Origin of the sequence: Sphingobacterium sp. lm-10 (assembly GCF_023554555.1) — a bacterium.
Lineage (GTDB): Bacteria > Bacteroidota > Bacteroidia > Sphingobacteriales > Sphingobacteriaceae > Sphingobacterium.
In genome coordinates this window covers 1,672,472-1,730,142 of record NZ_JAMJWC010000001.1, presented here as the reverse complement: position 1 = coordinate 1,730,142, position 57,671 = coordinate 1,672,472, and the positions used below count along the sequence as shown (strand labels likewise).

Here is a 57,671-nt window from a genome sequence, read left to right as displayed (position 1 = left end):
AACATTTTAATTGTGACGTACTGATGCAAATGAATAAACATGTCGCGACATGTCAAAATATAATTCAAAATAATATATTGTTGGGGGAGGGGAGAGATCCGTAAAGAATAACGCTAGATGCGCATTACTTTTTCGAAAAAGATTTACAAATAGTTTATAATTTAATGAGTGAGGTTGTATAACTGTCTGTTTTGTTGATATTTAAATTTTAATTTGTGTTTTAAGAAATAAAAATTGCGGAATATATTGCATAAAAAAAGCCACTACACAAGGTGTGCAGTGGCTTTGTAAGTTTTTAAAGAAGGAAAAATTAGATTCCCAATTTCGATTTTACATCCGGTGTCAAATCGTCACCTCCATCGAAATAAAATACACTTCCGCTAGCTAAGTCTAATACATAAGCATAGCCTTTGTCTTTTGCTACCGTATTGATGGCGTTGATTACCTTTGTTTCGATTGGGTTCATCAACTCTTGGTATTTCTTTTGTAATTCTTCTTGAGCCTGACCGTTAGTCGCCTGAATCCGTTCTTCCATTTGACGCATCTCTGCTACAAGACCTTGGATTTCAGTATCCAAAGTAGTTTTATTGGCTTCACTGCGATTCATCGCTTTCTCGTTTGCTTCTGTTTGTTTTTTCTGGTACAGCTCCAACATTCCTTGATACTCTTTCTCTTTAGTTTCTCTCAAGGTCTGTATTTGGGTTTGCGCAGTTTTAAATTCTGGCGTAGCTTGCATCAACTCTTGAGAGTTAATGTGTCCAATTTTTTGTTGAGCATTCGTCACTTGTGTAGCCATGAATAACCCCGCTGCTACAGCTACACCTTTCCATACATTTTTCATCATTTTCATGTTAATCATAAATCTTATACTGCGATAAGTTTGTTGTTTATTTTGTTAATCTTATTAGTTTGCGCAATTATACTAAAAAAATCTTAATCTGCTAGTTTCGGATCTGGCTTGAAACCAAGCTTCGTGATCACCGCATTACTTTTATCCAATGCTGGATTAGCAAATAGGAAGGTTGTCTCCGGACCTTTATCCAAAATCAAGTCCAAACTTTCTGATGCAGCAAGATCCTGAATTGCTTTGGTAAGGCGTTGCTGTATCGGTTGGATGAGTTGAGCACGTTGTTTGAACAATTCGCCTTCAAAGCCAAAACGCTGACGTTGCAAATCTTTTACTTCTCGTTCTTTATTAACGATTTCATCTTCACGACGTCTACGCATGTCATCGTTCAGTAGGGTTTGGTCGTTCTGATACGCTTTATACAAGCGTTCAATCTCTGCGTATTTACCATCTACCTCTTCTTGCCATTTTGTAGAAAGCTCGTCCAATTGCTTTTGAGCGGCCGCATATTCAGGAATGTGTTTTAAAACATATTCCGAGTTTACGTAAGCTAGTTTCTGTTGCGCATAACTTGCACTAAACGTTAGCGCTAGAAGTGCCGTAATCATGAGTATCTTTTTCATCGATATATGCTTTAATTTTCTACTGTTATATTCTTCTGACAATCGAAACTTCAAAAAGTTTAAATTATCCATCTATTAACTAGTCCCATCACAAAGTAACAAAAAATAATCTTGCTTAAAAGGGACTGTCGTCCATTTTTAACTTAAATTTAACTGATGTCGCCCGTGCTCAGTTTTGTTTGATCATGTTTAAAGAAGAGCATCTCATGCGAGTGTCTGTAAAACAGAAATGGTTACCCATTAGAAGGTAACCATTTCTGTTTTATATAGAACTCTAGGCTAGAAACCACCCATATTTTGTATAATACTAAATGTAAAGTTTTGTCTCCAGCGACTTTCCGGCATGCCTGGGATCGGATCGAATGCGTGTCCGTAATCGATACCCAACATACCAAAGATTGGTAAGAATATACGAGCACCTATACCAACAGTACGACGTACCTTGAAAGGATTAAATTCGCGAAATGTATTCCATGTATTACCCGCTTCAGCAAAGGCTAACGCAAATACAGTAGCTTGCTCATTCAACATAATTGGATGGCGGAGCTCTAACTGGTATCTTGCATAAATTGGAGAACCAGAACGTACCGCTATATTTTGCGCATTACCCCCGCCAGTAGATTCTGGAATGACGGTACCATTGGCATAACCACGCATCGCTATAATCTCTGTACCTTGTAGGAAGTCAAAACCCTGCATACCATCACCACCTAACACAAAACGCTCGAATGGAGAAATAGGCGCATCACCACCATACATACCTAGGTAACCAAACTGTGCTTGCGATTTCAAGACCAATTTTCCAGCAATAGTGGTATACCATTGGGAATCAAATTTCCATTTGTGGTATTCTACAAATTTGTAGACTTCATTGGCCGGTGCGGTCGCATAGTCCACGTTATTCCATAACGAATACGGTGGAGTCAGTTGTACGCTCAAGCGAATATTAGAACCAGAGGTAGGGTAGATCGGTGCATCCACGGTATTACGACTAATCTCCTGCGTAAAGTTAATGTTATAAGAATCTCCATCTGCAAATAAGAACAATCCCGCATAGTTGTTCAATACATAGCGTTGGAAGGAAAGAGAGCTATTGATCTGAAAATAACGATCAGGCCATTGTAAACGCTTACCTAAAGTGGCAGTTACCCCGTGCATGTTGATGAATGGCGCATTTTCTCTTTCTACCCATTGCGAACCTTGAAAAAACATCTCGCGCATGTTCGATACGTAGGCATTTAAACCAAAGTAAATAGGTTTTTTACCGCCCAACCAAGGTTCCGAGAAGGAAAGATTATAGGATTGGTATCTTCTTCCGGACGTTTGTCCACGAATACTCAATTTTTGCCCATCTCCACGTGGAAGTGGCCTCCATGAATCTTTTTTGAAGAAGTTGCTGGTGGAGAAGTTATTGAAGTTCAACCCCAATGTACCGATAACTTGTCCGGCACCATAACCACCGGATAATTCTACCTGATCGGAAGCTTTTTCTACCACAGTAAATTCCAAGTCAGTGGTACCTTCCTCCATATTCAGATTTTTGGCAGGATTGGGCGTGATCTTTTGTTCATCGAACATGCCGAGTTGTGAGATCTCCCGAATACTACTTACTAAGGCTTCTCGAGAGTATTTCATCCCCGGTTTAAGGAATATCGAACGAAGTACCACACGGTCATTTGTTACATCATTTCCTTTCAAGATCACATTGTTGATGGTGTATTGCTTACCTTCAAACATTTGGATTTCCAAATCTATGGTGTCTTTATCTATGCGTTTGATGATGGGTTCTATAGAGAAAGTCAAGTAACCATCGTTCTGATAAAGTGCGGCGATATCGTCACTGGCGCGAGTAGGCCCCATTAGGCGGGCATGGATTTTTTCTTCGCTATAAATATCACCTTTATTGATACCCATAATTAGGTTCAGGATCGAGTCTTGGTATTTAGAGTTACCTGTCCAGGTGATATTTCCCACGTAGTAACGAGGCCCTTCATACAAATCAATGTCTATAGCAATTTCCTTTTTACCGTAGCGCCAGATACTGTCTCGTAGAATTTCGGCATCACGATAACCCCTGTCCTGCATTTTAGCAATCAGGTTTTCTTTTGCTTCCTGGTATTTATCTTCTTTAAAACGACCCGGCCCAAAGATGCGGAACCAAGCGCGAGGCTTTACGCCTTTAAGGAATTTACGCAATTGGCGTTCAGAAAAATTTTCTGAACCCGTAAAGTTTACTTTACGTACTTTAATTTTACTGTTTCTGTCTACTTTAGCTGTAACGACTTCGTAGTTTGTCTGTGCGGAGTCTGGGGCAGTGGTGATTGTGATATCCGGATATAGATAAGATTTCTCTCTTAAATACTTCTCAATAGTACTTCGTGTGGTACGAAGTAGGTTCTCGTTTACAATCTTACCTGATCCGGCATTCAGACGTTTGCGTACCTCCTCTGCTTGGCTCTTTTTTAGGCCTTCAACATTGATGCCTGCCAAGCGAGGTCTCTCTACCACTCGGATCTCTAAAAAGATGTTTTCTCCCTGAATGCTTGTTGCATATAACTGTACCTCTTCGAAAAGATTTTGCGCCATCAAGTCTTTGATTACGTTCGCAGTTTGCTCGCTAGGAACCTCGATATACTGGCCTACTGTTAACTTGGAAATGGTAATCAAAACGTCCTTATCCAGGTACTCTACTCCCTTCACATCCACACCACCTATCACAAAGTTTTTCTGATTTAGATAAGAAAGCTCGTTAGGATCACTAAGATTTATAGGGCGATTTCCGGGCGTTTGAGCCTCAGCAGAATAAAAAATGGAAAGTGCGGAGATTATAAAGGCGAGTTTAACAAATATGTGCTTCATCTACTAATTATTGTCGGTGCTAAAGTACACCAATCTCTTGTTAATTTATGTTAAAAGACCGATCGCCAGCTTTAAGAAGTGTTAAAACGGGTTGAAGGTGCAAAAGTAAGCAAATCTTATAATTGTTCACTAGTCTTGCCGAATCTTCTTTCTCGGTTCTGGTAGTTATATATGCATTCGTAAAGATGCTCACGTGTAAATTCAGGCCACATGATGGGTAGAAATGCCAATTCGGTGTAGGCTAACTGCCATAGCATGAAATTACTGATGCGCTGTTCACCACTGGTACGAATCATCAGATCGGGGTCAGGAAGCCCCGTTGTGTACAAACTTTCCGAAAACAGTTTGTCGTTTATATCTGTTATATTGATTTCTCCAGCTTGTGCGCGTTGTGCAATCTTTTTGGTTGCTTGTATTATTTCCGCGCGCGCGCCATAGCTCAAGGCCAATGTAAGGGTACATACCGCATTATCATCGGTCTGGTTAATGGTTTCCTGCAGTGTGCGCTGGCAGTGTGCGGGAAGGTCATCAATATTGCCAATAGCATGGAGTTTTACCCGATTTTTTTTGAATGTTTCGACCTCATTAGATAAAGAGTGAACGAGAATTTCCATCAACGCCTGCACTTCTTCCTTTGGTCTGTTCCAATTTTCGGTAGAGAAGGCATATAAAGTAACAAAGGGTACCCCAATCTCCACACACCCCTCTAGCGTCTCTCTAACAGAATTAACACCATTCTGATGGCCAAAAACACGGTCTTCTCCTTTCTCTCTCGCCCAGCGTCCGTTACCATCCATAATGATAGCGATGTGTTGAGGTAGCGTATCCTTATTAATTTTGTCTTTGAAATCCATTCTTAAATCGTCAAAATGACTTTTGTTGGCCTAATATTGGGCGTAAAGATAGGCTTTTTTAATGAAGTCCTCCCGACCATTATGCGAAGACGGTCTCATCGTTTAATTTAAAATAGTACTAGATCCGTTAACCGAGCTTAATAATTACGTACATCCAGTCCCCATAATAATTTTTCACGCAAGATGCTGAAGTATTGATCTTTTTTAAGTCGGATCAGGTTAATTTCAAAATCCGCTTTTTTTATTTTTAAAGTCGTGGTGCTGGGTAAGGTCTTACTTCTGGAGTCGCAGCTCAAAATATATTTTTCTGTACGACTGTCTATCTTTAGGTCGAGTTCAGACTCAGCAGATATGACGATTGGCCGCACATTGAGATTGTGTGGAGAAACTGGTGTAATTACAAAATTGCCACTACCAGGCATGATAATTGGCCCTCCGCAACTTAAAGAATAGGCTGTAGAACCTGTAGGCGTTGCAATAATCAATCCATCTGCCCAGTAATCATTTAATAACTGCTGGTCTAGATTTGCTTGTACAGTAATCATAGCCGAGGTGTCGTATTTGAAGACTGTAATATCGTTTAAGGCGAAGTTTTCGTCGCCGAACAGCTCATCCTCTGGACTCGATACAGACAGCACGCACCTGGATTGTGTGGTGTATTCTCCATTCAGTATTTCTTCCAAAGCTTGCTCTATATCATGCTTGGCAATATTTGCCAAAAAACCGAGTCGGCCAAAATTGATTCCTACGATTGGAATTCCAGAGTCCCGAATCAGGGATACCGCAGACAGCATGGTGCCATCTCCACCTAACCCCAGCATAAAATCAATCCGTTGAGGAATATCTTCTAGGCGGATGAAGGTCTTAAAATGTGTTGGGCAATACAACTCTTCCTTTAAGAAAGCAAAAAATGGATCGTAGATGTACACGTCGATATTCCGTGCGTCCAGAAAACGAAAAAGCGCCTCCACGTAGAAGTTGACAGAGGGATTGAATTCGCGTCCATAGATGGCTATGGTAGTTTTCATGTGAGTTAATCTTTACAGCGGGCAAATGTCGCAATAATTGTTCGTTATAATTCCAGATAGTTCATCAAAAGATTATAACGATCCTGAATATCATTCTTATCACTCCCATCATTAAATGTGGCTTTCACCACATAATCGAACCGCCAGAGTGATGCGACGATAGCAGCAATATTGTTTTTATTGACCTTAATAGTCATCTCCAATCGATCAGAATCGGGTAGCTGTCGAGAAGAAATACTCAAGATACGGGTATTCTCCGACTCAATGATATGAGATACCTGTGATAAAGTATAGTCGCGGCTATCCATTTCCAGTACGATGACTGCACCGGCTTCGTTATTGGCTAAGGTATGGTTGAGCGCTTTAATAATCTCCTTCTGCGAAATAATTCCTATATACTTATGGTCTTTATTTAGCACCGGTAGGATATCATGATCATGTATGGCCATCATCTGCAAGCCATCAAAAATATGCTGATGATCGTACACATACACAAAAGGAGAGGTGCGCTTAATATCACCAATTGTTATAGTTTCGTCTTCTTCAGCCAGCAAATTTTCTTCCCGTACCAAACCGATGAAATCTCCGTCCTGCACTATGGGTAGCTGGTGGAAGTGGAATTCGTTGATTCGATGCAGTACTTGAGCCACTGTATCTTGTGGGCTGACTTCTGCATAAAAATTGGAAATGATCTCGCCTATATACATGATGTTCCTAGTTCGTTCTTATTTTAAGTTAGACTGCTGTTAGGATTAACGTTTAATCTGTCACATTTTTGTTGTATAGCCCATTGACTTAAGCTAAGTTAATAACATTCAGGGGATCATGCGTATTCCGAAGCATTCTGACTACACTTTTTTTCTCAAAGTTATCCAGACATGTCATAAATTATGTATTTTTACGACAAAGGAGTAGGGTATTTATCACTTTATGAAGTCAGTAGAGCAAGAAAAATTTATAGAGATACGGAGCGTTATTCATAAAAAAAACCCAACACTAGCCAGGTGGATTCCTAAACCTCTCATCAGTTATTTGCAGCGTGTGATACACGAGGATGATATCAACTATATCATGCGTGAATATAAGAATGACTATGGGCTGGATTTTGTGGATTCGCTGCTAAAGGAACTTGGGGTGGAGGTTATCCTCGAGGGAGAGGAGCATATTCCAATGTCTGATAGTGTCATCTTTGCCTCTAATCATCCACTGGGTGGTTTAGACGGGGTAGCCTTCATGCAAGCGATTGGCCGTTACAGAAAAGACGTTAAATTCTTGGTAAACGACATTCTGCTGAATGTGCGAAATCTAGAGCCATTATTTATTCCGGTGAACAAGCTGGGGAGCCAGAGTAAAAGCGGAATCGCTGCGATTGAGAATGCGTATGCTTCCGATCAGGCCTTATTGGTATTTCCAGCGGGATTAGTGTCGCGGAAGGTGGGTGGTAAAATTCAGGATTTGGATTGGAAGAAAAGCTTCATCTCCAAAGCGAAAAAATATAAAAAGGATATCGTGCCTGTATATATTGATGGAAAAAATTCCAACTTTTTTTACAATCTGGCGCGAATAAGACAGCAGTTGGGGATCAAAGCCAACATTGAAATGCTGTATTTACCTGACGAGATGTTTTCACAGAAAAACAAACAGGTAAAGATTATAATAGGGAAGCGGATACCATATACCCACTTTGATGCTTCGAAGAATGAACGTGCATGGGCTGATAAAGTGCGTACCTTGGTGTATGACATGGCGCAGACCAAATAGATAGAGAAGAATAGTAAAGTATGCAAGACATTATTGCACCAGTAGATAGAGCGTTAATAAAAGCTGAACTGACACCAGAGGCATTTCTGCGTCATACCAACAATGGTAACAATGAGGTATATCTAGTGAATTACCATACGGCACCCAATATCATGCGGGAAATCGGGCGATTACGAGAGCTTACTTTTCGCGGAGCCGGCGGAGGTACGGGCTTGCCGCTGGATATCGACGAAAACGATACCTGCGAGCACAACTATGATCAATTGATTGCCTGGAGTGCCGAAGATGAAGAAATTACTGCAGGATACCGCGTAATCCGTTGTGATGAGGCAATCGATGCGGAAGGCAAAATTCATTTGTCTACAGCTCATTATTTTGATATTTCCGACAAGTTTGTTCGCGATTACTTGCCGTATACTATAGAACTAGGAAGATCGTGGGTGCAACCCAAATATCAACCCTCCAGCGAGAATCGCAAAGGCATCTATTCTTTGGATAATTTGTGGGATGGTCTGGGTGCCGTAGTTATCCTGAATCCAGAAATCAAATACCTTTTTGGGAAAGTAACCATGTATCCGCATTATAATGCAGAGGCGCGTGACCTTTTGATGTATTTTATGGCCTGCTATTTCCCAGATAAGGAGCAGTTGGCCAAGCCTGTAGAATCCCTATTTTTAGGTTACAAAACGGATATTTCAGAAATAGAAGGTATTTTTGATGGGTTGCCTTACAAAGATGGCTACAAGCTTTTGAACACAAGGGTGCGTGCCCTGGGCGAAAATATACCGCCACTTATCAATACGTACATGAACGTATCGCCTAGTATGATGACCTTCGGAACCGCGCTGAACGATGAGTTCGGTGAAGTGGAAGAAACTGGGATTTTAATTACGATTGATGATATCTACCCAACGAAGAAGGAACGTCATATGACGACCTACGAACGGGATAAGGTGCAAAATAAAACAGGCTTAGTATAAGCCTGTTTTATTTTAATTTAAACGGTTGAGCTTCACTTCTTTTGTGTCAGGAATATTTAGTGGTACACGTTCCAGCGTTACAAAGCTACTATCCAAACCAAAACTCTTCTCTTCGCTAAGACTAAACGTTCTCAGTACTCTATACAATTCCATGATGATTCTATTGCCCCAAGATAGGCTAGATGACTTCGAAAAGACCTTCTCTAACACGACGAAATTAAAATCTCCTGCGATCTGATGCTTCCTGAGTGTATCATAGCGACTGGTGATATCTATTTCACCTTTGGATACCATATCTTCTACTACCTTTCTGAATAGTAAACTGATCTTTTGTTCCTCGCGAAATCCTAATTTAAAATCAATACGTACCAGTTTGCCCGGTATTAATTGACTTACTGTGTAATCTTTTGCATGCGGCGTATCCATCACATCGACGTGTACAAACCAATAGACGTCTGCGCGCTTTGGCTTCTTATTGATAATGGAATACACGATCTTGTCTTCAATATCATGTTTGTTATTGGCACTTGTTAGGTAGACCAACTGTGAAGCAAAAGGTTGTATGCTGGTATCAGAACTTAAATCCGATAGGATATTATAGTATTTGCGGATGTCTACAAAGCGTATATAGGCATTCTTGATTTTTCGAGCCATGTACCAACCATACATAACAAAGAATATGGCAGAGGCCAAAACCAGCGTCAACCATCCACCATGCATAAACTTCACGAGGTTTCCCGCCAAGAAAGCTAATTCAATAACAAAATACACAATGGCAAACACAGCAATCCAGATTTTAGGCACCCGTTTTCGCACCATGTAATAGCACATCAAGGCGGTCGTAGTGATGAAGGTTAAGTTGATGGCTAGACCATAGGCAGCTTCCATATTGCTGGATTTACGAAATACGGCAATGATCAAAATACAACCTAAATAAAGGATAAGATTGATAGACGGCACATACAGTTGTCCTTTGTGATCACTTGGATATCGAATGGCTACCTTTGGCCATATATTAAGACGCACGGCTTCCGAGATAAGTGTATAAGCGCCTGATATCATGGCTTGACTGGCCACAATTGCCGCGATAGTTGCGATAACGATGCCGGGTACTACAAACCATTCTGGCATAATGCCGAAGAAAGGATTTAGATCACCCAGTTTGTCACCCTGGTGGGTGAGTAGCCATGCTCCCTGTCCAAGGTAATTCAGCAAAAGCATACTTTTGACGAAGATCCAACTAATTCGAATATTGGACTTACCACAATGTCCCATATCCGAATACAAGGCTTCTGCTCCGGTCGTACACAGAAATATGGCGCCGAAAATAAATAGCGAGCGGGGGTGTTGCATAATGGTTTGCACTGCATACCAGGGGTTCAGTGCTTTTAATACATACGGTGCTTCATCTACGTGGAGTATGCCTAGTGTACCGATTACCACAAACCAAATCATCATGATTGGGCCGAAAACTCGGCCTACAACCGACGTGCCGAAGCGCTGTATTAAAAAGAGTAATGAAATAATCGCTACAACAATAGGCACCGTTGGAATACTCGGATTCATGATAGAAAGTCCTTCTACTGCAGTAGAGATGGTGATGGCCGGGGTAATCATACCATCTGCTAATAAAGTCGAGGCACCAATAATAGCCGGAATAATCAACCATTTGGCTTTTCTCCGTACTAGGGAATAGAGGGATAAAATACCACCTTCACCATTGTTGTCTGCACGCAGCGTGATAATAACATACTTAATGGTAGTTTGCAAAGTGAGTGTCCAGAATATACAGGAGAGGCTTCCCAGAATTAGGTTTTCTTCGATGATTTCCTGATGGAAAATCGCTTTAAAAACATAAAGTGGAGAAGTACCGATATCTCCGAAAATGATCCCTATACTGATCAGTAAGCCCGCGGCGCTGAGCCGGTTCAAGTGTGATTTATTGTCCATGAGACAGATGCGTAAATAACGGCTCAAATGTATACAATTTTACGTTTAAATTACATATATAAATGCGGCGTTTTCCGACGGTTTCAGGCTTATAGATTTCCTTTGCTTATATTCGTCTATAATCAACACAACAAGCGTTATGACAAATTACCCAGTAACCATAGATGAACTAACTCTTTCTCATATTCGGAAAGAAGAACAGTTTGGTGCACACAATTACCATCCGCTCCCAGTTGTATTGAACAAAGGGGAAGGGGTATTCGTATGGGACGTAACCGGAAGAAAGTTTTTCGACTTTTTATCCGGCTATTCTGCCGTAAACCAAGGGCACTGCCATCCAAAGATTATAGATGTATTTGTCGACCAGGCGCGGACGCTTACCCTAACTTCCCGGGCATTTCACTCCGAGAAATTTGCAGAGTATACGGCTTATATCACGTCTCTATTTGGCTTCGATAAGGTATTACCCATGAATGGAGGTGTTGAAGCGGTGGAAACAGCCATCAAGCTGGCGCGTCGTTGGGGCTATAAGGTAAAGGGAGTGGCCGATGGCCGAGCCAAAATAATTACTGCGGCAGAAAACTTCCATGGAAGAACCTTAAACGTCATTTCATTTAGCAGCGATCCGGTCGCTAAAGATGGTTTTGGTCCCTATATGGAAGGCTATTTAAGCGTTCCATTTAACGATCTACCTGCATTGAAGCAGGTGGTTCAAGATCCGGATGTTGTCGCATTTCTAGTAGAACCCATTCAAGGCGAAGCCGGGGTGGTCGTTCCAGATGAAGGTTATTTAAGGGAGGCTGCAGCCATAAGTAAGGAGGCAAATGTACTGTTTATCGCCGACGAGATCCAGACAGGACTAGCACGAACAGGTCGTATGCTGGCTTGTGATCATGAAGATGTTCGCCCAGATATATTGATTCTTGGAAAAGCACTGAGTGGGGGTACTATGCCTGTTTCTGCGGTGCTCGCCGACGATGAGATTATGTTGGGCATTCAGCCTGGAGAGCATGGCTCCACATTCGGAGGAAGCCCTCTTGCCGCAGCGACGGCGATGGCAGCGTTGCAAGTGCTCATAGACGAAAATCTAAGTGAAAATGCTGATCGTTTAGGGAAGTTGTTTCGTGAGACTATCGAATCCTGGCAGCATCCCCACATCGCTCAGGTCCGTGGCAAAGGTTTGTTAAATGCTATTGTAATAAACCATGACGATGATAAGGCTGCAGAATTACTTTGCTATAAGCTATTGGAAAATGGATTGCTTGCAAAACCAACTCATGGCGATAAAATAAGATTCGCACCACCATTGGTGATTACCGAAGAAGAACTTCAAAATGCATTAAACATCATTAAGGATAGCCTTTCTGTATTGCAGTAAATATCAGTGTTTCAATCTACTTGTTATCCAATAGTGATATCAGAATAATCGATTCCATATCGCTACGCGTATGCACAAGCAAAAGGCTCAAAACCGATAGGATTTTGAGCCTTTATAATAGTATGCGCTGCTATCGATAAGCAGCTCGATTCCAAACTAGACTTCTAAAAGTAGACGAGCTGGATCTTCCAATAGTTGTTTCACACGCACCAAGAAGCTTACCGACTCCCGTCCGTCAATAATACGGTGATCATAAGACAAGGCGATATACATCATCGGACGAATAACTACTTGACCATTTTCCGCTACTGGACGCTGCACAATATTGTGCATACCCAAGATTGCCGATTGTGGAGCATTAATAATAGGAGTAGACATCATAGAACCAAATACACCACCATTGGTGATGGTAAAGGTTCCTCCAGTCATCTCCTCAATCGTCAACTTGTTATCACGTGCTTTAACTGCTAAGTCAATAACGGATTTTTCAATTTGATACAAGCTTTTAGATTCCGCATTGCGGATAATTGGCACGACCAAACCTTTAGGACCCGACACCGCGATAGAAACATCTACGAAGTCTGAGTACACAATTTCATTTTCTTCTAGGCGTGCGTTCACGGCAGGCCATTCTTTTAATGCAGTAGTCACCGCCTTCGTAAAGAAAGACATAAAGCCTAAACCTACACCATGTTTTTCTTTGAAAGCATCTTTGTATTTTCCACGCAAATCCATGATAGGCTGCATGTTGACCTCATTAAAGGTTGTCAACATAGCCGTTTCATTTTTTACAGATACCAATCGGCGTGCTACGGTCTTCCGTAGAGAGCTCATGCGCTCACGCCGCTCTTCACGTGCTCCTGATGTATTTGGTGAAGTTTCAGAAGACGAAGACTTCGTCGGTGCTGAAGATGACGAGGCTGCTGGCTTATCGTTAGATTTTGATTTAGCCTGCGCTTTTTCTGCATCTTCTTTGGTGATACGACCATCTTTACCGGTTCCTTTTACTGCAGTAACCTCAATTCCTTTTTCGCGTAAAATCTTTGCAGCAGCAGGTGAGGCCGTACCAGCAGCATAAGAGTCTTCACTTTCGTCTCCACTAGCATCTGCTGATTCTTTCGTTTCTTTAGCATCCGCGTCTTCAGACGTCTCTTTCTTTTCTTCTTTTTTGTCTTCTTTCTTGTCGCTATCATCACCGTCGGCAGGCGCGTCACCATCTTCAATCGAACAAACGACTGCACCAATCTCCAATGTATCGCCTTCCTGTGCAATAATCTTCAAAATTCCGGCTTGCTCAGCAGGCAATTCGAAGGTCGCTTTGTCGGACTCCAACTCAGCAATGTTTTCATCCATCTCCACGTAATCTCCATCTTGTTTTAGCCACTGGGCCAAAACAACTTCGGTGATGGATTCGCCTACGGTAGGAACTTTTATCTCTAAGCTCATAGTATTGTTTTTTTAATCGGTGAAGCGCACGTGTGCACTGCCGATTTGCGTTTTTTGTTTATGCAAATGATTTATTAACGATTTCTTCTTGTTGCACGGTGTGCTTTTTCATGTAGCCAGTAGCTGGGCTCGCATTTTCCGTTCTGGAAATGACATCTGTAAATTCAATGTCCGATTTGCGGAACTTGCGGCAGTAATACGGCCATGCCCCCATGTTTTCATTCTCTTCCTGCACCCAGATAAATTCTGTTGCTTTTTTGTAGCGTTTGCGAATTTCTTCCAACTGAGCCACAGGTGCTGGATACAATTGCTCAATACGAACGATGGCTACATCTGTACGTTTATCTGCCTGTTGTTTTTCCAACAGGTCAAAATATACCTTACCTGAACAGAATAATACACGCTTTACGCTGGCTGCCTTTACAAAGGCATCATCCAACACGGGTTGAAAATCCTTGTCCGTAAATTCCGCTAATTTTGAGGTCACTTTTGGATGGCGCAGCAAACTCTTTGGTGTAAACACCACCAATGGTTTCCGGAATTCGCGTACCAACTGACGACGTAGCAAGTGGAAGTAGTTGGCTGGAGAAGTACAATTCGCCAAAATCATATTGCCATGTGCACACAACTCCAGGAAGCGTTCAATACGTGCAGAAGAGTGTTCTGGTCCCTGGCCTTCCATGCCATGTGGCAATAGGAGCACCATACCGTTTGATCGTCTCCATTTACTCTCGGCACTCGCTAAGTATTGATCGATGATGATTTGAGCACCATTATAGAAGTCTCCAAATTGAGCTTCCCATACGGTCAACGCATTTGGATTGGCCAAAGCATAACCATATTCAAAACCTAGTACAGCATATTCAGAAAGCAGAGAGTTGTAGATGTTGAAACGATCTCCACCATCTACCTGCGCCAATGGTACGTATTTTTCTTCCGAATCCTCTAAAGTTAGTACGGCATGGCGATGGGAGAAGGTACCTCGTTGTACATCCTGACCGGAGATACGCACGCGTTTACCATCTGCGAGTAAGCTGGCGTATGCCATTAACTCACCCATAGCCCAATCGTAAGAGTCTTTTTCGATCATCTTACTTCGATCTTCAAAAAGCTTAGAGATTTTGCGGAAGAATTTTTTCTCTTTGGGAAGTGACGTAATTTGCTCCGCCAGTGCTTTGAAGTCATCTGCCGGAATGCGCGTAGTTACATCATCATCCAAATCTACCTTACGTGCTGGGCGGAGGCCTTTCCAGGCGCCACCAAACATAGGTGCTTCATCTTCAATATTCTCAATTTTCTTAGAGTCGTTGAGCTGAGATTGTAGATACGCTTTAAATTCTTTCTCAACCTCTTTCGCGTAGTTATCGTCAATCACGCCCGCATCTACCAATTTTTTAGCGTAGATCTCTTTCGGATTCGCATGTTGCTCAATCGCTTTGTACAATAAAGGTTGGGTGAACTTAGGCTCATCCGCCTCATTATGACCATAACGACGGTAACACAACAAGTCGATGTATACGTCTGTTTTGTATTTCTGACGATACTCTACGGCAAGCGTAATCGCGTAAACAACCGCTTCCGCATCATCACCATTCACATGGAAAACAGGAGAAGAGGAGATTTTCGCAACGTCTGTACAGTAGGTACCCGAACGGGCATCTTTATAGTTGGTGGTAAAACCAACCTGATTGTTGATCACAATATGAATCGTTCCACCAGTCTTGTAGCCGTCCAGTTTGGACATTTGCGTCACTTCATATACCACGCCCTGTCCAGCTATCGCCGCATCACCATGAATAAGGATCGGCGCAATCTTGGAAGAGTCGCCATCATATTTCATGTCAATTTTGGAACGTACAATACCTTCAACGATTGGATCCACCGTTTCCAAGTGCGAAGGATTGGGCGCAAGGCTTAAATGCACATCCTTGCCGGTATCGGTTTTAATATCTGATGAAAACCCAAGATGGTATTTTACGTCACCACCGAAGGCCATCTCTGGATCTTCGTCTTTGTACATCTTTCCGGCAAATTCAGAAAAGATGGATTTATAGGATTTACCCATGATGTTGGCCAACACGTTCAAACGTCCGCGATGTGCCATGCCAATCATGAATTCCTGTATGCCAATGTCGGCTCCTTTTTCAATCACAGAGTCAAGGGCAGGGATTAAACTTTCTGCACCTTCCAGTGAAAATCGCTTCTGGCCTAAGAATTTAGTGCCTAGAAAAGTTTCGAAGGAAACCGCCTTATTGATTTTTTGTAAGATTCGTTTTTTCTGATCGTCGGAATAGTTAGGCTTATTGCGTTCTGCTTCCATACGCTCCTGCAGCCATTTTACTTTTTCAGGGTTGCGGATATAGCGAAATTCTACTCCGATAGAACGGCAATAGGTATCTTCAATTAGCTGGCGGATCTCTTTCAGTTTGACCGGGCCTAATCCAATTTCAACTCCTGCATTGAAAACCGTATCCATGTCAGCGTCGGAAAGACCAAATGTTTCCAGCTCTTTGCCTGGGTAGTACTTACGGCGCTCGCGCACTGGATTTGTGTCGGTAAATAAATGCCCACGATCACGGTATCCGTGAATCATGTTCAAAACATTGATCTCTTTGATCGCATGATCCGAGACCTGATCAAAGTTTTCGCCTGAAGATCCGTCGGCAGTTTGCCCGAATTCAAAACCTTCAAAAAATTTCTGCCATCCAAAATCTACCGAGCTAGGATCTTCCTTATACGTTTGGTATAGGTTTTCGATATAGCTGGTGTCTGCGTTACTCAAATAAGTTAACTTATCCATTTAAAATAAAATCATCTATAGAATGACACAAATTTAGTAATAATAAAAGATTTAAGGCAATTAAAAGCCAGAATTAATGTGTTCTGTAAGCCTTTTTTCCGGAAGTCGACCATCGACTAATTTGCGTGTTAAAACATAAACATGCATTTCTTAAAAAAGGTTTTCCAACTATTTAGTCGTGCAGCATTTCAATATGTTGTATTCCGTCTTCGTCGTAAGGTTCACCGACTGGAATAAAACCTAAAGATTGATAAAATTTATCCAGATAAGTTTGTGCACCGATCCGAATCATTTGGTTAGGATAATGCTGTTTTACCATGTCGATACTCTTCCGCATTAAAAGCTTTCCGTAAGAATGACGCCGATAGGGTGCCGTGGTGAGTACACGTCCGATAGAAGGCTCGGCAAAAGAAATTCCTGGAGGCACAATTCGGGTATAGGCGGCAATCGGACCATCTGATTTTTCTCGACCAATCAAATGTAGGCAATGCGGATCTTTATCGTCTATATCTTGATACACGCAGTTTTGTTCGACGACAAAAACTTCCGAACGACATTGCAATATTTCGTATAATTCTATGGTCGAAAGCTCATGAAAAGGTAGGAGCGTCCAAAGAAGTTCTTTTTGGTTTGTCATACTTGTTTGTTTTATGTTTGTCTGCTGTGTTTGCGGTTCGATTTTAAGGATTTTATCCTAACTTGGCAAGCATAGTCGAATAAATAATCAATAGCAATCATGAGTAATTACCTCTTTAGACAAGCAAAGATTAGAGAAGCAAATGCCATTTGGAACATTTTGCAAGATGCAGTAGCGCGACGAAAAGCAGACGGCAGTGCGCAATGGCAAGATGGTTACCCCAACCTGCAAGTAGTGGAGAAAGACATTGACCGCGGAGCAGGCTATGTATTGGTTGATGGAGATTTTCTGGTCGGATATTGTGCGATATTGATCGACGACGAACCCGCTTATCAAAATATCCAAGGAACTTGGCTAACGGATGGTTCATTTGTAGTATTTCATCGTGTTGCGGTATCAAAGGATTACATCGGGATGGGTATGGCACAACAATTACTGCTCCATATCGAAACATTTGCCAAAGAGCATGCTATACAAAGTCTCCGTGCCGATACTAATTTTGATAACACGGCCATGCTGCGAATTTTCGAAAAAATGAATTATCAATACTGCGGGGAAGTGGTGTTTCGTGGAAGTTCACGAAAGGCATTCGAAAAAGTATTAGCTGTTTAGATAAACGATGCACCGGTACGGAAACTACAGAAAAAAAATAATGTAATAAAAGTTGTTACATTAAAGAAGTTTGTGCTATCTTTGTTTCGAAATGAATAATACACGATTTGCTACGGCTCTACATATCCTCTGCCTTCTGTCTAAAAATACGACGGATTGGGTGAGCTCGGATTGGATTGCAGGTAGCATCAACGTAAATCCTGTAGTCGTTCGCAAAGAGCTGGGCGTGCTGCAAGACAAAGGTTGGATAGTTAGTCGAAAAGGAAAAGAGGGTGGATCTCGTTTACAAGTGAGAGGGAACGAAATTAGATTAGGTGACGTGTATCAGGCGATTCGGAATACAGATATTTTGGGTAAGAAGAATTTGAAAACCAATCCAAAATGTCCGGTAGGGAAGGAGATTAATAATCGATTGGATAGCCTATATCTGGAGACCGATCGGATTGTATTTGCCTCACTGAACGAGCAGACCCTGCAAAATTTTGTCGACCGATTTTAAGTGTCTTTTTTTGATCTTTAATGTAACAAAATATATTACAAATAAATTTATCAAATATGAAAATAGGAATTACAGGTGCTACCGGACAACTAGGTCGTTTGGTGGTGGAGCAAGTAAAAAAAAGAAATCCGAACGCAGAGCTAGTTGCTCTGGTGCGCGATACCGATAAAGCCCATGATCTTGGTATAGAAGCACGTGTATTCGATTATGACCAACCCGATCATTTGGAAAATGCGCTAGCAGGGGTGGATCAATTGTTACTTATTTCTGCCAACGAGATCGGCAAAAGAAAAGCACAGCACGAAGCGGTAGTTCGCGCGGCGAAAAATGCTGGTGTTTCAAGAATTGTATATACCAGTCTTTTGCACGCGGACCGCTCTACCCTTAACCTAGCCGAAGAGCATTTGGCTACTGAAGCATTTTTAAAAGAATCGGGTGTGCCTTTTACCATTTTGCGTAATGGCTGGTACACGGAGAATTATGCAGGATCAATATCGGGTTCGGTAGCCGCTGGTGCATACATCGGCAGTGCCGGAGAAGGAAAAATTGCTTCGGCTTCTCGGGAAGACTTTGCAGAAGCTGCTGCGGTCGTTTTGTTGGAAGAGGGCCATGAAGGAAAAGTCTATGAGTTAGCAGGTGATGACGCCTACACGCTAGCTGATTTTGCCGCAGTCATTGCTAAAGAAGCCGATAAAGATATTCCTTACCACAACCTAACAGACAAAGAATATAGCGACATGCTGATTTCCTTTGGTGTGCCAGAAGGGTTTGCCCCGATGATAGCGAGCTGGGATGTAGCCGCTTCGAAAGGTGATTTATACAGTGACGATAAAACGTTGTCAAAATTGATTGGAAGGCCTACTACACCATGGCAGGATACGGTGAAAGCCGCATTATCCTAGTCGGAGGCATTAGGATCTTCGTGATGTTTTAGACATCTTTGTGTAGCACCAGATCATACCTGGTGCTACACTGGTTTATGACATACGACTTTGATGAAATTATCCCTAGAAGCGGCACGAATAGCCTAACTTATGATGGCTGGAAATCGTACCTTTTTCCTCATGAACAGAATCTGCAACTTCCTTATCGGGATGATGAATTGATCCGTCTTTGGGTGGCCGATATGGCATTCTCCAGTCCGCCTCCTGTACTTAATGCGGTTCGAGCGCGTTTGGATCAAAAGATTCTGGGTTATACGCAGATTTACGACCAGCAGTATGGGAAAGTACTGCAGCGTTGGTTTTTGGAGCATTACGGCTGGGATATCGATACCGATGAGTTAGTGTCGGCACCGGGTATCGTCACGGCGCTCTATCGATTGGTGCCACTGTTGGCAGCTCAAGATGAGCAAGTATTGATCACAACACCTTCGTATGCACCATTCAAAAAAGCCGGTGATCAGTGTGGTCGTTGGGTGGTGCTTAGCGCGTTGAAAGAAAATGATGGGCGTTATGAGATGGATTTTGCCGACCTCCGTCAAAAGCTGGAAGACTCCGCTAGCCGCATTCGTGTGTTTATATTATGCCATCCGCACAATCCGACGGGACGGGTGTGGACTAAAGACGAGCTGATACAACTGGGCCGCCTTTGTTTGGAAAATGGCGTTTGGATTATATCAGACGAGATTCACGCCGACCTGTTGCGTGAAGGAGCTCAACATATCCCGATGGCCTCTCTATTTCCGGATTCTGATCGTATCATCACCTGCACAGCAGCGAGCAAGAGCTTTAATCTGGCGGGCAATATGCTGTCGCATGTTTTTATCAAAAATCAACAATTACGTACCGAATGGAAGCGTTTATATAACGACTATCATTCGCCACTCAGTGTGGTAGCTAGCCAAGCAGCATACGAATATGGTGCAGAATGGCTACGACAGCTCAATCAATACATCGACTCCAACCTACATTTTCTACAGCATTTCCTGGCAGAAGCTTTGCCATTAGCGCGTTATTATGTACCAGAAGCAACCTACTTAGCGTGGGTGGATTTATCAGCCTATTTGCCTAAACGAAAAGGCACCGATCGTTGGACGGTATTCTTCGCTAAAGAAGCTGGTGTGTTGATCGAGGGAGGAGAGGTCTTTGTGGCCAATGGAGAAGGTTATATTCGTATCAATGTGGCCTGTCCTCAGGAAATGTTGCATACGGGGTTAATGCGTATGGCCGAGGCATTGAACAGATAAAGCTTATCCGAAAGCACTTCTGTACGCCAGGGGAGTGATGCCAGTAATCTTTTTAAATGCTTTGTGGAAACTGACAAAATTATTGAAACCGGAGTCAAAGCAGCTTTCTTTGATGGATGCGTGTGAATCTCTGAGCAGCTTACAGGCGTGCGCGACACGTAGTGCAGTGATAAAAGCCGTGAGCGTTTTGCCGGTACGTTGCTTGAAATAACGGCAGAAGGAATTTCGGGTCATACCCGATAAGTTGGCCAAACTAGTTAAGTCCAATTCACCCCGATAATGGTTGTTGATGAAGCTGATGATGGTGTTCATTCTGGAAACTTCTTCGTGTTGCTGCTGGATGTCGTACTCCGAACTAATTAAGCTCATTTTGGGCTTGAATTGCGTAAATTGATGTAGCACATGTAGCAGTAAATAGAACTGTTGAAAACCTGCCACCTCCTGCTCTAATTCCTGAAAAGATAATGCCATTGCAACGGGTGTTTTTTCGATCCATAGTCCCTTTTGGGCGTGATGCAGCATTCTTCGAACTTCTGCTAATTCTGGTAGATTAAAAAAATCCTTCCCTGCAAAATCTTCCCGAAAATGAATGACATAAATCTCTGCTCGCGCGTTCTCACTAAATTCTTCGTCAAAATGCCAATAATGTGGTACATTTTTCCCGATTAGTACGCCGGTGCCGTGTTCAAAGCGTTGGATGCAATCGCCGATAAAAAAGGTGCCTAAACCTCGATGAATATAGATGAGTTCCAGCTCTTCATGATAGTGCCAGATCTGATGGTACTGTGGAATGTGGTCCTTTCGGATTTGAAAACTTTGTGTTTCCGATTCGTAACGGTGCAATTTCTGCATCATATAATATGTTAGATATATTCCCAAAAATAGCTAACTTATTTTACAGTGAGGTAATATTGCTTATTATTTGGGTAATAGCATTTACTGAATTACGCATGCATCTCCGTTAATTCGTATGAATATTATTTGTTTTTCAAAGGCCATACGGAATATCCATGCGTATTTGTGTTTGAAGAACATGAATATTTCATATAATCAATTATACATCATCTGTGATGACAAATAGAAATCGCTATACATTTGCGTTGGTGTTAATCACCTCGCTATTCTTTTTTTGGGGATTTATCCACAATCTGGATCCAATTCTGATCAAACACTTGCAAAGTGCCTTCAGTCTCAGTCATTTTCAAGCATCGCTGATTGATTCTTCTGTCTTCGCTGCCTATTTTTTGCTGGCCATTCCGGCAGGTTTGATTATGCAACGCTACGGTTATAAGGCCGGAATCTTGGTCGGTTTGTGTCTTTTTGCCTTAGGATGTTTTCTATTTGTGCCTGCAGCGAATGCCGTCAGTTATCCGTTTTTCTTAAGTGCCTTGTTTGTGGTGTCTTGTGGGCTCACAATTTTAGAAACAGCGGCCAATCCATACATTACGGTGTTGGGCGATCCTGCGCGCGCTACAGAGCGATTGAACTTTGCACAATCTTTCAACGGCTTAGCGGCATCGTTGGCGCCTTTAGTAGGAGGCTATTTCATTTTGGCCGAAGAACCATTAAATCCAGATGAGCTAGCACAGCTTACAGAAGCAGCTCGATCTGCCTATGTACAAGCAGAAACTTCGTTGGTGAAAGGCCCTTATATGATTTTAGGAGGAATTATTCTGGCTGTCGCCATCTTATTCTTCTTTACCAAGTTGCCAGACATCAAAGAGGAAGAAACTTCCGACAAGGCCAGCGGCTTTGTCGGTGTGCTAAAACATACCCAAGTAAGATGGGGTATAGTTGCCCAATTTTTCTATATCGGTGCGCAGGTATACGTATTTAGCTTTCTATTGGTGTTTGCCAAAGAAATGTTGGGCATGAGCGGATTGGAAAGCAAGTATTATGCAGGTGTGGCCGGTTTCTTATTCATGATCGGTCGGTTCATCGGTTCCTTTTTTATGAAGTTTGTACAGCCTGCTAAGTTGCTGGCGGCGTATGGGATTATCTCCTGCGCATTGACCTTGGTTGTGATTTTCGGTAGCGGCATGGTGACGCTATATGCTTTGTTGGGCATTACGTTTTTCATGTCCATCATGTTTCCGACGATTTTTGCGATGGGTATACAAGGTGTCGGTCACGATACAAAACCTGCCTCCAGCCTGATTGTGATGTCCATCGTTGGAGGTGCGATTATTCCCTTAGGTGCAGCCTATATCACGGATCTTACCGGTCATATGCCGTATTCCTACTTCTTTGTGCTGTTGTGCTTCATCATCGTGGTGTTGTTCGCCTTTTATAATCGACCGGCAATTCCTGCAAAAACGGAGAAACTATCTTAGCGCCCGTTTAAATTTAGGAGATGAATTTTCAACACGCTATTCAATAAATACAAGACGTAAAGAGATAACATTAAATCTTAATGAAAAGATATGTGCTAGCATTAGATCTGGTCGATCAGCCAGATCTGATCGAAGAATATGAGGCCTACCATCGTTCGGTATGGCCGGAGATACAAGATTCCATTGTCAACGCTGGGATACATCACATGGCAATTTATCGCTATGGCCATCGTTTAATGATGCTGATGGATGTATCTGATGACTTTAGTTTCGAGCAAAAAGCGAAAGCAGATGGGAATAATGAGCGTGTGCAGGAATGGGAACAGTTGATGTGGAAATATCAAGTCGCCTTGCCCGGCGCGAAACCCGGTGAAAAGTGGGTGCTGATGGATAAAATTTTTGAGTTAGGCGGGTAATCATTCCAAGAGAAAAGATAATGTATGATAAGAGATAAGGAACAACTTCCATTTTTACAGATCCATCCAAAGGATAATGTGCTGGTGGCCATAAGTGATCTTCCAGCAGGCTTTGCCTTGGAATTTGCTGGGCGCCAATTTGCTTTACGCCAATCCGTACGTGCCAAACACAAGTTTACGGTGGAGGATATTGCCGTAGATGGACCGGTATTCATGTACGGAGTTTTAGTGGGTAAGGCCAATGTTGCCTTATCTGTAGGAGAGCTGATTGATACGGAAAATCTACGCCACGCGGCAGAAGATTTTCGATTAGGGGAGCGAAAAATAGCTTGGGTAAAGCCCGATGTATCGGCTATTGAGCAACGTACTTTTGATGGGTTTCACCGAAGCAATGGTGCCGTAGGTACGGCAAATTATTGGTTGGTTATTCCGCTTGTTTTTTGCGAGAATCGCAATGTGCTCACCTTGAAGTCTGCCTTGGAGGAGAAGCTGGGTTATCGCGTACAGTCTGCCGATTATTCTAATGAGGTAGATGAGCTAATTCGGCAATATCAGTCCGGCGCAGATGTAGCGCAATTGCTGGAAGCTGATCTATCACCTACGGCGATAAATCACGCCCCAAATCGTCTGTTTCCCCAGGTGGATGGGGTGAAGTTTTTGAATCATGAGATGGGCTGCGGTGGTACACGGATGGATTCCGATGCGCTCTGTGGCTTACTGGCCGGATACATCACCCATCCAAACGTAGCAGGAGCTACCGTACTTAGCTTGGGATGTCAGCATGCGCAAGCATCTATTTTGCGAGCCGAAATTGCTAAACGTGACCCAGCTTTCGACAAACCATTGTATGTTTTCGAGCAGCAATTGGAAGGTACCGAACAACGCTTAATGCAAAATGCTATTAAAGCCACATTTGCGGGTTTAACGATCGCCAACCAATTTACGCGGCAGCCAGCTCCATTATCTAAGCTCTGTATTGGCTTGGAATGCGGAGGCTCAGATGGTTTTTCGGGAATATCTGCCAATCCGGCTTTAGGTTACCTTTCTGATATGTTGGTTACGTTGGGTGGCTCGGTTATTCTCGCGGAATTTCCGGAATTATGTGGTGTGGAGCAGGAGATGAGCGATCGTTGTATGGATGAACCTATGGCCGAGAAATTCATTCACCTCATGCGTACGTATAATGCAAAAGCCGAAGCCGATGGTTCTGGATTTTACATGAACCCTTCGCCGGGAAATATCCAGGATGGATTGATCACCGACGCGATCAAATCGGCCGGAGCGGCTAAGAAAGGCGGTACCTCTCCGGTGCAGGCCGTGGTCGATTATCCAGAGTTAGCCAATACACCAGGTCTTAATCTACTATGTACCCCGGGAAATGACGTAGAAAGTACTACCGCCGAAGTTGCTGCAGGTGCCAACCTCGTGTTGTTTACCACAGGATTAGGCACGCCGACCGGCAACCCAATTGTACCCGTCGTCAAGATCTCTACCAACACGGCTACGTACAAACGGATGCCAGATATTATTGATCTTAACTGCGGAACGATCATCGATGGCGAAGAAAGCATTGCCGAATCGGCACACCGCATATTGGATTATGTGATCGATGTAGCGAGCGGACGCGAAACATGCAAAGCGGTGCAACTAGGACAAGATGATTTTATTCCATGGAGAAGAGGTGTTTCCTTATAAAAAAGAATGAAGATGAGTGAATTAAAAGATAAGATAGCCTTGGTTACCGGCGGTGGTAGCGGAATAGGAAAGGCGATAAGCAAGCGTTTTGCGGCAGCGGGAGCGGAGGTGCATATTTTTGATAGGGATGAAGCGGGATCAAACGGGGTGGTGCAAGAGATTGCCGATTTAGGTGGTCGTGCCATACATCATACGGGTAACGTGACGGATCAGAAAGAAGTACTTGCCCTGGTGGATAAGATGTGCAAGATCGATATTTTGGTGAATAATGCTGGAATTGCGCATGTAGGCAACGTGGAAAAATGTGCTGAGGCAGATTTTGAGCGGGTATTTCAAGTCAATGTGAAAGGAGCGTATAATTTGCTATATGCTGTCGTTCCCCTGATGAAAGCGCAGGGTGGAGGAGTTGTGTTAAATTTAGCTTCTATTGCTGCTTTGGTTGGTATCAGTGATCGATTTGCTTATTCGATGAGTAAGGGCGCAATTCATGCCATGACCTTATCGGTAGCCAGAGATTACTTACATGATGGTATCCGTTGCAATAGCATTTCACCAGCACGCGTACACACCCCTTTTGTGGATGGTTTTATTCAAGCCAATTACCCAGGTCAGGAAGCGGAGATGTTCGAAAAATTGTCGAAATCTCAACCCATCGGCCGGATGGCTACGCCAGATGAAATTGCTAAATTAGCTTTATTCTTATGTAGTGACGATGCCGCTTTTATCACCGGTAATGATTATCCGATTGATGGCGGATTTATTAAGTTGAACAATTAAATAACAACATACACATGCAATTAATACGTTTTGGAGAAGCCGGTAACGAGAAAATCGGTGTAGCGATTGGAGAGAAGAGATACGATGTTTCGGCCTTTGGTGGGGACTATAATGAGCAATTTTTTGAAAAAGATGGTCTTTCGCAATTAGCTAAATATGTACAAGACAATGATGGGCAATTGTCCGAAATACCAGCCGATGTGCGCATCGGATCACCAATAGCGCGCCCATCGAAAATTGTTTGCATCGGCCTTAACTATAAAGATCATGCGGCAGAGACAGGCGCTGCTATTCCAGCAGAGCCGATTATCTTTATGAAATCCACAACCTCTTTAATCGGTCCTTTTGACCAAGTGGTGATTCCAAAAGGTTCAGAAAAAACAGACTGGGAAGTAGAATTTGGCGTCGTAATCGAGAAAAAGGCGTCTTACGTGTCCGAAGCGGATGCCTTGGATTATGTAGCCGGTTATGTGTTGCATAACGACGTGTCTGAACGCGCGTATCAGTTGGAGCGCGGTGGTACCTGGGATAAAGGGAAGGGCTGCGATACCTTTGCGCCAATTGGCCCCGTGTTGACCACTAAAGACGAGATTCCTGATATCAACAACGTACGCTTATGGTTAAAAGTAAATGGCAAAATGTACCAGGATGGAAATACCAAAAACTTGATTTTCGACGTGCCGTTCATTGTTTCTTATGTTTCCCAATTCATGACGCTTTTGCCGGGCGATGTGATCTCTACCGGCACACCAGCGGGCGTGGGGTTAGGCTTTAATCCGCCGATCTATCTTAAACCAGGAGATGTGATTGAGCTAGGGGCAGATCACTTGGGTGAATCACGTCAGGAAGTAATTGCCTACCGTTAATTTTATTAAGGTTCGTTTATCTGACTAAAACTGAATACACATGACGATAGATTCGCACCAGCATTTCTGGATGTACGACCCTGATCGCGACAGCTGGATCACGGAAGAAATGAGCGCCATCAGGCGCCACTTTATGCCGACAGATTTAAGGGCAGAATTGCACGCGAATGGCATAGATGGTGTCATTGCCGTACAAGCGGCTTCCACGCCAGAGGAAACCCAGTTTTTGGTGGATTTATCGACCATGTATGCCATGATAAAAGGCGTAGTAGGTTGGGTAGACCTCAGAGCGGAAAACTTGGAGGAGCAATTGGAAAATTTTAGAAGCCTTCCGATTACAAAGGGTTTTCGACATATTGTAGAAGCAGAAGCCGACCCTGACTATCTCGTACGAGAAGATGTGCAACGCGGTTTGTGTGCACTGACCAAATACGATTATACCTTTGATCTGTTGATTCATCCACGGCATTTTCAGCAAACCTTAGCTTGCGTAGCGCAAAACCCGAAGTTGCAATTTGTGTTGGATCACATGGCCAAGCCAGATATCAAATCGGGAGAAGTAGAACAGTGGGCTAGCTTTATCGCCGATTTATCAAAATATCCCAATGTGGTATGTAAAGTCTCTGGTTTAGCCAAAGAAGCAGATTGGTCGAACTGGGAATTGTCGGATTTTACGGCCTATATTGATCATGTCATTCAACACTTTGGTAAAGATCGCGTGATGTTTGGTTCGGACTGGCCCGTTAGCCTGCTGGCGGCTACCTATCGAGAAAGCAAAGAGATCGCGGCAAGCAGATTAGACGACTTCACGTCGGAAGAGCGCGCCGCATTTTGGGGAGAAACGGCACGCAGAATCTATAAATTTTAATGCTTTTACATGGATTTACATTTAACAAATAAAGTCATTATCGTTACAGGCGGCGCCAAAGGAATTGGTAAAGGGATTGTATTGTCTTTAGCGAAAGAAGGTGCCATACCCGTTATTGTGGGGCGAAGTGCAGCCGATAATCAATTGGCTGTAGCAGAAGTAAGTGCGTTTGGTGCGGAAGCGTATGCCATCGCCGCCGAGCTGTCGGATCCAATAGCGTGTGAGCGCGCAGTACAGCAAACTATAGAAAAATATGGCCGTATTGATGGCTTAGTGAATAATGCCGGAGTGAATGACGGCGTAGGTTTAGTATCGGGCAACTATGAGGCTTTTGTCGCTTCATTGCATAAGAATCTGGTACATTACTACCTCATGGCCCACCACGCATTAGATGCGCTAAAACGAAGTAAAGGAGCCATTGTTAACATCAGTTCTAAAACGGCAGAAACTGGGCAGGGTGGTACCTCTGCCTATGCAGCGGCCAATGGTGGTCGTAACGCGCTCACGCGGGAATGGGCGGTAGAACTGTTGCCGTATCAAATTCGGGTGAATGCCATCGTCGTGGCAGAAGCTGCTACGCCGCAGTATGATCGTTGGATTCAAACATTGGATAATCCAGAAGAAACGTTGAAGAAAATCACAGACCGTATTCCCTTGGAAAACCGAATGACCACAGCAGAAGAGATTGCAGATACGTGCGTATTTTTGTTGTCGGACAAATCTAGTCATACCACCGGACAATTGATTCATGTAGATGGGGGATATGTGCATTTAGATCGCTCTCTTGTGAGAGAATAATCCCTATCGTTTGTCTGTATTTATAGCCCAATAATTCCTTATTGAGCTGGCTGCGGAGAAACAATACAAGACGTGGAAAATAAATAGGCTCTAAATCAGTGGATTTGAGAATGGATGATGATTTCTCTTGACAAATTAATTTGGAGTTTCTATATTTGCATCACTTCAAACAACGGAAGTAACCAGAGATGCCCAGATGGCGGAATTGGTAGACGCGCTGGTCTCAAACACCAGTGGAGCAATCCATGCCGGTTCGATCCCGGCTCTGGGTACAAAGCCTGATAGTTTAATCACTATCAGGCTTTTCCTTTTATATATCATGCTTAACATCTTTTAACATGACATCGATTAAACGTTCGGGTCATTTTTCATTCTATCTATACAAAGCAACACATAGTGTGGTGGTTAGTCAGTGGTAGAATAGTGATTGATTATATGTTTTAAATGTGAGAAGTCTTGTCCGAAAGGGCAAGACTTTTTTGCTGTTAGACTTTTGCTGCCTCTGCTTCAAATATGTGGTCGATCTTCCAAGATGCCTTATCTTTTGAGGCAGCTACTGCCAGGCGATCGCAACGTTCATTTAATGGATGACCTGCATGACCTTTTACCCACACCAATCTCACTTGATGAAGTTTATGTAATTGCATTAATCTTAACCAGAGATCTCGGTTCTTTTTGCCCTGAAAACCTTTTTGTATCCAACCATACACCCATTTTTTGTCGATGGCGTCGATGACGTATTTAGAATCTGAATAGACGGTAACTTGTTGATTGATGGATTTCAACGCTTCTAATCCGATGATTACCGCTAATAACTCCATCCGATTATTCGTGGTCTTACGAAAACCACCTGAGTATTCTTTTTCAATTAACTTTCCATGTAACGATGCGTTATCTCCTTTGTAAATCGTTCTTAAAATCGTACCGTATCCGCCAGGGCCTGGATTTCCACTCGATGCACCGTCTGTATATAATTCAATCATTAGTTCAAATATACGGGTTTTGCGGTGGTGTCCGTGCGGGATAGGCACATGTTTATAGCTGGAAATATTTTCTTTTGGCTAACAATAGCTGTTCAATAGGGGAGGCACAAAAAAATGCGTAGCTTTTGGCTACGCATCTAAATTCTAATGTGAAATATATTCTACTTGGCAATTAGCCTAAATAGGACTTCAAGATTCTACTGCGTGAAGTATGGCGTAAGCGTTGCAAAGCTTTATCTTTAATCTGTCTGACACGCTCTCTAGTTAAGCTAAACTTCTCACCAATCTCTTCCAGAGACAATTGATGATTGGATCCAAGGCCAAAGAATAAAACGATAATCTCTCGTTCTCTTTCTGTTAGGGTAGCTAATGAACGTTTAATTTCTTCAGATAAAGACTCGTCAATCAGAGTACTGTCGGTATCAGGATCTTTATTTTCTAATACGTCAAGTAACGTGTTTTCTTCTCCTTGTACGAATGGTGCATCCATGGAAACATGTCTACCTGAATTACTTAATGTATCAGATACCTTGTCTACGGTGGTTTCCAAGATGTCAGCCAATTCTTCTGGAGATGGCTCACGCTCATACTCCTGCTCCAATTTGGAGAATGCTTTACTGATCTTGCTTAAAGAACCCACTTGGTTCAGTGGCAAGCGAACGATTCTAGACTGCTCTGCGATAGCTTGTAGTATAGACTGGCGAATCCACCATACTGCGTAGGAGATAAACTTGAATCCTTTGGTTTCGTCAAATCTCTTCGCCGCTTTGATTAGGCCTAAATTGCCTTCGTTGATCAAGTCACCTAATGTTAGGCCTTGATTTTGATATTGTTTTGCGACGGAGACGACAAACCGCAGATTCGTTTTTGTAAGCTTTTCCAGCGCCACTTGATCACCCTCACGGATGCGTTGCGCCAAGATCACTTCTTCTTCCGCAGTAATTAAGTCTACTTTACCAATTTCGTGAAGATACTTATCTAACGATTGAGATTCACGGTTGGTAATGGATTGTGTAATTTTAAGCTGTCTCATCTACTGTATTAAATGCCTTCCTTAATGAAATGTTTGCAAAAATAAGAAAAATAACCGGAAAAATTGTTATCACGGCCGGATTATACCTATTCAGAATGAGGTAATTAGAAAAGGTTTAATGAATAATCACTTCGTCAATAACTGTACCAAAAACAAGTGAGAAGAATGTTTGGACACAGAATTATATAAGACTTACGCTTAAATAGGTACTATTTACTTTACGATTCGTATTTGACAAACTACTTCACAATTTTTTTGAGAATATGCGAGCCTTATTAGCTGATGATTTATGTTGAAATTATGACAAATTATACCCAAATCATTTCTTCTAACAATATCTTAGTTGGAAAGTACTTTTATAGAGATGAATCTGGTTTGAGACCTTATTTACGGTTTTTTTAAATGGATCTTCTATTTACTATAGCCTAAGAACATTATTTGCTGATAATTAAAATCTACTAAAATTATAGATATTATAGATTTTAATGTTTAGTTTTGAAAATATCATGGCTAAAAAGTTTTAATAACCATTTAATTAATGAAAACATGTATTACCAAATTAGTTTTTATCGCGTTTACCCTTCGTTAACTAACAAGCTTATCTCTTCTATATCTTTCATAGTATGTCCTTCACGAATGTGTAGGTAATAAATTTTTGCGGGGCGATCACTTCGTTTAGGCACCCATTATCACAAGTATTAATTGGCGTTGGCACTTGTAGTATTTCACTTTTAAACTTACCCAAATGAAAAACAGAGTATCTACATACTCCCTGGCACTTCTGTTGTCACATCCCATCGTACATACCACACGTTCTCAGGAATCTAGATCGCTGAACCAAGCCTTCACTGTAGACCGTTTTTTCAAGAACCTATCGATCCGAATTTAAAATAAAACCCAGTATGGGATTAATTTTTCACTTAACATGAACCTTGTGAGCACGATATCAAAATCGAAAAATCGCTTCCTGCTGGAATTTGGACTGCTATTCTTCCTGATTCTGTCTATACCGTATGATCAATATCTCTTTCTATCTCTTGCGAATGGTTCTCTATTTTCTTTTGAAAATGCGTTTCAATGGGCAACTTATCGTACTTCTTTTGTTATTGAAGGGGCGTATGTAGGTTCAGATGTTCGAGGTTATTATAATTGGCTGATCGCGCTTGGCGTCGCTTTGGTGCTGGTGATTGCTTTCGGTAAATATTTTCGCAAACGATACCAAGTAGAAGAGCATACGCTCTATTATTGGCTGCGGGTTTTGCTGCGCTATCGCTTGGCATTGGCGATCACTTTTACGGGAATTGTCAAGGTTTTGCCTATCCAGATTCCTGAACCGACACTCAGCGATTTGCACACAGAATATGGGGATTTTTTGCGGTGGAAGCTGTATTATCTTACTAATGGCATAGCTACTGCTGGATATCTGCCGCTTATTGGTGCATTGGAGGTCATTGCTGGTTTGCTATTGCTGCATCGCCGTACTGCCGTGATCGGTGCTGGTGTATTGGTAGCGATATTGCTTAATGTGGTGATCGTAAACTACGTGTACGATATTGGCGAGCAGGTGTACAGTTCCTTCCTGTTGTTGATCGCAAGTGTGATTTTTTTATACGATTTGCCGAGGTTCTACGGGTTGTTGGTAAATCATGGTGCTGTATTGCCAGATGTCTTTGTTCCGCGATTCAGTCCTATCGTGTGGAGAGCACGACCATACTTACAGATTGTTTTTTTGCTGCTGATTGCCGGATTTAGTGTACAAGCATATGTCGTGTGGAAGCATACCAACTATCCGTTTCCAGAGGAAAAAGGTGTTGCCAAGTGGAAGGGTCTGTACGATGTGAAAGATTTTGTGTGGAATGGCGATACGTTGGCGTATTCTTTAACGGATGAGTATCGGTGGAAAGACGTGGTGTTCGAAGCTTGGAATTCCATCAGTATACGAGACAATTTTACGGTAAAGGCAGATAGCTTGAAGCCGCGCATCTCCACTCAAAACGCGCGAAACTATGAGTACTTAGGGAATGGTGGTCGTCGTTTTTATCGCTACACGTATCGGAAGGTGGAGAAGAATAAGCCAGCACAGCTCAACCTTAACGGACAAAATGATGCTGACAAACATTTTAATTTTCTATTGGATGAGGTAGATCCTGTCACGCTTGTGCTCCGTGGCAGAGATGAGGCGGGCAATACCTTGCAGGTAAGACTCGAAAGACAGGCGAAGAACTACTTGCTGCACGAAGGTAGAAGAAAGCCAATCCGCATCTATTAAGCTATTAATTCCTTGACAAAATGGCAACTGTATTTACAATAACAACCTATAATGAGGCCGCAAAGAGTACTTCGTGGAGGTACTGGGAGAAGGTAGTATTTAGGTTCGCTTTTATCTTCTTTATTTTAATGGTGGTCCCACTGGATGGAAAATGGTATGAGAAAATTATTGCTCCAGATTCGCTGTACGATTTTCTGGCTAGTATTGCGGGCGGTTCCCGATCAGGTTGGATCGGCATTGAATCGGAAAGTGGCACGTGGGGATTTGCTTCCTATGTTTCTTGGTGGCTTAGCGCGCTCATCGCAGCTTTAGTAAGCGCGATATGGACTATATTGGCACGAAACAGGCAACAGCATAACTATGAGGTCCTTTATTATTGGCTTCGCGTAATTGTGCGTTATCGTATTGCGTTTGGTCTTATTGCCTTCGGTTTTATCAAATTATTCCCGATGCAGATGCCTTTCCCATCTCTAGCCAATCTGAATACAGATTTCGGAGAATATGCGCCATTCAAACTGTACTGGCAGATTGTAGGCATTTCCTACAAATACGAGATTTTTCTGGGCTTTCTAGAGATAGCTGCGGGTACTTTACTTCTTTTTCGAAGTACCACCGCTCTCGGCGCTATCATCACCGCAGGCGTACTATTTAATATTGGCCACGCCAATATCGCATACGATGGTGCGGTTCATGTGTACAGCTCATATTTTGTGTTGTTGTCTTTATTCTTACTAATACAGTATATTCCCGATATCTGGCGGTTATTCATTATCCGAGAAGCGGTAAATCCTCATTATTATACACCAAATTTACAGCATCGCTGGATACGCATCGGACGGGTGGTGGTCAAATCGCTCATCATAATTCTATTCATCTTTGTTTACGGTTATTTCAGGTACGATCGTTTTTACAACGAAGGTCGGCTGAAGGAACCAGTATTACCAGGGCTGCCGCAATCCGCAGGACATTATCAAATAACATCTTTTGAACTTAATGGACAGCTATTGCCGTATAATCCGAACGATTCCATCCGCTGGCACGAAGCATTCTTTGAACGCTACTCCACGTTGGTGTACAAAGTCAATAAACCGCATGACATTGACTTGGGGAATGGCACGCCCGCATTAAATGATGTGCTAAAAACTTACGAATTCACAGGCAGAGCAGGAGGAAAGACCTATCTATATTATGAAATAGATTCGGTTGATAACACGCTGTACCTAATTGATAAAAACAGGAAGTTTACCCGTGATGAGCGAAAGCTGCTGGACAAAAAGAGGGATGTGGGTTTAAAAGCATTGTACGATACAGCCGTGGGAGATGGATTGGGAATTTTTCGCTGGAAATATGAAAGGCCGAGTACAGGGCGTATCATACTCAGTGGGTTAGATGCACAACAAGATTCTATCCATATTACACTAGATAGAATAGAGGAAAACTATCTCACCGGTAAGGAATGGTACATGGAAAACAATCTTTTTACTTATTAATCACCTAAATAGCACACGACATGAGAAGAAGACTATTTATCCGTCAATCCTTATTTGCATTCGCTATAGCAGGTACTAACAAGATATTATCTTGTACTAGTACTGAGGCTAAGCCGGTAGATTACGAAATCAAACAATTCGAAGACGAAGGCTTATCGCATTTTTCTTACGCGATAGAAGCGGGTAAGAAACTGGTTTTAATTGATCCTTCTAGAGATCCGCAACCCTATTATGATTATGCCGCAGCACGCGGAGCGGAGATTATCGCGGTGATTGAGACGCACACGCATGCTGATTTTGTTAGTGCTCATTTACAAATCCATCAAGAGCGAAATGTACCCGTTTTGATAAGTAAGCTGGCAAAGGCGACTTATCCGCATCAACCCTTTGACGAATCGGACCTACTATCTATCAGTGATAAAGTTTCGCTTCGTGCGATAAATACACCGGGGCATTCAAGCGATAGCTTGTCCGTAGTTTTGGAAGTGGATGGAAATGATGTGGCGGTATTTACAGGAGATGCGCTCTTATTAGGTGGTGTAGGCCGCCCGGATTTGCGGGAATATTCTGGCGAAGCCGCTTCGCAAAGGGAATATCTGGCCAAGCAAATGTATGAGACCATACACAATAAGTACAGTCCGTTAGCGGATGATGTGCTGGTATATCCAGCACATGGAGCAGGCTCTTTATGTGGCAATGGGCTGAGTGAGGCAAAGGTGAGCACCATCGGACATGAAAGAAAAAATAATTTTGCTTTTCAGTCTACGACTGAAGACGCATTTGTAACGCGCTTACTGCTTGACCAGCCAGATGTGCCGGTGTACTTTCCTTTCGCCGTGGAGGTTAATAGAGACGGGGCTCAGCCGCTATTACCTGCCTTGAGCACATTGGCTAGGCTCTCCGCCATTCCTCGAGGAGAGCCGCAATCTTTGATTGTCGATACGCGCTCGGCAGAACAATTTCGCGCTGGACATCTTCCTGGTGCTATAAATATCCCGGATCGACGTAAATCAGAAACCTGGCTCGGTACTTTAGTGGCACCCGATGAACCCTTTTATTTAATAGTAGAAGACCAAGCCAGCATCCAGCCGCGTCTGGAAAAAATAGGGAAGATTGGATACGAAGCGCTAGTAAAAGGCGTGCTGATCTACGATGAGCAGCAATTCGATCAGAAATCTGCGACTTTCGATACGACAGATTTCAAAGCAAACCCAACGCAATACTTGATTTTAGATGTGCGATCTGAGGAGGAGGCTAAAGCTAAGCCGGTATTTGCAGAAACTAAAGTAATTCCATTATCACGGCTCAAAGAGCAGCTCGATAGCATAAATACCGATAAGCCAATTGCTGTTCACTGTGCTTCGGGCTACCGCTCGGCAGTAGCCACTAGCCTTATTAAAAAACACAAACCAGAAGCGCAGGTGCTGGATATCGGCGAAAATATTAAGCAGTATGGAGATGATCACACATAACACAGATTTTATGGGAAGAAATATAATTTGGACTATATGCGCAGGGCTGACAGTTTTTTTTGCCAGTTGTCATGATCCCGCTGCGGTAAAAAATGCGGTAAAAAATACAGATGTAGTAATCCATCCGAAAGATGCGGCAAACTTTAAACAGGAATTAGAAAGCCTGAATGATAGTAGCCGAGTACAGGTAGTGCTACCCGATAGCCTTCCTGTCGTGTACGCCACTGAGGATGAAGTGTTAAACTTGGAGAATGGCATTGTATTGTTTGGCTGGCCTCGTTGCCCTTGGTTTCGTAATGCGGTAGAACCGTTGTTCGAATTTGCACAGGAAGAACATGCCGCAATCTACTACCTAGATATTCACGACATCAGGGATACCAAAGAACTCATTGAGGGCAGCGTTTCCACAACCAAAGAAGGGAGCCCAGGCTATTATGCGATTTTAGAAAAGTTTGATGCTGTGTGGAATCCGTATACCATACTTGGTGTCGATTCCATTAAACGGATATCATCGCCTACAGTTCTTTTTATTGAAAAAGGCAAAGGGGTGCACATCGTCGTATCTACCGTGGTGTCGCAGACCGATCCTGCTGTCAAATTAGATAGTACGCAACGAGAAGAACTTAAAGCACGTTACCGAAAATACTTTACCACTTAATTAGATCATGTATCATGAAGAAAATCTTGAAAACTACCTCAGTATTAGTTATATTCCTAATTTTTACAACCTCCTGCGGATCAGGTAGCGATAAAAAAAACGATGCTGTCGTGGATGCAACCGATTCTACGGCGGTGGAAAACGACGTACAACCAAATACTGGATGCGATTAATTTGCGATAGCTATTCTATATTCGTACCTTATCTAAATAGCCCAATGTATCCATGAGCAGATATGACGCCATCATTGTAGGTTCTGGCCCTAATGGACTTGCTGCCGCCATCACTTTGCAACAGCAAGGTCTTTCCACGCTTTTAATTGAAGGTGATGAACAGATTGGCGGTGGCATGCGAACAAAGGAACTCACGCTTCCGGGATTCAAGCACGATGTATGCTCAGCGATACACCCTATGGCAATGGCTTCGCCTTTCTTCAATTCGTTGCCATTGGCAGCGCACGGTTTAGAATTTGTGCTACCGAGGTATGCGGCCGCCCACCCGTTAGATAATGGCGCTACGGCATTTTTGCATAATAATCTGTCGGATACGGTAGATGGATTGGGTGTTGATGGGCAGCGATATAAAAGGTTGATCGAGCCGTTGATGACAAATTGGGAATCCTTGTCTAAGGATATTATGGGTCCGCTGCGGTTTCCAGACAAACCACTGAATTTGGCAGCTTTTGGCTTGCATGCGCTGCAACCCGCCAGTTGGATAGCGCGCCGCTTTCAAACCCAACAGGGCGCTGCGCTCTGGGCAGGAATGGCGGCTCATGGCATTCAGCCATTGAGCAACTGGACTACATCAGCCATTGCGTTGGTGCTTTCGGCTGTAGGTAATAAATACGGCTGGCCAGTACCAATAGGAGGTTCGCAAGCTATTGCGAATGCATTGCTTAGTTATTATCAATCGCTAGGCGGTGAGCTGCAGACCGGTAATTGGATAGATGATATAGCAACCCTACCATCACACAAAGTATTGATTTTGGACATGACACCAAAACAACTGCTTCAGCTCAAAGGTTGCACCTTTTCCAAAAGCTATACCCGACAATTGCAACAGTTTCGGCAGGGAATGGGCGTTTTTAAAATTGATTGGGCACTTTCAGAGAAAACGCCATTTCGGGATCTGCGTTGTCAGGAGGCTGCTACGGTCCACTTAGGCAATACATATGCAGAGATCGCTGAAAATGAACGTGCCAGTCATCTCGGTAAAAAAGTAAAAAAGCCATTCGTTCTGTTTACACAACAAAGTGCGTTTGACGACCAGAGAGCTCCTGCGGGTAAGCATACCGGCTGGGCATACTGTCATGTACCTAATGGTTCGCCAGAAGATTATACCCAAGAAATAGAGAAGCAGATAGAAAGGTTTGCGCCAGGTTTTAGAGATACCATTTTAGCGCGACATACCTATAGTCCCGCACAATTAGAAGCGTATAATCCCAACTATATCGGCGGTGATATCAACGGTGGAATTATGGACATATTTCAATTGTATACCAGACCAGTAAGATCACTTACACCTTACCGTACTTCATTAAAACAGGTGTATATCTGTTCGTCATCCACTCCGCCAGGTGGTGGGGTACATGGCATGTCTGGTTATCACGCTGCAAAGACTGCCTTGAAAGATCATTGGGGAATAGTTGATGCGGTAGGATTATAAATAGTTTCGGCAGTTTGCAAAGTGACGACCTTGAATATTCCATATCCAATCATAAATTTTTCAGGGAAATAGCCTTTTTTTTAATTTTTTTAAAATTAATTTTTTGTAGTTTCATTTTATAAAACCAATTATAGATGAACGAGCAAGTCAAAAAGAAGAATACCATTCTAATAGTTTTAGTGGCCTCACTCGGGTATTTTGTAGATATCTACGACTTAATTTTATTTTCTGTAGTACGTGTGAAAAGTCTGACAGATTTGGCAGTACCGGAAGAAGATATGCTCCATGTAGGAGCCACGATCATTAATAGTCAAATGTTTGGGATGTTAGTAGGCGGTGTTTTGTGGGGCGTACTGGGAGATAAAAAAGGCAGGTTAAGCGTTTTATTCGGCTCGATTATCACTTATTCCTTAGCCAATATTGCCAACGGCTTCGCTACGACTGTTGATCAATACACCATTATCCGTTTTATCGCCGGTGTGGGTCTGGCGGGAGAGCTAGGCGCAGGCATTACGTTGGTTGCCGAAACGATGAGTAAGAAAAATAGAGGTTACGGAACCATGATTGTCGCTGCTGTTGGTTTGATGGGGGCGGTAATGGCAGCTTTAATCAGCTCACGCTACACGTGGCAGACCAGCTATTTTATCGGAGGAGGTATGGGCCTTCTATTGCTAACATTACGTATTGGCCTGGTAGAATCGGGCATGTTTAAGGAGGCTGCCGATAAATCAGTGCAACGTGGCAACTTCTTCATGTTGTTCAACAATTGGGCGAGATTTAAGAAATATTTGTGTTGTATTTTAATTGGCTTGCCTCTATGGTATGTTGTTGGTGTATTAATCACCTTCTCGCCAGAGTTTGGAAAGGCTTTAAATGCCACTGGTGTGTTAGATGCTGGTAAAGGAATTATGTATTGTTATATTGGAATTTCGGTAGGAGATGTGGTGGCTGGTCTTTTATGTCAATTACTAAAGTCCAGAAAACAAGTGATGTTCATTTTTCTAGTGCTAACAGCGATTTCTGTAGGGATTTACCTTAATTCTTTTGGTGTAACTCCAGAAGGTTTTATTCTATTAAGTTTGCTGTTGGGATTTGCCTCTGGTTATTGGGCAACATTTGTGACTATTGCGGCGGAGCAGTTTGGTACTAATTTAAGAGCTACTGTGACCACCACCGTTCCAAACTTTATACGCGGATCTTTAATTGCTATTACGTTAAGTTTTCAGTTTTTCAAAGACAAACTGGGTATTTTAGAAGGAGCCATGTTGGTTGGCGCAATTTGTATCATCATATCGCTGGTAGCTTTGAGTCAGTTAAAAGAAAGCTTTAGTAAGGACTTAGATTATGTAGAACATTAATATGTAGGTTAATCCAGATGCATGTCAGGCGAAATACACCTGGCCAAACAGGTCGGAAATGGATGCGAATGCAACTTCGAGGCAGCGATTATTTGGAGTTTTTTTTCAAAAAACCTTTCTCCACGCCGTCCTCTATTAAGGTCTCCGCATAAGTCCAAAGATCTTTAGAACCCTCTTTGATCACACTTTTTTTAGCATATACTTTCTGGTAATTTACTCCTGGCTCATGCCAGGTACCTCCATTGTTGGAGCTGTTTTGTAACAGAGGTTCTAAGCGATCCATGGCGCGAGCAAACTTGGCTTCTGCTGTTTGTCCGCCTTCAAACTCTTCCCAAATAGCAATTAATTCCTGAGCGGTTTCTTCCGGTAGGAGTCCGAAGATGCGTTGTGCAGCTAAGCGCTCTTCATCAGTATTGTCATGGCTTTTTTGGGTGTCATATATAAATGTGTCGCCAGCATCAATCTCCACAACATCATGAATGAGAACCATTTTTATCACCTTCAGTACGTCTATCGACTCATTCGCATGTTCGGTAAGTACGATGGCCATCAGTGCGAGGTGCCAACTATGTTCTGCGCTGTTTTCGCATCGATCACTATGAAACAACTTCGTTCTGCGCTGAATGTATTTCAGTTTGTCGATTTCTTTGATAAAGGCGAGTTGTTTTGAAAGATTTTCAGGCACCATGCTTATTCCGCTAATTCTTTAAATTATTTTACAACTCAAAAATACGAAGCTAATTTTTAAAAGCAATTGCATTAAATTAGAGCACGCGGACAACTTTCATAAACCGACGTTGATAACTACCTTCCAACTTGGTTTCCGTTACTGCTTGTGCCTTGCCCGAGCTGGCGTGAATAAAATGAAGGCCTTGAGATGCCGCATTTGACAGTATAATTCCTACATGTCCAATACTGCGATTGGCAGGATTGGTGCCCGTAAACAAGATAATATCCCCCGCCTTTGCCTCTTCTAAATTTATATCTTCTCCTGCTTGCCCCATACCCGATGAACTTCTGGGCAAGCTGATGCCAAATTCTTTAAATACATAATACACAAAACCGGAACAATCGAAGCCGGCACTTGGGCTGGTTTGTCCGTATTTGTATTTAATGCCTAAGAGTTTTTTGGCGAATGCGATCAATTCTTCTTCCGCAACAACTTTAGCTTCTTCCGAATAATTAGCGCTTATACAAGTATTACTATACATTCGGGATTCAGCCGGAAATTTTGCAGTTGAAGATAGATTTGTTAAGAAATACAAACCTGTTAGGCAGGATATTTTTATGAGATGCGCTGCTTTCATTCAAGCAAAGTTACGGAAAATGAGGGAATTGCATTTAATTAATTACACATGCTTCGATCTACATAAGTTTTATTTCCGTTTCTATTGATATAATAACAGCCTCCACGAGGTCCGCGTATGTATCGACGTGTGGGTTCGGCAGTTGATGAACTCTTCTTATTATCGCTTGAACCTTTTTTGATGGAAGTCGGGTTAGGGGGCGCGCTCGCTTCATACTTAGCATAGATCCAAGTGCCGTCTGGTTTAAGAATGACGCGCCTGCCATCATTGGTTGTGGCATACTTGTTCTGAGCCGACAGCGGATGAGCCATCAACAATGCAAATACGATATAGTATACTATTTTCATAAAATGAGTTTGTGCCCGCAAAAAAGTGACTTTTTTCAAATAGAAGATAAGGTTTCCCGTAATGACGCGTGTTGTCAAGCCACTATCTTTATTTCTAGCGTAAAACAAACACATCGCCAATATTAATTACTAAACGAGATTACATTATGGATTTTAAAGATGAAATTCGCCAATTTGGAAAGCGCGTAGATCGGCTTTTGCCTCAAATTAAAACAGAAGAAGCCACAAAAACTTCACTTGTATTACCTTTTCTAAGAATTCTTGGGTACGATGTTTTCGATCCTTTTGAGGTACATCCAGAATTTATTGCGGACATCGGCATCAAAAAAGGGGAGAAGGTAGATTACGCTATTCTTCGCGAAGAAAAACCTACGATTCTCATCGAATGCAAGCATTATGCAGATGGTTTGGACCCCCATAATTCACAGCTGTTTCGTTATTTCCATACTACGGAAGCCAAGTTTGGCTTGCTAACCAATGGGATAGAGTATCGGTTTTATACCGACCTAGTAACGCCAAACAAAATGGATGAAAAGCCCTTCTTTGAGTTTAAAATATCAGACATCAAAGATAATGAGATACAAGAGTTGAGAAAGTTTCATAAATCTGTGTACGATTTAGAAAGTATCTCTACCGCTGCAAGCGATCTTAAATACTCCACTGAATTAACTATTCTAGTGAATGCGGAGATGCAACATCCAACGGATGAATTCGTGCGATATTTTGCCAAACAGGTGTATCCCAGTGTGGTTACTGCAAAAATTTTGGAACAATTTAATCCATTAGTTAAAAGAGTGTTCGCCCAGATTGTCAATGATCAGATCGCAGAGCGACTGAAAAGCGCTTTAAAAAAAGAAACAGATGCGGAGGAACAATTGGCTGCACAACCGGTTGAACCTACTTCTCTCATTGTAACGACACAAGAGGAGATTGATGGCTTTTTAATTGTGAAATCGATTTTGCGTAAAAATATTGAGGTAGGCAGGATATTTATGCGTGATAATCAATCCTACTGTGGTATTATTTTGGACGACAATAATAGAAAACCAATTTGTCGTTTCTATTTCACGTCGAGCAGACTTCGATTGGGGCTCTTTGACAAAGAGAAAAAGGAGTTAAAATACGAGCTCAACCAATTAGATGATATCTATCTCTATGCCGAGCAGCTCGTAGAAACGGTAGCAAATTATTAGTGACAAAGAAGGCGCAATTGATTAATCAATTGCGCCTTCTTTGTTTTTGCAGATAGCGTAAGACTCGAGTATATATTGTGTGGCAGCTTTCAGCGACCTATGTTGATGGGTAGGATGTAACCCAGGATAGGTAAAAAACTCAACTTCATTGTTGATTTTCGAATACCATACCTTATTGACATGATTCTTGGTTAAGGTGTCCGTTTGTGTGATTCTTTTAAAATGCCTTAACTTTTCACTATTCAACGCCATGATGTTGAGTTGGGGATTTACATCATTGCAATCTATAGCAACATAGTTTTCTCCATTCCAGTACATACACTGCTTATCCGGCCAAGTATAAAAAGCCATTAAAAGAGTAAGTACTAGCGCTGTAGATAGTATAGATAATGACTTTTTATCCTTTAACTTCCAAACAGGATGTCTTGTCAAAACCACTTTTTTATTTTGTTCTCCCTCACTATTTGTACCCAGCGTGATTTTTGTATCTGCGTCTTTGGTTTTGGTTGGAGCAACACCAATTAATGGGTTTGGATTCGTGCTCACTTCACTTGTCATTTCTTTAGGAACTCCTGTTGGTTCACCCGAAGTATTATTATCTCCTTTTGGCATCTCTTCGCCCGGGTTACTTGCTTTTGATTCCTGCGTTTTTTCATTGCCCGATACGGCATTTTCAACTTCTTCTAACTCTTTTTCTCGCCAAGCAGCGTATGGTCGCGGCTGAAAGTTTATGAAGATTGATAGCAAAATAATGGTGTCATCTGATGGTTCGCTGGTTCTGCCTTGCATAAAGTATTGAACTGGTCTGAATTTGTCAATTCCTCCATTCATAATGGCGCGTGCAAGGTCTTCAAATTTCCTGGTATTGTTGAAGATCTTTTCAAGCGCAGGCGTGTCTTTTTGCAAATCCCCAGATGCAAGTTTTAATAAAAGTACATCTCTCAACGCTGCTGGTGAGCGACGTTCTATTTCTCCAAGATCATTATCTGCTTTTCTATTTAGGTAGAAGGCGATAACGGCTTCATTAAAGTTAATTATTGTTGGCATAGGTACAAAATTACATCTATCCACCCATCGGAATTTACGGAAAACCATAAGTCGCCAAGAGCCTCCATCTAGCTGTTTTCCATCGGAAAAACCGGAATTCAATCGGAATTTTCGGAATACCACCGGAAAGAGCGGAATCATCGGAAATACCTTTTTATCAGCCAGTTGTCCGCTATAAATTTGCTTTCGGAATCAGGTAATAGATTAGTTCGTTCTTTCGAGGAAAGATACAAAACAGATTCCAAAAAAGAGAAAACACTGCGGCATTCTTTAGCCGGTTTGGGAAGCAGCTTTAGTCTTCCGCAGTATGATCTCACACTTCCCAAAAAATCAGAAGGCCTTCTGAAAACAATTGTAGCAACCCCGTGCACGAAGCATGCGGACCTACCAAGTTTTTGACTTTTAATTTTTTGTAAAATGTGGTATTTAATTTTTCTTCTAATGATCAGCCAGGGTGGACAATCAACACCTACAACCGGACAAAATGGACAAACAACCATTCAAAGTACCGATGGCGATGGAGGTGAAGAAGGTGACACAGGAACTGTAATTCCGCCAAGACCTCCGATAAAACCATAAGTAGTTGTAGATAATAGTTTACATATGAGGGGCAACATTTTAGTTGCCCTTTCTTATTTAATTATGCTAATTATTGCATAAATTAGTGGGGTAACTCTACCGGCCTTTACTTTGAAAAATCCCTTCTATATTTTTGCAGCTCTCTTCCTGTTGTCCTGTTCTGATAAACCCGGAGAAGAAATTCTAATCGAATCTGAAAATTATGATTACGATCAAGCTTATGTGTTTTTGAATGAAGGTAAGTCAGATAGTGCTTTTTTAAAATTTAGTCAAGCAAAAGATTATTTTCAAAATATACCTGATAGCTTAAATGTCGCTAATTGTTTGTTGATGATGGCCATGATTCAACGAGAAGCGGGGGATTATTTTGGTGGGCAGGAAACAGCGCTACAGGCAAATGACTTTTTGGATCAACAGAAAGAGGAGCACTATCCTTATCTAAGCTCTAATTATAACACTCTAGGAAGGATCAGCCGTGATTTAAAAAATTATGAGGACGCACTATCTTTTTTTAAAAACGCCCTAATTTTTTCTCAGGATTCGGCTAACATATCCATATTTCAGAATAATATTGCTTTAGTTTATGAAAATCTTAAACAGCATAGTAAGGCTGATGAAATTTTTCAGAAAGTCTTATCTCGACCTTATCTAAATCGTAAAGAATACGCCCGCACATTATCTAACCTAGCTAATGCGCGATGGGAAAACGATCCTTCCTACATAGCAGCTCCTGAATTATTGATTGCATTAGCCATACGTATCCGAGAAAAAGACTTCTCCGGCCAAAATGCGAGTTATGCCCATCTTGCTGATTACTATAAGCAACGGCGTCCCGACTCCTCTTTGTTCTACGCACGGAAGCAGTATGTTTCTGCTTTAAAGATTAAAAGTCCGGATGCACAGGTCAAAGCGCTGCGGCGATTAATCCAAACAGGGAATAGAGATTCCGTGCAAACCTATTTCAATAGCTACAGTACACTCACTGATAGTTTGGATAGCGCTCGTAAAGCCGCTAAAAATCAATTTGCTTTAATTCGGTATGAAGTAGAGAAAAACAAAGCCGACAACCTGCGTTTAGAAAATGATAATATCGAAAAATCGACTCGACTTACTCGGCAACGTGCTATAACTGGTGGGCTCACATTTCTTATTATTTTCGCGGGTATAGGCGGCAATTTTTGGTATAAGAAGCGGAAAGAACGATTGGAATTAGAAGCACAAAATAAAATAAAAGCAAGTAAACTGGCGACATCACGTAAGGTGCATGACGTAGTAGCCAATGGTATCTATCGTGTAATGAACGAAATTGAATACAATGATCAATTGGATCGGGATAGCTTGCTCGATAAGTTGGATACTATGTACAATAAATCACGTGATATATCTTATGAAGCGGAAGAACTGACAGAAACTTCAAATGCTTATCATGATGTATTAGGAGACTTGTTAAAATCCTTTGCGAAGGAGAATCGCCGCGTGTTAATTGCTGGTAATGATGCATTAGTATGGGAGTATGTCAGCGATCAGGCCAAATCTGAACTGACAGAAGTGCTGCTTGAGATGATGGTCAATATGGCAAAACATAGTCATGCGGAGAGCGTGGCGATTCGTTTTAGTCAAGAAGACCAGAGTCTGCAGATTCATTATCAGGACGACGGAGTTGGAATGAAAGCCGATGCGCCACGAGGAAAAGGTATTGATAATACGGTTTCCCGTATTCAAGGATTGAGGGGAGAAATTATCTTTGCTAGCGAAGCTGGAGATGGGTTAAAAATAGATATCCGTATCCCCATTTATAAATAGATTAAAATATGTTTAAAAAAGTCCTTATCGCGGAAGATCAACAAAGCGCCAATATATCATTGCAGAAGACCCTTCAGGACCTTCAGGTTGCAACTACAGATTATGTATACTATTGTGATCACGCTTTATCCTGGATAAAAAATGCACAACGGGCTCGCGAACCCTATGATTTACTGATTACTGACCTCAGTTTCGAACCAGATAATAATACGCAAAGACTTGAGCATGGCACAGATTTAATTCGCGAAGCAAAAAATGTTCAGCCAGATTTAAAAGTGATTGTTTTCTCCGGTGAAAATCGCCCAAGTGTTATTGATGATCTTTTCGAAAACCTGAAGGTTGATGGTTACGTACGTAAGGCACGACATGATGCAGATCATCTTAGGCAAGCTCTTCATACGGTGTATGCGCAAAAGTGCTATAAACCTTCCGCGATAAAGCAAGCGATACGTGAGGAAAATTCTTTCGAATTTACAACCGTAGATATTGCTATCGTATCGCTACTTTATCAAGGAGAAATGCAAAAAAATATACCCTTTATCTTGAAACAGCGGCAATTAAAACCTTGCAGTTTAAGTAGCGTTGAAAAACGACTCAATAGTATGAAAGAAGCTTTAGGTTTTTTGAAGAATGAACAGCTTGCAGTGTACTGCAAGGAGAAGGGTTTGATATAACGTACTAGAAACTATCCAGTCTATATAATAAATAAGGAGAACTACACCGTAGCTCTCCTTTGTTTTATTAACTAATTTTAAATGAGTTGTTTATGTTTTTTAATCGTTACGGGAAACCGTAAATTAAAATCGTAATAAGCTTCTACTTTTGATGCATAAACAGACCTCGAATGAGTAGCATAAATAATTGTGCTGCTTGGCCGGAAACTATGAAATGCATACCGATGAAATTACGAAAACTTTTCTCCTCAACAGCTGTAGATGTACAGCCCGCAACGCTGGATCAACAGGTCATTGACGATAATGAGGCAATTCATGCCGCCATTATCTCTCAACTACAGTCCGCTCAAAGCGAAATCTTAATTGCAGCATCTTGGTTTACTGATCAGGAGCTGTTCGATGTTTTAGAGCAGAAGATTGCTTCCGGAACAAAAGCTGAAATTATCTTGGCAGATAATGATGACAATAAACGATTGCCTTTCGATAACTTGGTTAAACAGGGCGCGATTGTTTGCCGGGTACGAGGTGCTGGCTATGGGATGATGCATCATAAATTCTGCGTCATCGATCGAACAACTGTTTTGTATGGGTCCTACAATTGGAGTGTCAATGCCCGTAACAACAACAATGAAAGTATTATGGTGACTAATGATCCCGGAACCGTAGAAAAGATGGTGAAAATATTCTCCGAAACCAAAGAGAAAGTAGCCCTACAACATCAACAGTTACTGGTAGACTCGGATAAAGATGTGGTAAAGACAGTTGCAAAGAACACTATAGTGGAAAAGACCGATTCGAGCTTTGCAGATGTGTTGGATTCGATGATTGCTGCCGAAGTGGCTAATTTTGATCGAAGCTTACTGCGTCAGCAAGGATATGATAGAGCAAAATCTACCAATGGAGATCATCAAACTTTACTTAAAGCGCTCGATACCGTCTATTCTGTGTTTATCAATGATATTGACGTGATCGACGATAAAAAACGTCGTCTTTTGGGAAAAGTTGAAGAGCAAAGATTGAAAGCTACAGAAGCCGCACAGGATCAATCTGATTTGAGTATGAATCACTTAAGCGCGGAGTTAGAATTAAAGAAGCAACACGCTGCTTCGGCCATTGTTGCGAACGACTCTAATATTGCTATTCACACTGAAAAAATCAATCTAAACAATAAGAAGATACAAAGCGAAGAAGACAAAATTCGAAAATGCGATGAGGAAATTAATGAGCAGAAACTAATCTTCGTTCGTCCTGGACATCGCTATTTCGAGTTGATTCCACTAGTTTTTTTTGGGGCACTTTTGCTTTTTTATCTATTCATTTTTTACTCTTCTGCTGCCTATATCATGATTTACAGCGCGGCAGATGCGGAATACAACCTTAAAACGGGCGTAGTAGATATTCCTGAGGTATTTAATCCTTATGCGCTGTCTGATGCTTGGGACAAAGGATCGGTTGCACTTTTGTTTATACTCAGCTTCGTATTAGTTCCAATCGCATTGGCTGTACTTAGTCGCATCGCTCGATTCAATTCATGGAGAGATGGGATTACTTGGGGAGGTATCTTTTTTGTTGATGCCATTATTGCGTACCAAGTAGCCTCTGTGGTGCATCGTGTAATGATTTTGAGAGGTGATACTATCGAAAAATGGCATTTCAATAAGATATTTTCAGATGCAAACTTTTATCTGGTATTCATTTTAGGGGCACTTGGACTTATCCTCTTTAAGTACATCTACAGCAAATTTATTAGCTACTTTGAAGATAGAAATCCCGATCATGCCGCCTTAAAAAGTAAAACATCAATTAATCAATACCAGCAAAATAAGTATAAGTGCTCAGAAACCATTCGCCAGCTAGCTGATAATAATGGGATATTGGAGCAACAAAATATTCTATTGAGAGCAGAAAATCAACTTTTAAAAGCCGAAATAGAGGAAGCTCCCATCACTCTAGTTAGGGAAAAAGAGAAAGCTTCGCTGCTACTCAATCAGAAGAAGCAGTATATTCAACAAACCGCAGACATCTACATTAGCCATATTGAAAATGATAATCTTCCCATTTCCTTACACTCCTTAAAGGATCGGATTAATATATTTTTGGAAGGTTGGAACGACTTCTTGCATCAAGAATATTCTATCATGAAGGCCACTGAAATGTCTATCATGGCGAATCGCAGCATTGATTTGTGGCAAGAAAATAAAATTATCACTAATAAAATAGACTACCGTGTTACAGCATAAACAATTTCTATTCCTTACATCCTCACTTTTTTTCTTTTCCGTACTGTTCGTTGCATGTAACGGGTGTGACGAAGATTCTGAGAAGCCAATGATATTTGAAGATATCCATTACAATATTACCATTGCTCCGGATTTATCCAATCGCATTGATACGATGTTATATCCCAGAGCGATATCTGATTTAGTTATTGTGGATGGCTTTATTGATGCCTTCTATCCAGGAATTGTTACTTATGACTTGGGTAGGAAAAAGGACAACCTACGTAAAACCGGGCAAAAAGATATTTTACGTGTTGATTTTATTAATCAGAAAATGGGCAGTAATTATGTTCTGGCAGACATGGAATTCAATCTGGCGCGTTTTGAAAAAAATCAGGCAGAGAGAATCCAATACCTTACTAATCAAGGGACCGAAAATCTGGATCAAGACAAGCAAAAATTTAAACAATCATATGCTAAACTGAATGATGCTGTTATGAAGCAGAATATGAAAGCAGATATTTGGTCTTATTTTAATAACGGGATTAAAAGTAATTTGTTGGATAATGACATTGATTCTGTTATGCATAAAAATGGAAAAGGTCTAAATAGATCCTTTGCCTGCAATGTGCTGGTGCTATTAACGGACGGCTATATAGAAGCTGGACTTTATGGTAAAGAAAACTGCGAAGGCAACAGGTGCTATTTCTTGGATTCAAAAAGAGTGGATGATTTTAGAATAGCTTTCAAAAAATCTGGATCAAATGATATGAAAGCCTTTTTCGGGCAAGAGGGTTATGGTATCATTCCTGTCGAAAACCCATTGCTCAAAAACTTAAATGTATTGGTTATGGAGATGTATGACCGATCAATCGATTCGAGTGGGAGGGCCAAATATCATCCCTCCGATTGGGAAATTTTACAATTATTTTGGTCAGATTGGCTGACGCAGTCGGGTGTAAAATCATATAAATTATTGCCAACAGCTAGTTCTAAGCAAGAAGCCATGCGTCATGTGCAAGACTTTTTGAGAAGCCGATCTGTAGAATAGCCTCGCACAACAAAAGGTAAATCAGCAGAAATGCTGACCGACGTAAAATATTTCCTTATCTTCGTTAGGTCAAGCCTTTTAGAATGCGAGTCCTAATCTTTATTCTATTTTTATTATTCTCCCTGTTTTGCTTTGCCTGTACTGATCCAGTTGGTAATGATTTTACCCGTAAGGTAAATCATATTCTTTTAGAGGGTAGAAATAATCCTAATAACATAAATTCTAGATGGATTGCCGATTCGTTAGAAGGCTTAAATGTGAAAGAAAAACGCATACTGTCGGTCATTCAAAAGATACAGCGCACGCAGCAAGAGGCTGCTACCCAGACACAGACCAAGACGGAAACAGAGTGGCTTTTAAAGGAAGCAGATTCTCTCTCTACTCAAATCGGAGATCCGAGTTTGTCTGTTTGGGTCAAATCGCAGATTGGATATTATTACTATCACCTTACACAATTAGAAAAAGCCTTGCCCTACTTTGTCGAGGTTTCCAAATACTTGGCAGTTCCAAATTTTGAACCGAAGATAGACCCGGTAGATTGCCTTCTAAAAAACGCTTATTTTTTTGGCAACATCGGTGATCATCAGCTAGCAATTAATAATCTTGAAGACGCCTTACTTTCGCAGACTATTGGACAAAACGATACCGCACTGTTACAATATGCATTGGGGTATCACTATCAAATCGTAGGGGATTCTGAGAAAGCGAAAACCTATTTTTTATCCGCTAAATCTGGTGCAGAGCATCGCAACCCAATTCGTTATGCGAAAGCACTCGGGGAATTGGCTTTGTTAGAAATGAATTCCGGGAATAGTGTGAACGCGGAAGATTTCTTGCTAGAAGATATCAACTTGTCGAAACGTTATGGCGATGCGCGCAATGCCATGTTTGCTCGCATCAGGCTTGGTAAGCTTTATATCGAAATGCAGCGATGGGAAGAGGCAAGTGCGGCGCTACAAAAGGCAGAAGCCTACGCAGCTACCAAAGAAAATTTATTAGGATTTCAGCGGGAGATTATACAGCTGAATTTGTTGATCCAGCAGCACGCGGGCAATCAGGAAGCGCAACTTGCGCTACATCATAATCTGCGTGAGGTAGAGGAGCAGGTAAAGTATACCGATGGTGAAGATGCGGTGATGAATGTAAAATTGAAACTATTACGAGAAGAGTCCGATTGGAGTAGAATAATACAAGAAAATAAGCTGCAAAAATCAAATCTAACCGGCATTGCTTTACTGTTTATTTGTACTTTGTTGATCATACTAGTTATTTCTCTACGCGTTTCAAAATTGAAATCATTGAGGTTACAACAATCGGAATTTGAATATAAAATCACCACTATAGAATTGGCAAAGTTTAAATCGGACAATCGGTATGAACAGGCACAACTTACGATACAATCTTACCTCAACTTTATTGAAGAGCGTAACCATGCGATTGATCATCTAAAGGAGGAGCTGACCAAGCTAGAAAGCACTACGTCTGGTGATGACGTAGAAAAACGGCAAAAACTACAGGATTTACTATCCGAACATTTAATGACTGAAGATAACTGGTACCGCTTTAAACGAATTTTCATCGCGGAATATCGGCCATTTTATGACTATGTGGTAGGGCAGTTAACGGGTATCACGGAATCGCAGTTACGTATTGTACTTCTGCAAAAGATTGGCGTCACCAATCACGAGATGGCAAACCTTTTGGGTATCGGTCAAGAATCTATTCGGAAAGCGAAGCAACGACTTCGAAAAAAATATGGAGACGATTACGAGCAATGTTTCCATGTCTCTGCAATTATATAACCTCCTGCTTTCCTGGAGATAAATCTTTTTAGCAAATATGTTTTAATAGGATCTCCATGCTGAACGATTGATACAGTCGATCTATCTATGGTTGAACCAAATTTTCACATTTTAATCGATTTCCGGTAGGTCGATTAAAAATGTTTTGTTAAGTTTGGCAACTATTTAAAACAAGTCTAAATAAAAATGAAGTCTACCTATCCCTATTGGCGGTGCATCGTGGCGCTGGCACTGTGTTTTGTATGGAATGAATTATCGGCACAAGCGCTGCAGGTTGCTGTCAAAGATGCTGCAGCGAATCCAATCGAAGATGTACACGTGTGGGTAGATGCTCGTGTTCAGGGCAAGACGGATGCAATGGGTGTATTATCATTCGATCGGCCAAACCGGGCGCAGTTTCAAATTAGAATTAGCAAAACTGGCTATTCTGACCAGGTGCGTGTCGTCCTGTTGGACACCGTAGATGCTCCTATTCATTTTACTTTAGGAACCGGACAGCGCATGGAGCAGGTAGTGGTTACTGCTGGTCGGAAGCCAGAAAGCATCGCCAATGTGCCTTCATCTATTTCTATTTTAAGTCAACGAGATATTGAAATGCAAAGCCAAATCAGTACCAATATTGCCAGTGTGCTTGGTAATACTATTCCCGGTTTAGGAACTTCTACAGCAAAAGGCAGCAATGCCGGGCAAACCTTACGCGGACGTGCGGTATTGATTCTTATTGATGGTATTCCGCAATCTACTCCTTTGATGAATGGCGCGCGCGATATGCGATCCATCGATCCGGCCGTTCTGGAGCGAGTGGAAGTGATAAAAGGAGCAACCTCTATTTATGGGAATGGCTCGGCAGGTGGTATCATTAACTACATCACGAAGAAGAATGATCTTAACGCGCCGCGAATAGGCGGTACTACTACCTTGCGGGGAACATTAGCACCTGCGAAAGCAGATGAAACGGGAGGCTATCGCTTCGCACAAAGTCTATACGGGCGAAGTAATAAATGGAATTATGCGGTTAGTGGTGTGATGGATTATACCGGATTACAACGTGACGGAGATGGTGTACCCTTAGGACAGACAGATGGTTTGTCTAACAACAGACAATATAACGCGTTCATGAAAGTGGGGTATGACATTAACGAAGTGTCTGATCTCTCGTTGGTCTACAATTTCTTTAATAGTTTACAAGATGCCCGCTACATCAGTCAAATCGGAACGTATGGACAAGACCCTACTATCGGTGTGCCGGGAGTGGATCCTGGAGCACATACAGGTACGCGTTTTAACCACAATGCGATGCTGACCTACCGAAATGAACGTATCTTCGGGCATACTTCTCTAAATGCTGCAGCTTTTGTGAATAGCTTTCGCTCCATGAATCGTTATGTGGAGCAAACACCTTCTTGGTTTGGCCCCGGACAAACGCAAATAAATTCCAGTAAACAAGGGCTACGGATAGATTTAAATACGCCGTTTCAATTAGGAGCTATGCCCTCGGAGATCACCTATGGTTTTGATGTGCTGCATGATGTGACCTATCAGGATCTGACCGATGGCCGCGTGTTTGTGCCTCGAATGAATATGCTGAATTATGCGCCATTCGCCCAATTAACCGTGAACCTGATAGAGCAATTGATTTTCAAAGGTGGTGTACGCTATGAAAAAGCTAATGTACAAATCAATGATTTTAATACGTTGGCTTCCGGCCCTGGCGGTGAAGGAAGTGTGGCGGTAGAAGGGGGCAGAATTCCTTATAATGGTGCTACGTTTAATGCCGGACTACGTTACAGTAAATATGCTTTGTTTAATCCATTTATTAGTTTCTCCCAAGGTTTCACCATTAATGAGCTTGGCCGCATTGTGCGCAACGCGACAGAAAGTGATTTAACACGTATCCAGACCGATCCGATTGTGACCAATAACTACGAGGCCGGATTTTCAAGCCAGTGGAATAGGATCCATTTTTCGGCGGCTTACTTTATCAGCACATCCAAACTGGGTGTGAGTGTGGTAGCCAATGAGGCAGGCTTTTTCGTGCCGCAAAGGGCGCCCGAACGCATTCACGGGTTTGAAGCCGCTTTAGATATCCGTATAGCCCCAGAGTGGAACCTCGGTGGAACTTATTCGTTTGTAGAAGGTAAAATAGAGGCAGCAGATGGTACAGAGTCATTCCTCAATGGAAGTCGCATTATGCCTCCCAAAGCTACCGGATATCTCGACTTTAACCCTAATAGTGAGCTTTCCTTTCAACTATCGTGGGTACATACCGGATCCCGTAACCGCTTTGATCCCAATGCCAGCGGCGTATTTCGTGCGAATGAAGGTGCTGTAAAGTCAGTAGATCTGCTTAACTTCAATGCTTCTTACCGTTTAGACAAAAGTTGGATCTTGGGTTTAGGGGTAGCCAATTTGTTGAATAAAACCTATTTTCCGGTATATAGCCAATACGGCGCTAATGCGGCCAATTACGTACGGGGCAAAGGAGCTTTGGCTTCGCTAAATCTACAGTGCCGATTTTAAGCATGTTAAAAAAAGGCATATTATGGTTGCATAAATGGCTGGGCTTATTTACCGGTTTGGTCGTTTTTCTAGTGAGTTTAAGTGGTGCGATCTATACCTTTCACGATGAATTGAAGCTTTGGGCATACCCAGATAAGTATTTCATTGTGCCCATGATCGACCCCAAGCCGCTTCCCTTGACCGAACTGATCGGTAGGGCGCAAGAGGCGCTGCCAGCTGGAGAAGAAATATCACGGGTAGACCTGTATCCAGACCCGGGACGGAGTTGGGTCTTTCGCGGTTCTGAAATAAATCCAGCAGGTTTCGGCCATTGGAATTATTTCCGTTATTATAAACGGGTGTTTCTAAACCCTTACACAGGCGAGTGTGTGGCAGTAGAAGATTCTAAAAATGAGTTCTTCCAGTTGATACTGCAGCTTCACATGAATCTTTTGCTCGGGAAAACGTATGGACACGGAATTGTTGCCTACAGCACCTTGCTTTTTGCCGTGCTCTTGGTGACAGGCATGATACTGTGGTGGCCCAAAAAATGGCGTGGTAAAACACTTAGGCGTAGCATATGGTTGGATCGCAAAGCGAAATGGAAGCGACTGAATTATGACCTGCACAATGTATGGGGTTTCTATACCTTTCCTGTCGCACTGATTCTCTGTATTACCGGATTATTATTTAGTTTTCCGGCGTGTAAGGAGCCCTATAGTGCTTTTTTCAACCGCTTTTCTTTCGTTGATACAGAAGTAGTAGTTCCGCGAAGCGCTACGAACAAAATAGCTAAAATTTACGATGCACCTATAGACAATCTGCTGGCTTATGCACTGCAACAACATCCACAGGCCGGAATGATGTCTGTCCGTTTGCGTGCACCCGATGCCCCAATCGTAGATATACAGGTCCGGCTGGAAGAAAGTCGAAGTGGATTATTTCGTTGGTATTACGTACATACAGCCGATCTGACTTTGAGCGAGCTACGATCGCATGAGGATCTCGCAGCAGGCGATTTATTATCGGCTTTGAATTTTGACCTGCACACAGGAACTATAGGAGGTCTATCCACCAAAATAGTAGTTTTTATTATTGCATTAGGTTGTGCTAGTCTTCCCGTTACAGGTTATCTGGTCTGGTGGAATAAGCGCACGAAACGAAAGGTCAGAAAGCGAGTGTAATGATCAACTCGTTTTTCCTTTTAAAGAAGCGTAGATCGCCATGGCATGACCGTGGCCCAACTCAAATTCTTCTTTCAACCAATTGGTAACCTCTGTTGCCTTAACAATTAAAACCCCTTGTGCTAGAAAACCTTTTTCCTCGGCTAATTTTTTAAAATCTTCTGGTGATTTACCCGTCTTTTTTTGGATATTATCTATGTAAGCTTGAAATGACATGATGGTAAGTTTTTGGTTATTTTCTATGTTAAGTGAATAAATTTAATCAACTTATTTCTCGTTCCGAAAACTAAAAGAGGGTAAATTCAATTAACCTGAACACTCTTAAACTTAATAATCTTGAAAAGTAGGTAAACAAAAGGCGGTTTTTAAGGTTTCTTACCCATTAGAGCATTTTATGAAAAAATTAAAGAGCGGCCTGAGAACCTCCATGGATCTTGGCGTTACCATTCCAAGTCTGATTTTTATTTTAGGTGTATGCCTGTTTTCGGCATTCCTTCCCGAGGCTACAGAAGCGGCATTAACGACGATTAAGGAATTTGTTTTTATCAATCTGAATTGGGTGTACGTATGGGCCATCACCATTTTTGTGTTATTTCTCGGTTTTTTAACTTTAAGCAAATACGGCAATATCAAGCTTGGTCCTAACGATAGTCAACCAGAGCATTCTTTCTTCTCCTGGGTCGCTATGCTTTTTGCAGCAGGAATGGGGATTGGATTGATGTATTTTAGTGTGGCAGAACCGATGACGCATTATACCAGCGATGCGTTTTCGGAATCCGACTATCAGATACGAGCCAAGAATGCACAGTTATATACTTTTTTCCACTATGGGATACATGCTTGGGCGATCTATGGATTGGTCGGTTTAGCCCTGGCCTACTTTGCGTTTCGTTATAAGTTGCCGTTATCGCTAAGAAGTTGTCTATATCCGTTGTTAAAAGATAAGATGACAGGGAAATGGGGTACCATGATCGATGTATTTGCCTTGTGCAGTACCTTTTTTGGTATCACGACAACGTTGGGATTTGGAGTGGTTCAGATTAACTCTGGTTTGGAAAAGCTGGGCATACTTCCCGAAACGAGCTTCTTCTACCAGGCGTTGCTGGTCTCTCTTATGGTCTCCTTGTCGATTATCTCTGCCATATCTGGAGTAGATAAAGGCATTAAACTACTCAGTAATATCAATATCATCGCCGCGATCATACTGATGGTTTTTGTGCTGTCATTTGGCCCTACCAATTATCTTATTGGCGCTTTTACAGATGGTATCGGTAATTACGTGAACAATTTTTTCGCGTTAACGTTTGACACGCATATCTACGATGAGCAAACGCTCCCTTGGTTCTATAATTGGACGATTCTGTATTGGGCATGGTGGATTTCCTGGGCTCCTTTTGTGGGTTTATTTATTGCTAAGATATCCCGTGGGCGTACGATCCGAGAATTTATAGCAGCCGTACTCTTATTGCCTACTTTTTTCATATTTATCTGGATGACGGTATTTGGAAATAGTGCGATCTGGACGGATGTGCACATTGCCGATGGCGCCTTGGGTGCCTTAGTATCCGATCCCGACTCCATGATGTTTGAATTTCTGAATTACCTGCCGCTCTCTGAATTATCAAGTGCGTTAGCCATTATTATAGTTATTATCTTCTTTGTGACTTCTGCCGACTCCGGTATTTTGGTGATGAATACCATCTCCACAAAAAATGCAAAATACTCTCCAAAATGGCAGACCATATTTTGGGGCGTCTTATTAGCACTATTAGCGTTGATGTTATTGAATGCTGGGGGGTTACAGTCTTTACAAATCATGACGTTGATTACCGCCTTACCATTCTCGATCATCATGGTGTTATTTACCGTTTCGCTGATGAAAGCGTTGGTAATCGACCAAAACTATTATGATAGTAAATTCTCCGTAAGCACCATACCTTGGTCGGGAGAGTTTTGGAAAGATCGGCTGAAAAAGATGGTCAATTTCAACAGCCAATCGGCCATTAAGGAGTATCTAGATACGCATGTAGAGCCCGCTTTCGGCGAATTAAAGGCCGAGTTTGAGGCCAATGGAATAGTGGCAACTATTCGCCAATATGATAACCCGCCTAAGGTCGAGATTACTATTGCACACGATGCGGTGGATGATTTCGTATATGGCGTAAAATGCCACCGGAAGTTAGTAGCGGAATATTTTATGCAGGAAAGCAACCTGCCGGACGTAGAAAATGCCAAGACCTATTATCCTAAAACCTATTTTGGAGATGGTCGAGATGGTTACGATGTGAAGTATTTTACCAAAAATGAACTCATCAGCGATGTATTAAAGCATTACGATCGCTTTCTGGAAATCGTGTCTAAAGAGGATAATGAACTCTTTCTAAGTAATGGTGAAGAGGATTAAATCTTCGGTGTACTAATTTACTACGGGGTGAAGAAAAGTCCATAAGTAGATGAAAGCTCATCTATTTATGGATTAAAAAGTAATAAGATAAACACCGCAAATAAGGCCAAATGGATAATTCCCAAGATGGGGGTGGTGCGTTTGCCTTGAAAGGATACCAAACTCAGTAAAAGGGTTAAGATAAAGAGCACGATTTCCGTAGAAGTTAAGCCAAACCGTACGACCTTAGTCGTAAATAACCCAATAATTAGTACCGCTGGCACCGTTAGCCCGACAGTAGATACAAAAGCCCCGTGACATAAGTTAATGGCGCGTTGAAACTCGTTGTTTCTTGCAGCTTTAATCGCTGTCATAGATTCGGGTGTGAATACGATGATAGCGATCAGCACGCCACCCAATGATAATGGCAGTTTCGCTGC

Annotated in this window: 50 protein-coding genes and 1 tRNA gene (1 of these 51 cut by a window edge); 32 read left to right on the top strand and 19 right to left on the bottom strand. The window is 42.1% G+C overall.

Going from position 1 to position 57,671, the window contains the following annotated elements:
* Positions 1-310 precede the first annotated feature (310 nt).
* From M8998_RS06940 to M8998_RS06915, 6 genes are all read right to left on the bottom strand, one after another.
* On the bottom strand, positions 311-844 hold the full coding sequence (locus M8998_RS06940; protein ID WP_249991704.1) for an OmpH/Skp family outer membrane protein: 534 nt from the start codon (positions 842-844) through the stop codon (positions 311-313).
* Between the two features lie 89 nt (positions 845-933).
* Positions 934-1,470: an OmpH/Skp family outer membrane protein gene (locus tag M8998_RS06935; protein WP_249991702.1), complete on the bottom strand. Its 537-nt coding sequence runs from the start codon at positions 1,468-1,470 to the stop codon at positions 934-936.
* A 279-nt stretch (positions 1,471-1,749) separates the two neighbouring features.
* Complete coding sequence (gene bamA / locus M8998_RS06930) at positions 1,750-4,329, bottom strand: outer membrane protein assembly factor BamA (RefSeq protein WP_249991699.1); 2,580 nt, start codon at positions 4,327-4,329, stop codon at positions 1,750-1,752.
* 116 nt (positions 4,330-4,445) lie between these two features.
* A complete protein-coding gene (gene uppS, locus M8998_RS06925; RefSeq protein WP_249991698.1) occupies positions 4,446-5,183 on the bottom strand; it encodes an undecaprenyl pyrophosphate synthase in 738 nt (245 codons plus the stop codon).
* Positions 5,184-5,320: 137 nt separating this feature from the next.
* Positions 5,321-6,211, bottom strand: a complete 891-nt coding sequence (locus M8998_RS06920; protein ID WP_249991696.1) for an NAD kinase — start codon at positions 6,209-6,211, stop codon at positions 5,321-5,323.
* Positions 6,212-6,255: 44 nt separating this feature from the next.
* Positions 6,256-6,918 (bottom strand): CBS domain-containing protein, encoded by a 663-nt coding sequence (locus M8998_RS06915; RefSeq protein ID WP_249991694.1) that lies wholly within the window; start codon positions 6,916-6,918, stop codon positions 6,256-6,258.
* A gap of 223 nt (positions 6,919-7,141) precedes the next feature.
* Here M8998_RS06915 and glsA point away from each other — a divergent pair, with 223 nt between their 5' ends.
* Together glsA and glsB are read left to right on the top strand one after the other, a co-directional pair.
* Complete coding sequence (glsA, locus tag M8998_RS06910) at positions 7,142-7,972, top strand: lyso-glycine lipid O-acyltransferase GlsA (RefSeq protein WP_249991685.1); 831 nt, start codon at positions 7,142-7,144, stop codon at positions 7,970-7,972.
* A 20-nt stretch (positions 7,973-7,992) separates the two neighbouring features.
* Positions 7,993-8,952 carry a glycine N(alpha)-acyltransferase GlsB gene (gene glsB, locus M8998_RS06905; protein ID WP_249991684.1) on the top strand — a complete coding sequence of 320 codons (960 nt, stop codon included), beginning with the start codon at positions 7,993-7,995 and terminating at the stop codon, positions 8,950-8,952.
* A 12-nt stretch (positions 8,953-8,964) separates the two neighbouring features.
* On the opposite strand, the gene M8998_RS06900 is transcribed toward glsB, so the two are convergent.
* Positions 8,965-10,902, bottom strand: a complete 1,938-nt coding sequence (locus M8998_RS06900; RefSeq protein ID WP_249991682.1) for a KUP/HAK/KT family potassium transporter — start codon at positions 10,900-10,902, stop codon at positions 8,965-8,967.
* 139 nt (positions 10,903-11,041) lie between these two features.
* Between M8998_RS06900 and rocD the strand changes: the two genes are divergently transcribed.
* Positions 11,042-12,280 (top strand): ornithine--oxo-acid transaminase, encoded by a 1,239-nt coding sequence (gene rocD, locus M8998_RS06895; RefSeq protein WP_249991681.1) that lies wholly within the window; start codon positions 11,042-11,044, stop codon positions 12,278-12,280.
* Positions 12,281-12,436: 156 nt separating this feature from the next.
* On the opposite strand, the gene odhB is transcribed toward rocD, so the two are convergent.
* The 3 genes from odhB to M8998_RS06880 form a co-directional block, all read right to left on the bottom strand.
* Positions 12,437-13,726: a 2-oxoglutarate dehydrogenase complex dihydrolipoyllysine-residue succinyltransferase gene (odhB, locus tag M8998_RS06890; RefSeq protein WP_249991679.1), complete on the bottom strand. Its 1,290-nt coding sequence runs from the start codon at positions 13,724-13,726 to the stop codon at positions 12,437-12,439.
* A gap of 58 nt (positions 13,727-13,784) precedes the next feature.
* Positions 13,785-16,526: a 2-oxoglutarate dehydrogenase E1 component gene (locus tag M8998_RS06885; RefSeq protein ID WP_249991677.1), complete on the bottom strand. Its 2,742-nt coding sequence runs from the start codon at positions 16,524-16,526 to the stop codon at positions 13,785-13,787.
* A 172-nt stretch (positions 16,527-16,698) separates the two neighbouring features.
* A complete protein-coding gene (locus tag M8998_RS06880) occupies positions 16,699-17,163 on the bottom strand; it encodes a GNAT family N-acetyltransferase (protein ID WP_249991675.1) in 465 nt (154 codons plus the stop codon).
* Positions 17,164-17,262: 99 nt separating this feature from the next.
* On the opposite strand from M8998_RS06880, the gene M8998_RS06875 reads away from it, so the two are divergent.
* The 4 genes from M8998_RS06875 (at position 17,263) to M8998_RS06860 (ending at position 20,462) form a co-directional block, all read left to right on the top strand.
* Positions 17,263-17,775 carry a GNAT family N-acetyltransferase gene (locus M8998_RS06875; protein ID WP_249991673.1) on the top strand — a complete coding sequence of 171 codons (513 nt, stop codon included), beginning with the start codon at positions 17,263-17,265 and terminating at the stop codon, positions 17,773-17,775.
* A 91-nt stretch (positions 17,776-17,866) separates the two neighbouring features.
* Positions 17,867-18,274, top strand: coding sequence for an Rrf2 family transcriptional regulator (locus M8998_RS06870; protein ID WP_249991670.1), 408 nt, complete (start codon positions 17,867-17,869; stop codon positions 18,272-18,274).
* A gap of 56 nt (positions 18,275-18,330) precedes the next feature.
* Positions 18,331-19,176, top strand: coding sequence for an SDR family oxidoreductase (locus tag M8998_RS06865; RefSeq protein WP_249991668.1), 846 nt, complete (start codon positions 18,331-18,333; stop codon positions 19,174-19,176).
* A gap of 77 nt (positions 19,177-19,253) precedes the next feature.
* The gene (locus M8998_RS06860; protein ID WP_249991666.1) at positions 19,254-20,462 is read left to right on the top strand and encodes a MalY/PatB family protein; all 1,209 of its coding nucleotides are present in this window, start codon (positions 19,254-19,256) and stop codon (positions 20,460-20,462) included.
* Between the two features lie 3 nt (positions 20,463-20,465).
* Here the strand turns inward: M8998_RS06860 and M8998_RS06855 are convergent, their stop codons facing one another.
* Positions 20,466-21,317: a helix-turn-helix domain-containing protein gene (locus M8998_RS06855; protein ID WP_249991664.1), complete on the bottom strand. Its 852-nt coding sequence runs from the start codon at positions 21,315-21,317 to the stop codon at positions 20,466-20,468.
* 215 nt (positions 21,318-21,532) lie between these two features.
* Here M8998_RS06855 and fucP point away from each other — a divergent pair, with 215 nt between their 5' ends.
* The 8 genes from fucP (at position 21,533) to M8998_RS06815 (ending at position 28,487) form a co-directional block, all read left to right on the top strand.
* A complete protein-coding gene (gene fucP / locus M8998_RS06850) occupies positions 21,533-22,795 on the top strand; it encodes an L-fucose:H+ symporter permease (protein ID WP_249991662.1) in 1,263 nt (420 codons plus the stop codon).
* 80 nt (positions 22,796-22,875) lie between these two features.
* Positions 22,876-23,211, top strand: coding sequence for an L-rhamnose mutarotase (locus M8998_RS06845; RefSeq protein ID WP_249991659.1), 336 nt, complete (start codon positions 22,876-22,878; stop codon positions 23,209-23,211).
* 24 nt (positions 23,212-23,235) lie between these two features.
* Positions 23,236-24,906, top strand: coding sequence for a UxaA family hydrolase (locus M8998_RS06840; RefSeq protein ID WP_249991657.1), 1,671 nt, complete (start codon positions 23,236-23,238; stop codon positions 24,904-24,906).
* 12 nt (positions 24,907-24,918) lie between these two features.
* On the top strand, positions 24,919-25,683 hold the full coding sequence (locus M8998_RS06835; RefSeq protein WP_249991656.1) for an SDR family NAD(P)-dependent oxidoreductase: 765 nt from the start codon (positions 24,919-24,921) through the stop codon (positions 25,681-25,683).
* A 14-nt stretch (positions 25,684-25,697) separates the two neighbouring features.
* Entirely contained in the window at positions 25,698-26,549 is an 852-nt protein-coding gene (locus M8998_RS06830; protein ID WP_249991654.1) for a fumarylacetoacetate hydrolase family protein, read from the top strand.
* A 40-nt stretch (positions 26,550-26,589) separates the two neighbouring features.
* On the top strand, positions 26,590-27,417 hold the full coding sequence (locus M8998_RS06825; RefSeq protein ID WP_249991652.1) for an amidohydrolase family protein: 828 nt from the start codon (positions 26,590-26,592) through the stop codon (positions 27,415-27,417).
* Positions 27,418-27,426: 9 nt separating this feature from the next.
* Complete coding sequence (locus M8998_RS06820; protein WP_249991650.1) at positions 27,427-28,215, top strand: L-fucose dehydrogenase; 789 nt, start codon at positions 27,427-27,429, stop codon at positions 28,213-28,215.
* Positions 28,216-28,405: 190 nt separating this feature from the next.
* A tRNA-Leu gene (locus tag M8998_RS06815) sits at positions 28,406-28,487 on the top strand.
* Between the two features lie 213 nt (positions 28,488-28,700).
* Here the strand turns inward: M8998_RS06815 and M8998_RS06810 are convergent.
* Both M8998_RS06810 and M8998_RS06805 read right to left on the bottom strand, forming a co-directional pair.
* Positions 28,701-29,198: a ribonuclease H family protein gene (locus M8998_RS06810; protein ID WP_249991649.1), complete on the bottom strand. Its 498-nt coding sequence runs from the start codon at positions 29,196-29,198 to the stop codon at positions 28,701-28,703.
* A gap of 172 nt (positions 29,199-29,370) precedes the next feature.
* The gene (locus M8998_RS06805) at positions 29,371-30,231 is read right to left on the bottom strand and encodes a sigma-70 family RNA polymerase sigma factor (protein WP_249991647.1); all 861 of its coding nucleotides are present in this window, start codon (positions 30,229-30,231) and stop codon (positions 29,371-29,373) included.
* Between the two features lie 745 nt (positions 30,232-30,976).
* Here M8998_RS06805 and M8998_RS06800 point away from each other — a divergent pair.
* From M8998_RS06800 to M8998_RS06770, 7 genes are all read left to right on the top strand, one after another.
* Positions 30,977-31,120 carry a hypothetical protein gene (locus tag M8998_RS06800; protein ID WP_249991645.1) on the top strand — a complete coding sequence of 48 codons (144 nt, stop codon included), beginning with the start codon at positions 30,977-30,979 and terminating at the stop codon, positions 31,118-31,120.
* Positions 31,121-31,165: 45 nt separating this feature from the next.
* Positions 31,166-32,500, top strand: coding sequence for a beta-carotene 15,15'-monooxygenase (locus M8998_RS06795; protein WP_249991643.1), 1,335 nt, complete (start codon positions 31,166-31,168; stop codon positions 32,498-32,500).
* A gap of 20 nt (positions 32,501-32,520) precedes the next feature.
* Positions 32,521-33,990: a hypothetical protein gene (locus M8998_RS06790; protein WP_249991642.1), complete on the top strand. Its 1,470-nt coding sequence runs from the start codon at positions 32,521-32,523 to the stop codon at positions 33,988-33,990.
* A 20-nt stretch (positions 33,991-34,010) separates the two neighbouring features.
* The gene (locus M8998_RS06785) at positions 34,011-35,462 is read left to right on the top strand and encodes an MBL fold metallo-hydrolase (RefSeq protein ID WP_249991641.1); all 1,452 of its coding nucleotides are present in this window, start codon (positions 34,011-34,013) and stop codon (positions 35,460-35,462) included.
* 10 nt (positions 35,463-35,472) lie between these two features.
* Positions 35,473-36,120: a hypothetical protein gene (locus M8998_RS06780; RefSeq protein ID WP_249991640.1), complete on the top strand. Its 648-nt coding sequence runs from the start codon at positions 35,473-35,475 to the stop codon at positions 36,118-36,120.
* 225 nt (positions 36,121-36,345) lie between these two features.
* A complete protein-coding gene (locus M8998_RS06775; RefSeq protein WP_249991639.1) occupies positions 36,346-37,785 on the top strand; it encodes a phytoene desaturase family protein in 1,440 nt (479 codons plus the stop codon).
* Positions 37,786-37,919: 134 nt separating this feature from the next.
* Positions 37,920-39,143 (top strand): MFS transporter, encoded by a 1,224-nt coding sequence (locus M8998_RS06770; RefSeq protein ID WP_249991638.1) that lies wholly within the window; start codon positions 37,920-37,922, stop codon positions 39,141-39,143.
* Positions 39,144-39,231: 88 nt separating this feature from the next.
* Here M8998_RS06770 and M8998_RS06765 read toward each other — a convergent pair whose 3' ends face one another.
* The 3 genes from M8998_RS06765 to M8998_RS06755 form a co-directional block, all read right to left on the bottom strand.
* Complete coding sequence (locus M8998_RS06765) at positions 39,232-39,831, bottom strand: HD domain-containing protein (protein ID WP_249991637.1); 600 nt, start codon at positions 39,829-39,831, stop codon at positions 39,232-39,234.
* A 76-nt stretch (positions 39,832-39,907) separates the two neighbouring features.
* Positions 39,908-40,354: a C40 family peptidase gene (locus M8998_RS06760; protein ID WP_284040154.1), complete on the bottom strand. Its 447-nt coding sequence runs from the start codon at positions 40,352-40,354 to the stop codon at positions 39,908-39,910.
* 134 nt (positions 40,355-40,488) lie between these two features.
* The gene (locus M8998_RS06755) at positions 40,489-40,797 is read right to left on the bottom strand and encodes a DUF3157 family protein (protein WP_249991636.1); all 309 of its coding nucleotides are present in this window, start codon (positions 40,795-40,797) and stop codon (positions 40,489-40,491) included.
* Positions 40,798-40,943: 146 nt separating this feature from the next.
* On the opposite strand from M8998_RS06755, the gene M8998_RS06750 reads away from it, so the two are divergent.
* Positions 40,944-41,990, top strand: a complete 1,047-nt coding sequence (locus M8998_RS06750; protein ID WP_249991634.1) for a type I restriction endonuclease — start codon at positions 40,944-40,946, stop codon at positions 41,988-41,990.
* 21 nt (positions 41,991-42,011) lie between these two features.
* Here M8998_RS06750 and M8998_RS06745 read toward each other — a convergent pair whose 3' ends face one another.
* Positions 42,012-43,037 (bottom strand): hypothetical protein, encoded by a 1,026-nt coding sequence (locus M8998_RS06745; RefSeq protein ID WP_249991632.1) that lies wholly within the window; start codon positions 43,035-43,037, stop codon positions 42,012-42,014.
* A gap of 417 nt (positions 43,038-43,454) precedes the next feature.
* Here M8998_RS06745 and M8998_RS06740 point away from each other — a divergent pair, with 417 nt between their 5' ends.
* The 8 genes from M8998_RS06740 to M8998_RS06705 all read left to right on the top strand — a co-directional run bounded on the left by M8998_RS06740 (position 43,455) and on the right by M8998_RS06705 (position 54,848).
* Positions 43,455-43,616 (top strand): hypothetical protein, encoded by a 162-nt coding sequence (locus tag M8998_RS06740; protein ID WP_249991630.1) that lies wholly within the window; start codon positions 43,455-43,457, stop codon positions 43,614-43,616.
* Between the two features lie 111 nt (positions 43,617-43,727).
* A complete protein-coding gene (locus M8998_RS06735) occupies positions 43,728-45,419 on the top strand; it encodes a tetratricopeptide repeat-containing sensor histidine kinase (protein ID WP_249991628.1) in 1,692 nt (563 codons plus the stop codon).
* Positions 45,420-45,427: 8 nt separating this feature from the next.
* On the top strand, positions 45,428-46,093 hold the full coding sequence (locus M8998_RS06730) for a response regulator (protein WP_249991626.1): 666 nt from the start codon (positions 45,428-45,430) through the stop codon (positions 46,091-46,093).
* A 224-nt stretch (positions 46,094-46,317) separates the two neighbouring features.
* Positions 46,318-48,333 carry a phospholipase D-like domain-containing protein gene (locus M8998_RS06725; RefSeq protein WP_249991625.1) on the top strand — a complete coding sequence of 672 codons (2,016 nt, stop codon included), beginning with the start codon at positions 46,318-46,320 and terminating at the stop codon, positions 48,331-48,333.
* 88 nt (positions 48,334-48,421) lie between these two features.
* A complete protein-coding gene (locus M8998_RS06720) occupies positions 48,422-49,363 on the top strand; it encodes a hypothetical protein (RefSeq protein WP_249991623.1) in 942 nt (313 codons plus the stop codon).
* Between the two features lie 83 nt (positions 49,364-49,446).
* Positions 49,447-51,165, top strand: coding sequence for a tetratricopeptide repeat protein (locus tag M8998_RS06715; RefSeq protein WP_249991621.1), 1,719 nt, complete (start codon positions 49,447-49,449; stop codon positions 51,163-51,165).
* A 186-nt stretch (positions 51,166-51,351) separates the two neighbouring features.
* Positions 51,352-53,685: a TonB-dependent receptor gene (locus M8998_RS06710; protein ID WP_249991619.1), complete on the top strand. Its 2,334-nt coding sequence runs from the start codon at positions 51,352-51,354 to the stop codon at positions 53,683-53,685.
* 2 nt (positions 53,686-53,687) lie between these two features.
* Entirely contained in the window at positions 53,688-54,848 is a 1,161-nt protein-coding gene (locus tag M8998_RS06705) for a PepSY-associated TM helix domain-containing protein (RefSeq protein ID WP_249991617.1), read from the top strand.
* A gap of 3 nt (positions 54,849-54,851) precedes the next feature.
* Here M8998_RS06705 and M8998_RS06700 read toward each other — a convergent pair whose 3' ends face one another.
* Positions 54,852-55,064 carry a DUF4287 domain-containing protein gene (locus tag M8998_RS06700; protein ID WP_249991615.1) on the bottom strand — a complete coding sequence of 71 codons (213 nt, stop codon included), beginning with the start codon at positions 55,062-55,064 and terminating at the stop codon, positions 54,852-54,854.
* 178 nt (positions 55,065-55,242) lie between these two features.
* Here M8998_RS06700 and M8998_RS06695 point away from each other — a divergent pair, with 178 nt between their 5' ends.
* On the top strand, positions 55,243-57,252 hold the full coding sequence (locus M8998_RS06695; protein ID WP_249991613.1) for a BCCT family transporter: 2,010 nt from the start codon (positions 55,243-55,245) through the stop codon (positions 57,250-57,252).
* A gap of 65 nt (positions 57,253-57,317) precedes the next feature.
* Here the strand turns inward: M8998_RS06695 and M8998_RS06690 are convergent, their stop codons facing one another.
* Positions 57,318-57,671, bottom strand: the final stretch of a protein-coding gene (locus tag M8998_RS06690; RefSeq protein ID WP_249991611.1) for a calcium:cation antiporter. 810 nt of this gene lie beyond the right edge of the window; 354 of the gene's 1,164 nt are visible here — the last part of the coding sequence; the start codon falls outside the window, past its right edge; its stop codon occupies positions 57,318-57,320.

Bases quoted from the DNA above. Each gene is read 5' to 3' on its own strand.
- M8998_RS06940 (WP_249991704.1), bottom strand. From the start codon at position 844: ATGATGAAAAATGTATGGAAAGGTGTAGCTGTAGCAGCGGGGTTATTC.
- M8998_RS06935 (WP_249991702.1), bottom strand. From the start codon at position 1,470: ATGAAAAAGATACTCATGATTACGGCACTTCTAGCGCTAACGTTTAGT.
- bamA (WP_249991699.1), bottom strand. From the start codon at position 4,329: ATGAAGCACATATTTGTTAAACTCGCCTTTATAATCTCCGCACTTTCC.
- uppS (WP_249991698.1), bottom strand. From the start codon at position 5,183: ATGGATTTCAAAGACAAAATTAATAAGGATACGCTACCTCAACACATC.
- M8998_RS06920 (WP_249991696.1), bottom strand. From the start codon at position 6,211: ATGAAAACTACCATAGCCATCTATGGACGCGAATTCAATCCCTCTGTC.
- M8998_RS06915 (WP_249991694.1), bottom strand. From the start codon at position 6,918: ATGTATATAGGCGAGATCATTTCCAATTTTTATGCAGAAGTCAGCCCA.
- glsA (WP_249991685.1), top strand. From the start codon at position 7,142: ATGAAGTCAGTAGAGCAAGAAAAATTTATAGAGATACGGAGCGTTATT.
- glsB (WP_249991684.1), top strand. From the start codon at position 7,993: ATGCAAGACATTATTGCACCAGTAGATAGAGCGTTAATAAAAGCTGAA.
- M8998_RS06900 (WP_249991682.1), bottom strand. From the start codon at position 10,902: ATGGACAATAAATCACACTTGAACCGGCTCAGCGCCGCGGGCTTACTG.
- rocD (WP_249991681.1), top strand. From the start codon at position 11,042: ATGACAAATTACCCAGTAACCATAGATGAACTAACTCTTTCTCATATT.
- odhB (WP_249991679.1), bottom strand. From the start codon at position 13,726: ATGAGCTTAGAGATAAAAGTTCCTACCGTAGGCGAATCCATCACCGAA.
- M8998_RS06885 (WP_249991677.1), bottom strand. From the start codon at position 16,526: ATGGATAAGTTAACTTATTTGAGTAACGCAGACACCAGCTATATCGAA.
- M8998_RS06880 (WP_249991675.1), bottom strand. From the start codon at position 17,163: ATGACAAACCAAAAAGAACTTCTTTGGACGCTCCTACCTTTTCATGAG.
- M8998_RS06875 (WP_249991673.1), top strand. From the start codon at position 17,263: ATGAGTAATTACCTCTTTAGACAAGCAAAGATTAGAGAAGCAAATGCC.
- M8998_RS06870 (WP_249991670.1), top strand. From the start codon at position 17,867: ATGAATAATACACGATTTGCTACGGCTCTACATATCCTCTGCCTTCTG.
- M8998_RS06865 (WP_249991668.1), top strand. From the start codon at position 18,331: ATGAAAATAGGAATTACAGGTGCTACCGGACAACTAGGTCGTTTGGTG.
- M8998_RS06860 (WP_249991666.1), top strand. From the start codon at position 19,254: ATGACATACGACTTTGATGAAATTATCCCTAGAAGCGGCACGAATAGC.
- M8998_RS06855 (WP_249991664.1), bottom strand. From the start codon at position 21,317: ATGATGCAGAAATTGCACCGTTACGAATCGGAAACACAAAGTTTTCAA.
- fucP (WP_249991662.1), top strand. From the start codon at position 21,533: ATGACAAATAGAAATCGCTATACATTTGCGTTGGTGTTAATCACCTCG.
- M8998_RS06845 (WP_249991659.1), top strand. From the start codon at position 22,876: ATGAAAAGATATGTGCTAGCATTAGATCTGGTCGATCAGCCAGATCTG.
- M8998_RS06840 (WP_249991657.1), top strand. From the start codon at position 23,236: ATGATAAGAGATAAGGAACAACTTCCATTTTTACAGATCCATCCAAAG.
- M8998_RS06835 (WP_249991656.1), top strand. From the start codon at position 24,919: ATGAGTGAATTAAAAGATAAGATAGCCTTGGTTACCGGCGGTGGTAGC.
- M8998_RS06830 (WP_249991654.1), top strand. From the start codon at position 25,698: ATGCAATTAATACGTTTTGGAGAAGCCGGTAACGAGAAAATCGGTGTA.
- M8998_RS06825 (WP_249991652.1), top strand. From the start codon at position 26,590: ATGACGATAGATTCGCACCAGCATTTCTGGATGTACGACCCTGATCGC.
- M8998_RS06820 (WP_249991650.1), top strand. From the start codon at position 27,427: ATGGATTTACATTTAACAAATAAAGTCATTATCGTTACAGGCGGCGCC.
- M8998_RS06810 (WP_249991649.1), bottom strand. From the start codon at position 29,198: ATGATTGAATTATATACAGACGGTGCATCGAGTGGAAATCCAGGCCCT.
- M8998_RS06805 (WP_249991647.1), bottom strand. From the start codon at position 30,231: ATGAGACAGCTTAAAATTACACAATCCATTACCAACCGTGAATCTCAA.
- M8998_RS06800 (WP_249991645.1), top strand. From the start codon at position 30,977: ATGAAAAACAGAGTATCTACATACTCCCTGGCACTTCTGTTGTCACAT.
- M8998_RS06790 (WP_249991642.1), top strand. From the start codon at position 32,521: ATGGCAACTGTATTTACAATAACAACCTATAATGAGGCCGCAAAGAGT.
- M8998_RS06785 (WP_249991641.1), top strand. From the start codon at position 34,011: ATGAGAAGAAGACTATTTATCCGTCAATCCTTATTTGCATTCGCTATA.
- M8998_RS06780 (WP_249991640.1), top strand. From the start codon at position 35,473: ATGGGAAGAAATATAATTTGGACTATATGCGCAGGGCTGACAGTTTTT.
- M8998_RS06775 (WP_249991639.1), top strand. From the start codon at position 36,346: ATGAGCAGATATGACGCCATCATTGTAGGTTCTGGCCCTAATGGACTT.
- M8998_RS06770 (WP_249991638.1), top strand. From the start codon at position 37,920: ATGAACGAGCAAGTCAAAAAGAAGAATACCATTCTAATAGTTTTAGTG.
- M8998_RS06765 (WP_249991637.1), bottom strand. From the start codon at position 39,831: ATGGTGCCTGAAAATCTTTCAAAACAACTCGCCTTTATCAAAGAAATC.
- M8998_RS06760 (WP_284040154.1), bottom strand. From the start codon at position 40,354: ATGTATAGTAATACTTGTATAAGCGCTAATTATTCGGAAGAAGCTAAA.
- M8998_RS06755 (WP_249991636.1), bottom strand. From the start codon at position 40,797: ATGAAAATAGTATACTATATCGTATTTGCATTGTTGATGGCTCATCCG.
- M8998_RS06750 (WP_249991634.1), top strand. From the start codon at position 40,944: ATGGATTTTAAAGATGAAATTCGCCAATTTGGAAAGCGCGTAGATCGG.
- M8998_RS06745 (WP_249991632.1), bottom strand. From the start codon at position 43,037: ATGCCAACAATAATTAACTTTAATGAAGCCGTTATCGCCTTCTACCTA.
- M8998_RS06740 (WP_249991630.1), top strand. From the start codon at position 43,455: ATGTGGTATTTAATTTTTCTTCTAATGATCAGCCAGGGTGGACAATCA.
- M8998_RS06730 (WP_249991626.1), top strand. From the start codon at position 45,428: ATGTTTAAAAAAGTCCTTATCGCGGAAGATCAACAAAGCGCCAATATA.
- M8998_RS06725 (WP_249991625.1), top strand. From the start codon at position 46,318: ATGAAATTACGAAAACTTTTCTCCTCAACAGCTGTAGATGTACAGCCC.
- M8998_RS06720 (WP_249991623.1), top strand. From the start codon at position 48,422: ATGATATTTGAAGATATCCATTACAATATTACCATTGCTCCGGATTTA.
- M8998_RS06715 (WP_249991621.1), top strand. From the start codon at position 49,447: ATGCGAGTCCTAATCTTTATTCTATTTTTATTATTCTCCCTGTTTTGC.
- M8998_RS06710 (WP_249991619.1), top strand. From the start codon at position 51,352: ATGAAGTCTACCTATCCCTATTGGCGGTGCATCGTGGCGCTGGCACTG.
- M8998_RS06705 (WP_249991617.1), top strand. From the start codon at position 53,688: ATGTTAAAAAAAGGCATATTATGGTTGCATAAATGGCTGGGCTTATTT.
- M8998_RS06700 (WP_249991615.1), bottom strand. From the start codon at position 55,064: ATGTCATTTCAAGCTTACATAGATAATATCCAAAAAAAGACGGGTAAA.
- M8998_RS06695 (WP_249991613.1), top strand. From the start codon at position 55,243: ATGAAAAAATTAAAGAGCGGCCTGAGAACCTCCATGGATCTTGGCGTT.